This is a genomic window from Microseira wollei NIES-4236 (genome assembly GCF_020521235.1).
Lineage (GTDB): Bacteria > Cyanobacteriota > Cyanobacteriia > Cyanobacteriales > Aerosakkonemataceae > Microseira > Microseira wollei.
Map to the genome: position 1 here is coordinate 1 of NZ_BLAY01000080.1, position 44,842 is coordinate 44,842.

Below are 44,842 nucleotides of genomic sequence, written 5' to 3' on the forward strand. Positions count from 1 at the left end.
GTTGCCATTTCCACCATCTATGTGGACAGTCTGTGTGCCATCTGGTTTTAGCAGTGTGACATCCCCTTCGGACCCATTTCCACCCAGGGTGATGTTGCCATTTCCACCATCTATGTGGACAGTCTGTTTGCCATCTGGTTTTAGCAGTGTGACATCCCCTTCGGACCCATTGCCACCCAGAGTGATGTTGCCATTTCCACCATCTATGTGGACAGTCTGTTTGCCATCTGGTTTTAGCAGTGTGACATCCCCTTCGGACCCATTGCCACCCAGAGTGATGTTGCCATTTCCACCATCAATGTGGACAGTCTCTGTGCCATCTGGTTTTAGCAGTGCGATGTCTCCTTCGGTACCGCTACCGCCCGCCAATATATTGCCTTTTTCACCGTCCAAGTGTATAGTTACGCCGTTTGCTGTATTTTTTAAGAGAATTTGGCTGGTTTCTTGGGTCATTTGAAGCAGAGTCCTCAACTTGAGTTAAATCCATTTCTCAAATTCCCACTTGAACGAGTAAATGTCAAGTCTTTTTATCTGACTTATACAAAATCTGGCATGGTTCAAAAATAGCGGTTTTTGGGGGCGTTGCATAATCAGTTTATTAACTAAGACTAATTTCCATGCAATGCTCTGATTGCAACTCTCTATATCCGTAATAATCTAAACTTATAAGTCATAAAATACACTTTTGTATATTGCGGTCGCCAATTCATCGAGCGCTATGAGACCTTACACCTGACGACTGTAAGTCGCAGCTATACAGACAAAACCAGCCGCCGCCGGTTCAAAACCCTTGATTTTACGTTATTCCGCCCTGGCGGACTTTGTTTGTATAGCCGCGATTTCTGATCCAGGACTTACGCAAAAAAACAAAGGGCGATCCGAAAAATAGTGGGTGATTAGTCGCGAGATTGACGCATCACCTTTGTTTTTGGCTTGATATCATGTCCGTTGAATTGCCCATAATAGTAAAACCTCACCGCGTCGTTGCGTAGGGAACATAATAGATATCTCGGACAAACAGATAACGTTGATCGTGTTCCCTACTCCTAATTATGGGTAATCGACCGGACATGATATGAGTCAATCTGCCTAATATAGCGGATTGCAGCCGTTGATGGTACACCAAGCCAAAAGGCTGTACCTCACTCGCTGGCAATCCGCTGTATTTTAACCACAGATACACACAGATGTAGAGAGATGAATTCTGGGTTTATCTGTCTCTATCTGCGGTTCTAATTTCTGCAACTGCTTTTACCTGAATTGGTAAAGCGAGATGAGGATAAAGTTTATGAATTTTCACCATCGTTTCTATCGCCAATTGTCGCGTGATAATTTCTGCCACTACCCTTGCTGCTTCCTCACTTTTTTGTGCTTCTTTATCTAAAAAGGCAAAGATGCGCTGCTTGGCAACTCTGCCTCGATTTACTTGCGATAGCACGGTGATAAAATAGGGTAGCAATTCCGGCAAGCGTTCGGGATTATTAATAGCATAACTCTCCAGATAATTCGTGGCAAATAACTGCATATCTGTTGAGGGATGTTCGCTGAATTTGATCAGATATTCTTGTCCATACGCTTCTTTGAAATACCGGGTTACCATGTCGCGCCCAAATTTGCGGACATCTTGTCTGACGCTATCGCATAAATTAACCAGAATACTAGGAGTTAAATCGGTGTCGGTGAAGCATGTACCGCATACTCGGAAACCAAATTCCCGCGTATCATCCCACTGGCATTCTACTAACTTTACTGCCGCTAACATTTCCCGTTCGTTTCCGCGCTGGCGATTTAGATTGTGCAAGAATATTTCCCGCGCTGCTTCGCGCACAGCAAGAATTTCGTTATCGGCAAGTTTGACTATTTCTAATGTCTCGAATTCCTTTGCCCATCTGTCGCGGTTTGCACTCAGTACATATCCGACTAATTCTTGTGCTGCGGAAGATTTGGCTTTCAACAGGCGCAAGGCTGTATCTTTGGTAACATTGGTCATCCACTCTGGTAAATCTTCTTTGAGCAAAAGTACGATCGCGGCGTGGATACCTTCTTGCGTTTTGGGTTGCCACAAAATACCGATTAATTCTGTTGCTAATCTGGCGGCGAAATCTGGATGATTGGTGGCTAATCTTTGAATTGCTGGGCGAATTGCGTTGCGGATATCTGCTTGTTCGTGAACAATCGTTGTGACTAGCAGCGGGTATTGATTCAAAAGCGTTGCGTCGGGGAGGTTTCCGAAAATTTGCATCCCAATGTTGCGGATTGACTCGTGGGGTGATGTCATGAGAGAGTCGATTAATCCTGATGGTAAATTTGCCGCACTGGTTTCGTGATTGAGGAGGATTCTTGCGCCGAATTATTGGATTTCTAATAATGGGTTTTGCAGCAAGTCAAGTACAACGGATAAACCTAATGTGCCGAGTTGGTTAGGGAAGCAAGTAAGCAAGGTTTCGGAAATATCTTTTGCGATTGGTGCCCCTGTTGCGTTTAATCCTAATAGTGAGGCAAATAGCTGTACGATTAAGATTTTTGCTTGATTATCGCTCAGGGTAACTGAACTTAGGAATTGGCGGGCGAATTGGCGGGTTTCGGATTGGGGACTGGCGATTAAGGCGATGATAAAATTGTTATCGGACTTGATGCGATCGCTCCCTGCCTCAATCCACCGATATGCCTCGGCGCGCGCGGGTGCAAAGGCACAATTTGCTATAGCTAAAACTAGGGTAAAATTGGGGTTGGTGGGGGTGTAGCGATCGCGCGCTATTTCAAATCCCAATTGCGCCGTCACTTCGTAAGGTTTATTGAGCAATCTAATTATCGTACTTTCATCTAATTCTGCACCAAACTGCGGACAAGCACGCGCCGCTTTAACCGCAAAATGATGCACGGGACGACAGTTACTTTCTAAAAGCAATCGCAATAATTCAGCAGGTTGTTCCAAAGTTGGGGAAAAGCTTCTTCTCTTACATCCGGTTCTGCATCTCCAGGTTTGTAGGAATCTCGACAACGCCATGCTTTCGAGTTTTCCTTTAATTCATACCGCGGACTATTTTCATAAAGGATATGGTTGAAAGTTAGATCCCCACCGAAAGCATCCCAATTATGAGTAAATGAGATGCGATTCCAGTTAGAGCGATCCCATCGATAAACAGTAGTTTGCCTAATTGTTTCAGCATCAGCATCTGAATACTGAAGAAGAACTCCGACAGCCATTTTTACATATTCAGTGTCGCCCAATTCGCCCAAGGTTTTTAGAGTACGCCACACCCGCCTCAAAAAATAGTCGCGAGTATGACTACTGTAAGCAATTCTTGCATCAGGACGTTGCATGTAATCTCGAAATTGACTGCTTTCAATTGTTTCCCACCGACTGGTTGAATTGTTATATTTAGATTCATATTTTCTCAAAGATCCAAAATTTCGGACAGCGTAAGAGTCACTGCGGTAGGTTGCTCCTTGTTTCTCAAAGCGGTAAGCAAGGATAGCGAAAACTTCTGCATCGTGGCGATATTCCGCCATTTTAAAAATATGTCGAAACCGCAGGAAATAATTCGGACGTAACGGCGCAGTTTTCAATATATCTATAAGTGCTGGACGGACATTCTCGTTATCGATTTGATAAATAGTATCGAGAAGGGCAAACCGCTTGTAATCTCCATTATTAAGATAGGTGCGTAAGGTATGAGAAAATTCATCTGCCGATTTGGCGCTGGTAAGTTCTGGCGGCAGATTTTCTATCATTTCAGATTGCCACCCGGCTTTTGTTTGTGCATCGGCGAGTTTGAGTAATGCTTCAAAGGCAATTATGCTAACAAATTCTGGCGTTTTATTGTTACTGCGAAGGCGAACAAGTGCAGGAACAGCACCCTCGCCGCCACACCAACCTAATGCCCAAGCTATGCAATAATCTCTCAGGGCATCGCCGCTGCCAATTAGTGGGATAATTAGAGGGGTTGCTTCCGGTATTTTTAGTTCTCCGGCGCGCCAAATTGCTCTTTCTAAAGGCCATTTGCTGGGACTTTGATTAGCTAGACGATTTAATATTGCTTCCTGGCGCGTGGCTGGTTTTTCTGGTTTAGCTAAAGTTTCTTCTAGGGGGGGAGTGCTGACATCTTGATAGCCTTTTTTGGTCTTTTCTGCTACTAATTTAGCGAAAACTTTCTCCGCTTCTGCCAATGGTACGGCTTGAGTTGTCTTTACCCCTTCTTTTAGATTTGCACCTCGCCGTCCGTAGCAGAAGTTAACCACATATCGATTTTCACCAGTTTGGCATAAATCGACTTCGTATACTTTGTCGGAAGTTCCTTCCTGGTAGTGCAGGGTTGTCCGTTTGATTAGTTGCATAGGGGATGGAGAGCGAGGGGTTTTTTGTCTCGTTCTCTCGTTCTCTCGTTCTCTCGTCTCTCGTTCTCTCGTTTCTCTCGTTCCCAGGTTCTACCTGGGAATGCCGATGGGAGGCTCTTGCCTCCGGTTATGGAAGAATTTAACAGAGGCTCTGCCTCTAGGATAGCGTTCCCAGGCTGGAGCCTGGGAACGAGATACCAGATACCAGATATAACGAATATCAACCCGCCCCGGATGGATGGGGCGGGTTTTGGTGCGGCGCAAATCCCGAATCTTAACCTTCTGACAAACTGCCAATACTCAGCGGGACTAATTCTCCATGTCGCGTCAGTCCTAATAACATTGGTTCCTGAGGTCGGATAAACTCTCCTGTAAGCACGCAGCGTTCTTCTCGTTCGGCTGTGGCGGGAATGCTGGCGCGAATGTCAGAGCGCGAAAACTGCGGTTTAAACGCTCCAGATTTCTGTTGCACGTAATTCCAGAGGATTTCCCGGATTAGCGCTTGATAGCCTTGGTTTCCAGCCAAATCTTTCAGTCTATCTTTCAAATCTCGCTCCAGGCGTATGCTGGTAACGTCCATCTCGGTGGTGGGGATCCGGGTAGCAGTGTTATTCGCGAACATTTTACTTTTCTCCTTTAAGGGGTAGACAGATCTAATAATACAAGTGTAGTATTTTATTAGTAAGATTTCTAATCTAGAGCCTTCAAGAACTACCAACGTGATTCACCAGCAATCCCTTTCCACTTCAATGCCCGTCACCAGTCGCTTAGACGACGGTGCAGACGCCATTTGGGGCGTCACCAGGGGAATTGCAGTGGATTGTTTGTTGGAACTTTGGTATGGCTTGCAAGATCGAGGTAAAGAGGTCAAACCTAATTTTGCCCTAGTGTTTAACGGGCATAACGGATCGGCAGATTCATTAAGACGAAGCGGGAGGTACAGGCTTAAAGTGACTGTACCTATATAGAACGAGAAGAACCCAAAGCCTTCTAACCCCCGCTTCTAAGTAACCAGAGGCGGGGGTTCTTGTTTAAGGAGTTTAGATCGTGACATCAACATCGCAACCTCACAGGCAAAGACCAACAGAAGTGTTAGCCCAGTCGGTGGTAGTGTTCTCCAAGAACTATCTGCCGATGAGTCGAGTCAATATTAAGCGGGCAATTACCCTGCTGATAACGGGTAAAGCGGAACCGCTGAGCATTGATCAGACGGCGGCGTGGCAGGTGAAATCGGCGAGCCATTTATTTTACGTGCCGCAACAGATTCGCCTGACGTTTACCAGTAACGAACGACTGTGGAAAGTGCCGCCAGTGAATCGGCGTGAAGTTTTGCGACGAGATCGCCACAGTTGCCAATACTGCGGCTGTACAAAAAACTTAACGCTGGATCACGTAATTCCACGGTCAAAAGGCGGAAAACACTCCTGGGACAACGTAGTTATTGCCTGCGAAAGGTGCAATACCAAAAAAGGCGATCGCACTCCTGAGCAAGCTGGAATGCTTCTGGGCACCCAGCCAAAAGCCCCCCTCCACCCAGCAGTTGCTTTTGCCGAGCAATTCTGGCAGGAACAGCAACTTTAGGGAGTGGGAATTGGTAATTGGTAATTGGTAACTGGGCAAAACTTTCCCAACTACCAATCATCGATCGCCAATCGCCCATCCCCACTCAGCACTAGAAAAATGGGAGATACCCGACGATGCTGAAACTCACCTATACCGAAAATGGATTTTATCTAGAGCGTCTGGCACAATCCCTAGAAGATTGGTTGACGGCAAGAGTGATGCTGTCTGTGCGCGCTGGGTGGCAAATCTGCATCGGTGCTAGCACCGCTTCGTTCTTGTTACCTGCCGATCTGCCTGGGATCGAGCGCTTGCAAGCGGAAGTGCGGCGCGAAGATGCGGAAATTATCGATCTGTGCGTTGGCGATGCGGAATGCGTCGAAGTCAGCTTGCGAGGAACTTGGGTTTCTACGAGTGCCGAAAGTGATGAAGGCGTGTTTGTGGTGACGTTGAGCGATCGCGTCGAGTTCTTCTTGTTCAAACTCTGGCAACTCTCTCAAACCTACGCCTCTTGCATGAGTGAGTAATTGTGGGGTGGGCAGAATAGCCCGCCCCATTATTAGTAACGATGTGGACATTGACTGGATAATTGTTGGGGTAATAGAGTGTGAAATTATCAGAACAAACGATATCGGATCTTGGATCTATTATTACGGGTGATGGAGGGCGTTCACCTTATCGAACTGGTTCACAACTGGTTTCATTTTTTAATGAATTTGGTTCTCAGGATACATACGGTAATGGTTTTCCTTCACGTTGGTATTACGTCGAGGAAAAGTTACGTCAATTTAATGATACGCCAACCATGAAGTGCATACTGGTTGCGGCTGTTGCTCCTCGTCATTTTCTGGGAAAGGAACTCGATATTAACGTTGCAGTTGAACATCTCAACCAATTTCTCGAATTTGACAATTATGAATTCCGACCATTAGGAAAGCAATGGGAAGTTTATAAATTAGGTGTTTCTCAAATCAAAATGTCACATCCTTATGAAAATTCGGTTGAGATAACACACATCTTTATCGAGGAGCAAATCAATAAATGTGACAAGAAGCTTGCCGAAGGCGACTTTGATGGAGCAATCACTAATGCACGCTCTCTCGTCGAGGCAGTTTTGTCTGCAATTGAAAAAGAGTTTGATCCTAATCCACCAGAGTATGATGGGAACCTCCCAAAGCTATATAGAAGGGTTCAAAAACATTTGAATCTTTGCCCAGGGCAGGAAAGCCTTGCAGAATGTTTGCGACAAATCCTTTCTGGGTTAACAAGCATAGTTTCTGGCTTAGCCACTTTGCGAAATACAATGAGTGATTCTCATGTCATCTCGTATAAACCACTGGAGCATCACGCAAGGCTAGCAGTTAATTCGGCTAAAACACTGTGCGACTTTTTATTTGAAACGAAGGAATATCAAATGCAGAAGCAGAAAATCAACGCCACCTAACAACCCTGGTGCAGCGGACTGACCGAAGCTGCCTGTGGTGTTGTAAAGGTTGTTGGTGTTGGTAGCCGCTGACGAGGAAAGTTGTACTGTTTCCCGATGGATGGGAAAAATGCGATCGCCTTTGCATTATTAATCTCTATTCAGGTTGCATCTGAATGATTAAAATTGGTGGTACGGGCACGGCATCAATAGGCTTTGTCTTTAAGTAGAAGGTTTTCTGCTGCCGTGCCCCTACAATAACTGGGTTGCACCTAATTGAAAACTGCTGTAATTCCGATGCAACCAGAATCGATATCACTACCTACGAGTTGGTGAAGAGCGATCGCAAATCTCGTTTCCCATTCACCACTCGGACAATTTCAACCCGATCGGTCATGACTTGATACAGGATGATGTACCCCTCCAAGGGTAAACCCAGCAAGTTAGCCCTTAACTAAGGGTAACTACGACCGGAATTTGGAAAAGAGACGATCTGCTGACATCGCCGCTCGAATTCATCTAAAAACCGCTCACCTGCTGCAACATTCACAGAAGCAAAATAATCTGCGATCGCCTGCAAATCTCGCGATGCAGGCAGCGAAATTACATACCGCACAACTACTGCGCCTCTCTTGCTTGTTGTAATTTAGCCCGCAACTGATTTACAAACGTTTCGCCATCGACAACTTCGCCCCGTTCCAAAGCCGCGATTCCCTCTTCCACCTTGGCGCGAGTATCAACTAACCAGGCTTGGTAAGCCAGTCGCTCAGTTTCTAGCAGGGCTAACGCCGCGTTGATCACCTCATCGACTGTTTGGAACTCACCCTGAGCTAGCAAATTTTGTACAACAATTTCTTGTTCAGGCTTGAGAGTAATATTCATAGGAATCCCACAATAGCGAACTTTCTACAACGTACTTCCTCATTTTAGCCACCCCACTTAAACTTCCCAAGCCCCTGATAAAACGTGCTGAGCTTGAAACCCAAGAACAAATCAATCGCCATTGGCTATAGGTAGCCTGAGCGATCGCCCCTCTACAGGCAGCCAACACTTTTTCACCGATTCCGCCTATGGGTAACCCTTTCTGGCGCAGCGTAATTTCACCCGTCATAGGCGATCTGCTTTCTCCTGAAGCCTGTTTGCTTTCTCATTTGAGTCATTCGTATATTCATTTTGGTATTTTCCGCCAGCAAAATGGCAATTTACTTTCTAATTTTGCCTTTTTGCTTACTCATTTCAGTGTTTCGCGCATTCATTTTAGTATTTTCCGCAAGCGAAACGGCAGAAAACTTGCTAATTTTGCCTATTTGCTTTCTGATTTCAGTAATTCGCGCATTCATCCGAGCGATCGCAGCAAGATCAACGTCAACACCAATGGCAAGCAAGCAGCCGCAACCAGTTAAGATGAGCGTTAGTATGTTGGATCGTTTGATCGCGATCGTTATGGGCATCGCCAACTTGCTCAAATCAGCCCTCTTCCGGCAAGAGAAAAGGGCTATTTGCACCTGTCGATCGAGGAAACAGCTAAACCGTAGTTCAATTTCAGCCCTGATTTCTCAACTCCCGGACGATTTCCAAAAGCGAGATTTTTAGACCACACGGAATCAAAAGGACAGAGGATTTGTCGGTTTTCAGGAGACAACCACAAGAGCGCGTCTTCTACATCCGCTATTCGGTAGGTTTCCTTCAGCAGGATGCAAGTCAGCAAGCGATGAACGGTAATCGCTTGAGAGTCTGTTAGCACAATCATTTAGCGCCCTCCTCTGTCGCCTTTAGACAGGATGACCAAAGCTTTATCAATATCCCGGACTTTGATGCCTCGAAGGGCAGTCAGCAGCGAGCGGATCAGGGCGACCTCATCATCGGACAGTGTAACCATAAGTCAAAACCTCACTGTACCCACTTATAACGGAACCATAGCGTTACCGTGACAAGACAGTGAGGTGATAAAATCTTTAGCATTCCTGTTAATGCCTGTGTTTGCGTGGCGACAGATAAAGCCAGAATTACCGTGTATCTGCCTCAAGATCTAAAAGATCGCTTAGCCTTCATAGCGGAAAAGGACAAGCGATCGGTCAGCGTATTGATTGAGATACTGATTCTTGAGGCTCTGGAAGCTAGAGATAAGGGAAAGGCGTAGCGATCGCCCCATAGAAATTTAGTCACAAGTACCTCAAGCTGTGTGGGATTATGGGAAGGTATAACTTTATGCTTCTTATGCCTGCCGACAAGAAAAGTCTCAGAATATATCTGACCTCGGACATTGAGAGAATTCTGAGGGTTCTAAGTGCTATCAAGAATCAGAGCATTAGTGAAACTGTACAGATCGAGTTAGAGGAACACTTTGCCAAACCTGACAACCTAGATTTAATCGAGTACCACAAAATTGATGAAATCAAGGAGAATTAGGAGTTACTTTCCTGCTGGAACGATCAAAACTCTTCGAGGTTAGCATGGCGACAGATAAAGCCAGAATTACTGTATACCTGCCTCAAGATCTAAAAGATCGCTTAGCCTTCATAGCGGAAAAGGATAAGCGATCGGTCAGCGTGCTGATTGAGATACTGATTCTTGAGGCATTAGAAGCTAGAGAGAAGGGGAAGGCGTAGCGATCGCACTCAATATCATCGCTTATTGCGATCGCAAAAACTGCTCCACTTCCTCCACAGATAAACCGAATGCTTCTGCTATTTGTGGGACGCTTAATCCCATCGCTAACAACTTTGGTATAGCATCCCTCCGCGCTTGTGTTTCTGCTGCTAAAGCTTGCTCTGTTGATGCTAAAGCTTGCTCTGTTGATGCCAAAGCTTGCTCTGCAACAGCGGCACGTTCTGCACCTGTGAGCAACAAATTTCCCTCGTTATCCCACCACCGCAGCCACAGCATGGTTTGATTTTGATAGCTGCCTTGCCACAGTCCTAATTCTATATCTATTGGCAGAATGCGATAGCGCTCTTGCTGATTGGGCGTTAACAATTGGTAAAAACCATTGACCAGGTTATAAACTTCTAAACGACCAGTTTTCACCTCATAAATCCCATAATAGGGAATTCGCATAATTCGCTCGTACACCCAAAACTTACCTGGTTTTGTTGTCTTCCCATCGGTGTAAGATAGCGGCGTTTTGTCTCTTTCTTCCGAACCATCACCCGAAGCGAATTCCAAAGCAATTAACGGTGCCATAAATTCTCGCCACAGCACGTAAGAACGGCGATATTCACCTTCTAGCATTGCTGGTACGTTGGGGACATAAAACCAGTCAGGTGCTTCTGCACCTTTTTCTGGTGGTTCGGTTTCTCGCCAATAAATGCCGCAATCTTGACCGATGGCATATTGTCCGTCAGGATGAAGTTGCTGCAACAATGGGCCAAGGGAATCGGTTAGAATAATGCTTTGGGGATGTTCTTGAAAGTTTTTCACGAAAGTACCATCTTCCTCTGGGAGTTGGGTGTGGTCGGGAAACGGAGGAGGAAGAGCAATTTTGTCGGCTGCTTGAGTCATACTGTGCGATCGCCTGCTTTGAGCCTGCCGTTACTATTTTAGACGATCGAAAGGGCTGGAAACTTTTAGGCGATATGGCTAACGCCACACTTCGCGATCGCCTCCCTTGACAATCTTTCAAACTCTCAATTCTTCTAACACTAACACAGTCAACCCTGGCAAAGAAGGCAAACGTGCATCATTTGTCAGAAAAAAGGAAGCACCTGCACGAATAGCCGCAGCCATTTGAATAGCATCGGGCGTTCTTAAGTTGTGAACAGCCCGTAATTGTGCGGCAGTTTCAGCGATATCTGTAGAAACTTCCACGGTAGTTAAACCTTCTTGGTAAAACAGGATGTCAAGATATTCTTGAGCTGGTGTTGTGTTTCCCTGCCGCAATGGATAAACTAGCACCTCTGGTAGAGTTAATACAGATGTTACTACTCTAAACTCGCGGCGATCTAACGCTCTATAGCGTACAGGCAGTGAGGTATTGTTGCTGATGTAACTGGAGCGATCGCTCAACCCGCCTTGACAATAAATGTTATTTCACTTAGTCAATTCCCATTCGTAAAATCCTCAGCTTAAATGGGAGAGCATTATTTATGCAATCGATCGTTTTATTGTTGTTCAAATCCTTTAAATAGATTGGCTTGGGTGTAAAGTTTGCCTACATCACCGTTTTGTAATCGCCTATAGTCTTCTACATCTACTTTGTATTCTTTTTTACTTCCATCGGCGAATTCAAACGTGATGTAATAATCTGTTTCAGTATCGTATTGTCCGCTAATCCCTTGCTTGCGTTTTTCGACAACGCGCACATCCCAACTAAAGACTGGCTGGGACGCTACGTAACCGGCTCCCCAAATCCGAAAAATAATCGCAACTACGATTGAAGCCAACAGAAAAGCAACTAGAACAACACCCAGATTCATTATTTTAACTGCCTTTTATTGATCGGGACTTACACAAAGAAACCGGGTTTCTATGAAAAATCGTCGTTTTGGAACTGGAGATCTACGCAGAAACAAAGGTGATAGGATCTTTGTGCGTAAGTCCTGTTGATGTTAAAGATTATACTCAGGTTGAGTCGAAAGAGCGATCGCTTACCGACTTGACATTTCCAGCAGTTCGGGAAGGGTCACAAAACGGTAGCCTTTCTGTTTAAGTCCGCTGATAATTCCCGGTAAAGCTTTGACACTGCGAGAGCGATCGCCGCCTCCATCGTGCATCAATATAATAGAACCCGGTTTCGTACTCTTGAGTACGTTATTCACAAATGCTTCTGGTTTGGCGCGAGGATCGGTATCTGCTGTCGTCACCGACCACATTACTACAGCCTGTTTCTGGCTTTTGGCATAAGCTGCTAATCCATTGTTTAAAAAGCCTCCGGGTGGACGAAAGAACTCGGTTTTCACACCTGTAGTTTTGTGTATTATCTCCGCTGTGCGTTCAATTTCGCTTCTGGCAGTTGCTCGACTCATGCGACGATACCTGTGATGCCAGGTATGATTGCCAATGGCATGTCCTTCTGCAACTATCCGCTGGAAGATTTCGGGATGGGCTTCTACAGCTTTCCCAACTACAAAAAATGTGGCTTTGACGTTGTGGGATTTGAGAATATCCAAAAATTGGGGCGTTTCAGGGACTTGTGGGCCATCATCAATCGTTAACGTCACTACTTTCTCTTTATTGTCTAGTTTCACGTCATAAAACGTTTTTCCAGCAAATTTAGCCGGTACGGGAAACGCTATTGGTAGCGTTTTGGCTGGCTGTTGGATGGGCGCGATCGCATCCGCACTACTTAATGCCTGCTTTTCTGGCGCTGGCTGATTCGGCGGATCGGTTTCCAGTTTCAGGTGCAACAGCATACCCAGCCCAAAACCGATAGATGCGATCGCTACAACCTTTAATATCCTGTGTCGCTTTCCCAAGTACTTCTCCATCGCCTTCACCCTCAAACTGCTCTAATATTACGACTCCCATACACCCCCGTAAGCTTTAGCAGCTTGAAATCTAGCTCTAGCAAGGCTTTGAGACAATCTCAAAAAAATTTTCCCACACCCTTGACAAGCTTTGTAGTAAGTATGTAGTATGTAAGTGTAGGACGAGAGGGAAACAGCCGAAAGGCAAGCCTCAAGCCTGACGCAGAACCTTGAAAACTAAATATGTCACCCATTTTATTAAGCTTGGATGCCACCACTTTCAAACAAACAACCGGAAAGTGGAGGACAATCCAAGACCGAGCAAAAGTGGTTAGACCATCCGAACCAGCGACGATTCTAGTTACTAGAAAAGTCGAGAGTTCACCCAAGATCGTCTAACACCTCAGAGCGGCAAAAGTGAAACAAAAACTCAGCCAAATTTGAGCGATCGCCTCCGGTTTATCAGGTTGAATCAGCCCCAAATTGGTAGAGTTAGAGCGAAACTAAGCTGAGCCGAAAAAATCCATATTTTTGCGTAAAAGATATGAGATGAACTCGGAATCTGGAAGATCGAAAGCAACTAGCAATAGATCGAAACAGACACATAGGAGTTAGGCGATCGCCATTCTAACCACAAATTAAAATAGCAGAATTCATGAGGTTGTAGCTCAATCGGGAGAGCGTGGATCTGTCAAAGCCAAGGTAGCGGGATCGAAACCCGTCAGCCTCGTTGATCTAGTCCTGTAGACGAAAATAATATTTGTTTTCTGGTGTTCCGACCAGCATAGGTATGGGTTTGACTATGGCAGTTAGGACAAAGTAAACGCAAGTTTTCTAGCCGATTGTCATTGTTAACACCGTTAATATGATCTAGGTGTAGGGTAAGCGGTTTACCGTTCCAGGTTGGCTCAATACCACACTCATAACAACGGTTTTCTAAAAGCCCTGCCTCAAACAATCGACTTTTAATGTGTTTGCGCCAAATGTAGGTTGCGTTTTCCACCAGAATGTCGTTTAGGTGAGACTTTCGGGTTCGCAGTGGTGGTTTGGGAGGTACGTAATAGTCTTTGTAATTAATACCTTCCTGAGCAAGACGAGTTTTGAGAGCTTCACTGCAAGTACCAGTAACTGCTTTGAAACCGAGCGATCGCAACACTCCAGACAGACTACCAGTTTCCTCCAATAGTCTAATTAGCTCATGGGTCGGAATTGTCCAGACAACGCTTGTTTTTTTTCTAGGCATGGCAATCATATCATGTCCTTAAGATTACCCATAATCATCAGCCGGGACACGGCACGATTAACGTTATCTGTTTGTCCGAGATATCTATGATGCCGTGTCCCTACGCAACGACGAGGTGAGGTTTTTTTATTATGGGCAATTCAACGGACATGATATCAGATATTTTAGTTACGACCTTTAGTTTACTAAAAAAATGGTCTTAACTAAATAATCCATATAACCCCAATCTGGTTGGGAGTATTAACGACTGAGTACCCAAGTGGTTGAAGGGGGGAGTCTGCAAAACTCCTATGCGTGAGTTCAAATCTCACCTCAGTCTCCAAATATTGCAGCGTAACTTAATGGTAAAGTCCCAGAGCTTCATAACTTGGTTTATACGGGTTCAAATCCCGCCGCTGCGACCAAATGCAGGGATGGTGTAACGGCAGCATAGGGGTCTCCAAAGCCTTTGGTCTGGGTTCAAATCCTAGTCTCTGCGTTCTACTGCGTGTCCTAACATGAGAAGCTTACAAACTGGTAAAACTGATCTTCCAAACATCAGTAAGTAGGTTCGATTCCTACAGCCTCCGCCAACATGGGGGCTGAAAAATAGCTGCTCAAACTTGCACGCGGTAGATATATGCCCTCGTGGACGAATGGTTAAGTCGCTGCTCTTTCAAAGCGGAGGTTGCGGGTTCGACCCCCGTCGAGGGAATGAAGGCTATTTTGGCTAAAGAAAGCAAGGTTTTAAGTTATGAAATCACTCAATCGCGAGCATTTCATCAATCTAAAATCTAAAATCTAAAATCTAAAATCCAAAATAGTTAAGTTTGGGTCGGTGGCTGAGTCAGGTTAAAAGCGGTGGTCTGTAAAACCATCCTCTGCGGAGTTCGCTGGTTCAAATCCAGCTCGACCCATTAGCAATTGTTGGGTGCAATTGCAATACAAGAGAGCGTAGTTGAAACAGTTAACAATCCGCTCTCGTTTTGGAGAGGTGGCTGAGTGGTTAAAAGCATCCTCCTGCTAAGAGGAAACGGGCAGTTAATGCACGTCGCAGGTTCAAATCCTGTCCTCTCCGTTTTGAGAGCGTGGTGTAATCGGATAACATCTCAGTCTACGAAACTGAAGACTTGAGGGTTCAAATCCCTCCGCTCTCGTTTTCCCCCGGTAGCTCAGTTTGGTCAGAGCGCTTGACTGAAAATCAAGAGGTCGTCAGTTCGATACTGACCTGGGGGGCTGTTATTGCCTCATAGCTCAATGGCAGAGCGACGCGCTGTTAACGCGGGGGTTGTAGGTTCAAGTCCTACTGGGGCAGTTCTTGCCAGGTGGACGAATTGGCAAGTCACACTGTAGCCTTCCATTTATAATAATAATTGGTTGATTCCTGTACTTATTCCAATGAAATACACCAAAGAAGTTTTGGAAGAAGCTGTTAAACAGTCCTTCTCTGTAAGTGAGGTTTTGAGGAAACTTGGTATCGCAGGTGGAGGAAGTCATGGCTACATAACTAGGCGTATTAAAGAGTTATGTATTGATACATCTCACTTTAAAAAACACGGCGAAAACTTGAAAGAGTTCCGCCCCAAAAAGCCTTGGCAAGAAGTTTTGGTCTTAAATTTGAGTAACAAAAGAACGCGAGGCGTTCAACTGAGACAAGCATTGCTAGAGATGGGGAGGGAGTATAAATGCGAAAATCCCAAATGTTCCATTCAAAGTGAGTGGTTAGGACGCAAGATAGTTTTAGACGTTGACCACATAAATGGGAACTGGCAAGATAACCGCCCAGGGAATGTAAGATTTCTTTGTCCTAATTGTCACAGACAAACTGCAACCTATGGAAATAAGCGCCGACAAGTAGAAAGAAAGAAATATGTATCGCAACCAAATAAGAAAGTTCCCCACATGAAAGCCAGAAAAGTTGAGCGCCCCTCTAAGGAGGAACTGGCAAAAATGATATGGGAAAAACCAACCACTCACATAGCTAAAGATTTTGGTGTCAGTAGTAAGGCAATAGAAAAATGGTGCAAAGCTTATGAAATCCAAAAACCACCCAGGGGATATTGGAATAAACATAATCAATCCCCAAGCATAATGTTGAATCAATCTAAGTTATTAGATTGAGGAGTCGCCTAATAGGTATGGCACCGCTCTTTGAAAGCGGAAAAATGCAGGTTCGATCCCTGCCTCCTCAGTTAGTTCTCTCAAGGAAAGCGATCGCACAGAGAACAATAAATTTTTGCTCCTGTAGCCCAACTGGAAGAGGCGGCTAATTCAAAATTAGCAGGATGTGAGTTCAAATCTCACCAGGAGCATTCAATCTTGCTCCTGTAGCCCAATTGGTAGTAGGCGGCAGATTTAAAATCTGTTTTTTTGTGAGGGTTCGAGTCCCTCCAGGAGCATAAACGGGATGTGGCGCAACTTGGTAGCGCGGCTCCTTTGGGAGGAGAAGGTTGCGGGTTCAAATCCTGCCATCCCGATAAACCCCTGTGATGTAATTGGAAAACATCGCTTACTCAGGATAAGCGTCTTACAGGTTCGATGCCTGTCAGGGGTATTAGGTATTAAACCTAAATCCGTCAAGTGTGGAAACTTCAGTACTCAAATCGTAATAAGTCAACTTCCTTTAGATTTCAAGGTAAGCCAATTTGTTATCGATAACCTGAGTAACTATTTGCAGGTACTTGCGAGCTTTATCTACCTTAAAGTATGTAAACCATGAAGTATCAATAATACACAGTTCTATACCATTTTCTAAGCAAGCCTGAAATTTTCTTTCATCATTGTTTTGAATTTGCGATAGTTTTTCTTCTCCATAGATAGCCTCATAATGGAAAATACCGTTTAACTCTATGGCTAGGCCGATGGATGGAATATAGATGTCTAACTCAGCGTTAATAGCATTTTTACGATTGTAATGTATTTCTAAATGGGGATAGATTATGGATAGCTGAGATTCAAGCCAAATTTCAAGTTTTGATCGGCGATTACCTTTGGTTTTATTTCGGTTTGAATAACTAGCAGAGCAGGAGCGAGAACAAAAATTATTCTTTGTTTGCCTAATCTGGGCTTCTTCTTTGATAAATGTAGTGTTGCACCAGGCGCAAACGACCTGTTTTCTTTTATTCTGAGCTAACCAATGACATTCGTTAGAACAGAACTGCCTCCAACCTTTTTTTACATCCTGATTGTACTTACTAACACACCGAGTAAATCGTTTTTGGCAGTAATCGCACACAACTTCTACTTTTTTAATCATAGCCGTGAGGTATGGCAATAAAAGATTTATAACATAATTTTAAATTTTCAATTCCTGTCGGGAGTACTGTACTACTTTGGGTCGTTGGCAGAGCGGATATGCAGCTGCCTTTTAAGCAGACTTATCCAGGTTCAACCCCTGGGCGACCCACCAATTATGGGCGTTTGGCAGAACGGTTATGCTCCTGACTCTTAATCAGGCTGACACAGGTTCGACCCCTGTAGCGCCCATCAAATTCTGCCAGGAGCATGAATTATCCGGGTGTGGCGCAGTTTGGTTAAGCGCGTCTGTCTGGGGGGCTTTTATGTCGCTGGTTCAAATCCAGTCACTCGGATTAATCTGGGTGTGGCGCAGTTGGGAGCGCGGGAGTTTCGGGTACTCCAGGTCGCTGGTTCAATCCCAGCCACTCAGATTCTATTTGTGTTGATTTGTCATAATGGAGAAAGAAGCATTTATTAAACTAACTATGCAATGCGAACTGTGTGAAAGAGAGATGGAAAATTTAACAGTCCATCACCTAGTTACCAGACAAAATACCAAACGCAAAAAGTTAGAACCTGGCCCGACAATTGATATTTGTTCAGCTTGCCATCGACAAATTCATGTCTTATTTGACAACAAACGGCTGGCTCAAGAATTAAACAGGAAAGAAAAGCTCAGGCACGAGCCTCAAATGCAGAAATTTCTATCTTGGGTTAGGAAGCAAGATCCTGGTAAGCGCGTATCAGTTCATCGCCAAAAGTAGAGCAATTTTAAATCGATTTTTGCCCTTGTAGCCCAATTGGAAGCAGGCGCTTCCCTTAGAAGGAAGAGGTTGCTGGTTCGACTCCAGTCAAGGGCATTTGGTGACGTTGCGGGGATGGAGCAACGGTGGCTCATCAGGCTCATAACCTGAATATCAGACAGGTTCAATTCCTGCCCCCGCCACCAAAATTGCAGGTGTGGTGCAATGGCTAGCATAGGAGCGTCGTAACCTTCTGATGCGAGTTCAAATCTCGCCACCTGCTTGGGAGTATATGAGCGATCGCATCTTAATTAAAGCTGCGATTTCCTCCCTCCCAAATTTGCAGTTGTCTATCAGCAGCAACTATGCAATTCAGAAACTTGGGTGGATGCAGGAAGTTGTCATAAGCTAATGCCATCTGTCTGGCAGCTTCGTTATAGGGAACTCGCCCTATTCCCGTACCTAAACCAGGACAGGCAATGCTATTAATTTTGCGTTCGGCATATTGATTGTGTCGTCGAACTGCAAGCAGCATTGCCCACATGGCTATGTATGGAATGTCGGTGCCAGCAATAGACATTGGCACTCGCATGGTGGGTGTGTGAGCTAGAAAAGGATGTTTTGGACAATCTGTTTCGACGATAAATGATGTTCCTACAGGTTGTTCGCCCAGGAATTCTTCCAAGATGTATTGCTGAACTTTTGTCATCAGAGAGTCACCAAAGAATCTGACAATTGCTGCATCCATGCCACCATCCATCATGCCAAATGAATTGGCAGGGCTAACTAAACAGTCAAATTCTGGCAACCAATCGAAATAGTTATTGACTATTTCAACGTTGGGTAAATAGCTGAAATGCTGTTGGAAAGCTGCAAATAGTTGCGAACTAGGTGCTACCAGTATTAGTTTCAAATTTTGCGATTACCTCCGCTTAGAATGCTATTTTAGTTGCCTGGTAAAGCGCGTGTCAATATATAGGGTTGCTGGTGCGTTAGCGAAGCGTAACGCACCCTACATATAGTCCTGAATTAGTTGTAATGCAGATGTGGTGTAAGTGGTTAGCATCAGAATTTGGTATGTTCTGGATGTGGGTTCAACTCCCGCCGTCTGCTTTCAAAATGCAGGTGTGATGTAATTGGCAACATGAGGCTCTTGTAAAGCTTTCTTGCGAGTTCAAATCTCGCCATCTGCTCTTTTCAAAATGCGGATATGGTGTAGTGGCAGCATGTGAGTCTTCCAAACTCTGGGCACGAGTTCGAGCCTCGTTATCCGCTTTTTCAATTATGCGGGTGTGATGTAATTTTTAAAGCCTGATATTCCAATTCTGATAACAACATTTGGAGTCTTCTTGTTCTTGACATAATCTCTAATCATGTGTATGATTAGAGCATATCAGAATTAAGTTTCTGAATTTCCCTCACGGCTGAAAGTGCTGGAGCATATTCTAAAAATCCCTTCGGGGACATATTAGGCGTTGTTTGGTGATGTGGTAATACTAGGGACGGAGCCGTTCCGAGCGAACTAGCCAAATGATAACGACAAAACCGCAAGCAAGTAGGCGAGTCTGAAAGCAGATGTCCTAATACCTCTTAGAGCGGTTGTTCGCAAAGCTAGGAAAAATCAACCAGATAGTCATTCTGTGCAAACAGATTAGGACGAAAAGTTGATTCGGACTCCTAGCGTGAATCCCCGTTGATTTATCGCGGGGTGTGGCTCAATCAGCGCATGGGTCCCTTGTCCCATCATCCGCTTTTGTAGTCCTGTAGCTCAGTTGGGAGAGCGCCTCTCTTACAAAGAGGATGCCACGGGTTCAAATCCTGCCAGGACTATTTGACTTTAGATTTTAGATTTCAGATTTCAGATTTATGGGAGTGTAGCTCAATGGATAGAGCGCTGCGCTTCGGACGCAGATGTTGTGGGTTCGAGTCCTTCCACTCTCGCTGAAAAAGCCTCCATAGCTCAGGGGACAGAGCAGCTCTCTTCTAAAGAGATGGCCCCAGGTTCAAATCCTGGTGGAGGCGTTAGTTCAATTAGTAATTAATTAAAGGAGGTGGTTCCATTCACTGGCTAATTTTCTGTACAAAGAGCGATCGCACCTACCAAAGCGTACCCTAACATCCTCTGAGCCTGCATCTTACAAATCAAGGAGTTTTCCCATGCCTGTAATTGCTATGGAAGTAAAAACCGCGCAAAATCATCCGAATGCTGATGCGCTGCGTCTCTATAGTTTTGCAGCTCCGGGGTGGGAATCCGTGCAAATAGTTGCTAACTCAGAAAACATTTATGAGGTGGGCGATATCGTTGCGATCGCTTTAACTGATTCAGTGCTGAAAGATGGCACGAAAATCAAACCTGTAAAGCTGCGAGGCGTTTACTCTTTTGGCATGGCTCTCGGCAAGGTTGAGGAAACTATTGGCACCGAGCTGTCGGCTATTTACTGTCAAGAAACAGTGGCGCAATCGGCAGTCATACAAACATGGCCTAGCATCGAACTGCTGTACAATCTCCGCCGCAGTTTAGAAGCAGTCGGGGAAGCTCCTAAGATAACTTATCGAGCTAAAGTTAAACTCGACGGGACGAATGGTGGCATTCAAATCTTTACCGATGGTAGAGTTGCCGTCCAAAGTCGGTCGCAGATAATTTCACCAGAAAACGACAATCTCGGCTTCGCTAATTGGGTAAGTCAAAACATCGATGTTTTTGCTCGGTTGGCAAGTCCCGAACATGCGACTATTTTTGGGGAATGGTGCGGTAAAGGCATTCAAAAACGCACGGCTGTATCTCAGGTCGATCGCAAAATCTTTGCGGTGTTTGCGGTTCAATTCGGCGGCGTAGATGGAAAGTTAGCAAAACTGGAAATTTGCCCCGACAAAATCGCTGAGTTTTTGCCAAAGCATCCCGATATTTTTGTCTTGCCTTTTTATGGAGAACCGTTTATTTTGGATTTTGGCGCTCGCGAGCAACTGGCATCAGTTGTTGACACCCTCAATCAAGCGGTTGATACTGTAGAAAAAGTCGATCCTTGGGTGAAAGAAACTTTTGGCATCGAAGGGCTTGGCGAGGGATTGGTAATGTTCCCAGAAAGCGGCGAACTTTCAGAACGGCTGTCTTATGCGGAACTGCTGTTCAAAGCTAAAGGTGAAAAACACCAAGCAGTAAAAACGAAAGCACCAGTTCAAATTGACCCAGAAGTTGCTCAAAGTATTGAAGATTTTGTGAATCTTTTTGTCACACCTGCTCGCCTAGAACAAGCGGTAACAGCAGTTGGCTGCGATCGGTTTGATATGGCAAAAATCGGAGCATTTTTGCAGTGGTTTATGGCTGACGTGCAAAAAGAAAGTGCTGCTGAATTAGAGGTGGCTCAACTCTCTTGGAAAGATGTTAATAAAGCTGTGATGAAATCTGCTAAGGAATGGTATCAGGAAAAGGCTAAATCTTTGTAGGTTGCGGAACGGCAATAACTAAGAGCCTGTGCGATCGCACCCACAAAGCGTGCCCTAACATCCTTTGAGCCTACATACTTTAGTACGAGAGGAAAAGTACTACCGTCAAAACGGTAGGCGCGTGGGAACGGGGAGTGCGAAAAACCTGGGAGGTTGGCTTGAAGGTAGCCATCCTTTAAAGAGTGTGTAGTAACTCACCAGCGGAGTCCCCCTAGTATCTGAGAAAGCGCAATGCTCTGGTAACTTGCACGCTATTTTATCTGGTGCGATTGCGCTACCGCGCACGCTTCGCGATCGCTTGCGGAATTTCACTAAATGGGTCTGTAGCTTAATTAGGTAAAGCGTTTAGCTGGCTGCTAAAAAGATGTCGGTTCGATTCCGACCAGTATCCACCAAATTATCAATTGCTGAAAATTATGCCGATTTATTTTTACAGCACGAGGGGTGAATATGGTTGTTTTTCTAACTTTTCTCGCCACGGTTTTGAGCTAGATGGTGCTTGGTGGGCGACGAGCGAACATTATTTTCAAGCGCAAAAGTTTGTGACCACTGACCGCGATTGGTTTGAAAAAATTCGCGAAGTCAACAATCCGAAAGATGCGGCTCGAATGGGACGCGATCGCTCTCACCCTTTGCGTAGCGATTGGGAACAAGTCAAAGACACAATCATGCAACAAGCAGTATTGCGGAAATTTGAAACCCATGCCGACATCCGCGATATTCTTCTCGCTACAGGCGATGAATTAATTGTGGAAAATGCACCGGGAGATTACTACTGGGGTTGCGGCAAAGATGGCAGCGGTAAAAATAAATTAGGGCAGATTTTAATGGCAGTGCGCGAGGAATTGAGAATTGCTAATTGCTAATTGCTAATTGCTAATTGCTAATTCTCTGCTTCTATGACCTAGTACTGATAGTTTTCATGGGGACTTGATGTAACGGGAACATGCGATCCTTGCAAGATTGCTACAGGGGTTCAACTCCCCTAGTCTCCACTTTGTGGGAAAAACTATGTTTCGCACAAACCTAGTTTTTTCTACTAAATATGGTGTCTGAAGTCGAAGTGGTCGAGACACCAGGCTGTGACCCTGGTAATTAGCGGGTTCGAGGCCCGTCAGACACCTTTGAATGGAAGGTGCCGCCGAATGGACGGCAAGCGGCCTTGAAAGCCGTGGTACGGGTTAACTGTAGAAGTTCGATTCTTCCACCTTCCTTCTATCTTGCAAATTTGCCCGTGAACTAAAGTTCCGGCTCAAAGCTAAAACCCGTTAAAACGGGTTGGGATTTCTAGATAAATGAGATCTTTCAGTCAGTTTCAACTGACTTTAGCTATTAGCCGGAAATTTATTTCTGGGCGGGTTATGAGAATGATGCAAGAGCTGAATCTAAGTTTCGCACCAGAGGCGGAAATAGTGACGCGCACAGCCGATAACTGTGTTTTAGGAGGGGCAGTACCTCCCTGGTGCATGGGGAAGATGCCGCTGATTGGACGGCAACCAGTCTCGAAAACTGGGGTACAGGTAACACTTGTAAAGGTTCGATTCCTTCATCTTCCGTTTGACCACCGAAGGCGGAAATAGTTGTGCTGATATGGCACAATTCTGAGAACGAGCGGTGTGTTAAATTGGTGTGGTAAGCACAATAGAGTTTTGTAGAATATGACTTTCAGTGATGTGGTCGAAACAATCAAGAGTCTCTCTACTGACGAAAAGCAAGAGCTTCAACTGTTATTGAAGCAATATATTCGTGAAGAGCGTCGTGAAGAGATGTACGAAAACTTTAAGTCAGCCCAGCTTGAACAACAAAAAGGTGAATTGATATTTTCCGCCAATATTAATGAACTGAGACAACTAATAGAGGAATAATCGTGGAAGTCAGTTTCAGTTCTTCATTCAAGCGGGCTTTCAAAAAGCGCATCAAAGGTAATGCCGATTTGGAGGCGAAATTTTGGCAGAAGTTAGAACAGTTCATCTTAGAACCGTTTGAGCCGGGTTTGAAAACTCATAAATTGTCAGGCAGGCTCAAGGAATTTTGGAGTTTTAGCGTAGATTACGACGAAAGAGTATTGTTCTACTTTACAGAAGATGGAAAAGCTGTGTTTGTAGATATTGGGAGTCATGACGAAGTATATTAGACCTCTCCAACAAAGAATCTAGAACCCTTGTCCTGTCTAGACGAAAACCTAATTATTGGAGAAGTCTATTGAGCAGCAGCTGAAATAGTCATGCACACAGTCGATAACTGTGGTAGGATTAGTTAGAATACAGGCTCTGTATTTTTTGGTGACAATCTGTCAACCCCGCACTTACTAAGGGGTTAATAGATGCTTGTCACACTCTCAGGTTTGTATAACAATCTGGTAGCATATAGAACCTATGCGTCTTGACTCCGTTTTCATCAGGTTTTACAAATCATTTAACGTTGACTACATGAGGCAACATGATTCCAGGGTTCAGAAAAAGCCCTGGGAGATCATTAAATCTGGCGATGCTGAAATGTGGTATCCCTACATTCAAGTACCAATAGACTCTAAAATAACAGCTGTCGTTGGTGCAAATGAGTCTGGTAAATCACATCTTCTAAGTGCTATTGAAAAGGCAATTACTGGAAAGGATTACAAGGAACAACCAATTTCCTCAAGAGATTTCTGTCGCTACTCAGAACGTTTCCTCGTAACTTCTGATAGGAATCACCTACCTGATTTTGGTACAGAGTGGTCTTGCGTATCTGAAATAGAGTGTAAACGGATAAAATCACTATCTGATATTCCTCAAAGCCGTTCATTTGATAAATTTTTCCTGTTTAGAACTGGCAATAATCTGCTAACTATTTACCTTGCTGAAGAGGAAGCAAAATATTCTAGATACCAAGTTGACCCTGAAAACAATAATGATTTCAAAGATATCCTTCCAGGAACTCGCAGACTGAAAAGTAATATAGCTCTTCCTTCAAGCATACCAGTTCAGAAGATCGTTCAAAAAGTGACGGGAGAGTCTAACTGTACTAGATATGAAATTCTTTCAGCTAGGGAGCGTCAGAGAATTCGCAAATTAATAGATGAGTTTTACAAAAATCCTGAAAAATTCAACCAAAATAAGGCTGTATATGGTTCTAATGAAGATGCACGCTCAAATAAAGTAATACAAGAACTTATCAGCATTTTGTCTAATCCTGACAGCAACTTAAATGAGGAAGATATAGATAAGCAGGAAGAAGAAGTTAATCTGGCCTATAACCTACTGTGTAAAATTGCCGAGGTCAAAGAAGGATTTTTACTAGATTTAGCTAACTCTATGGAAGCTAATGATGTAGGTTATACACAAGCCTTGGTTGACAAAATAAATAGACAGTTATCGGCAAATCTAAATTTTCCAAATTACTGGGTTCAAGATAGTAAATTTCGCTTGCTAATGTCAGCTAAAGATCACAACCTTGAGTTCACAATACTTGATAGGACTGGTAGTAAGTACTCGTTTGAAGAACGTAGTAGTGGACTGAAATATTTCCTAAGTTACTTCATTCAGCATCGTTCTTATGAACCACCCGATCATGTTCCCGAAATTCTTCTGATGGATGAGCCAGATGCTTTCTTATCTAGTCAGGCACAACAAGATCTATTGAAGATTTTTGAAGAAGTAGCAGGCTTGAAAGATAGCAAGTTTGCATCGCAGGTTATTTACGTTACTCACTCACCTTTTCTAATAGATAAAAACCATGCTGAACGAATTCGTGTTCTAGATAAGGGCAGTGACTATGAAGGCACTCGTATGGTAAAAAGTGTATCTAAAAATCACTATGAACCATTACGTTCTGCATTCGGAGCTTTTGTAGCTGAGACTGTTTATATTAGTCATTGCAACTTGATGGTAGAAGGCCCTGTTGATCAAGTACTTCTCGCAGGCGCTTCAACATATCTGCGTACTTTTGAAATTGCATCCAAACGAGAGTCTCTTAACCTGAATGAAGTTACTATTGTCCCTGCTGGAGGAGCCTCAAACATTCCTTATCTAACTTATCTGGCGCGTGGACGAGACTCAGAACAGCCAGCCGTAATTGTTTTATTAGACAGCGATAAAGATGGGAATCAAGCCAAAAAAGAGTTAACAGAAAAAGGTTATGGACCCAGGAAAAAAGCACCTCTTAAAAAAGATTTCGTGCTTCAAGTTGGTGATTTGAAAAACTGTGGTATAAATTTTGCGGAAAAGCTTTCAAGCCCTGAAGTTGAAGATTTGATTCCAATTCTTATTAGTGTATTGGCTGCTCAAAAGTTTGCTTTAGAAGTGCGCGGTATTAGAGAACGTGATGTAAAAGATATTACAGAAGAATTTGTTCAAAAGAGGGTAGAATCCGGTGAAACGATGTTTGATGCAGTGAATGCTTGCGTCAAGGCATGTTCAAAAGAGCCACACGATCTTGATAAGGTTGGTTTCGCACGAAGTGTTATCGAAGTAGTCAACGCATTGAAAAAGGACATCAATCGAGAACACAGGTATACTGAGGCTTTAGATAAATTTGAATTTAACTTCAAGACATTATTTAGGGAACTTGATAAACGGAAATCTCTGGCAGAGCTTGAACGCACTAGAGAAAAAGCTTCTCAGAAAGTAAAAGATCTTGAGGAAAGCTTTTTCGCCAATCATCCAAATAGTGCTAATCGAGAAGACGTTGTAGAGTTTTTAGAAAAGCTAGAAGCATTATTACTATTAGACAGTAGTTTTGATGGTGATGAAATTAGAAAAGGGATAGCAGGCATTCGTAACGACTATAAGTTGCAAGTTAATTTGGGAGAGCGTGTAGAAAACTATGAACAATTTAAACTTGATGTAGAACGTCTTAAGTACTTAGGAAAGTTTGCTAGTCAAGAGAGGGCAGAACATGATGGAATTAGTAGTGATGCTAATAGTATGTCTAGTCCATTGTCAGACAATTCTGTTTTAGCTGATAATGCTTCAAACCAAGATGATTCAGCCAACACTTCACCATCTAACTCAAAATTTACAGATGGTAGAAAACCAAAAGCTGGCAAGAATGAAAATCAGGATGACCCTGCCACCTGAGAGAAATCTCTTCTTTCCCCAGCAGCCTAACAATGGGGTAAAGCTGATAGCAAGGAGAGATAGGTATTGAGTTAGAGGTTATCTGTTGCCGCTCACATTTACCGTTAGCGCATTAAATATGCGATCGCATCCCCAAAACTCATAGGAAATACCTTCTTATTTCGTGGAAAAGAGGAAGAACTATGATTAGTTGGAATTATCGTGTTTTCCAAGAACCCGACGGCGATTATGCGATCCGAGAAGTGATTTATGGTGAAAATGGCGAGATCGTTGGTTGTACTGAGAATCCGGTTGAACCATTCGGACGCACGCTAGAAGAGTTGGCACAAAGTATTGAGGATTTCAAAGCGGCTCTTCAACTACCCGTCTTGACACTTGAGGATATGCCAAAGCTACCGACATCTCCCAAAAAAAGATTGCGATCGCGCACAATATCAAGCGAACAACTCCGGATACAACTTGGGTTAATTAATCCAACTAATTCAGAAATAAGTGCTTCGTGAATATTGTTGTGAAAAGCCTACGGTATAGCGAAGCTATATCTGTCGTCATTGCGCTTGATTATTAGCGCAGCAAAGATGCGTAGGAAATAGCCTTGTCGTTAGCGATCGCATCCCCAAATCTCTTGTTTCACAAAGCGCGATCGCTTCTATATCTAGACTTTAATCAAGGTAAAAATGGAATTATTATTTATTTATGGCCCTGCCGCTGTTGGCAAATTAACCATAGGTCGCGAACTGGCAAAATTAACTGGCTTTCGTCTTTTTCACAATCATTTGACAGTAGATGCTGTCATGGCTGTCTTCGATTTCGGTAGCGAACCATTTATTAAGTTGCGCGAACAGATTTGGCTTTCCGTTTTCCAGGAGGCTGTTCAGCATGATGTGTCGCTGATTTTTACCTTTTCACCAGAGCGAACAGTTCGGACTTCTTTCATTCAGGATACCCTTGATACCGTCGAGAGAGGGGGAGGAAAAGTTCTATTTGTCGAATTAACTTGTCCGATTGAAGAATTAGAACGACGGATTGAAAATCCATCGCGAGCAGAGTTTAATAAATTGCGATCGCTTGAAGTTTTTCGTAATATCCGTCAAGCCGGAAAGCATCTATACCCCAAACTACCAAATTCTGGACTAACAATCGATACAAGTCAGATGACTCCTCAAGCAGCAGCGCATAAAATATGTGATTTTTTTGGATTAAAAGTGCTACAAGGTTGAAAATTTTGCTCATCGTTCATATATCCACTCCAGTGGATTGGAGAGTTTAATATGCGAGAACTAAAGTATTACGTAGCTTGCAGTGTTGATGGGTTTATTGCTCGCAAAGACGGCTCATTTGAAGGCTTTCTCCAGGAAGGCGAGCATATCGCAGGGTTGTTTGAATCTTTTCCCGAAACTTTTCCAGTTCACTTTCGCAACGCACTGGGTATCCATCCAGAAAATAAGTGCTTTGATGTCGTTCTAATGGGGCGCAAAACATACGAGGTGGGGCTAAAATTTGGTATTACTAACCCTTACCCGCACCTGAAACAGTATCTCTTTTCACGCAACATGAAAGCAAGTCCAGATCCGAATGTTGAACTCGTCTCGGAAGATGCGATCGCATTTGTCAAAAGTTTGAAAAATGAAACAGGCAAGGACATCTGGCTTTGTGGTGGTGCAGATTTAGCCGCAACGCTGTTTGCCGAAAAATTGATTGACAAGCTAATCCTCAAAGTCAATCCATTTATAATGGGTTCAGGAATTCCGCTTTTTGGAGGAGCGAACGCGCCAACCGATCTAGAACTCACCGACAGCAAGATTTATGGAAATGGTGTCTTAGTACTTCATTATCGGGTGAGAACTTGAATCGCTGTGGTATAATATATGCCTGATGTAACAGTTATACAACAATATTGTACAATAAAGGCATGAATATTGAATCTCTCAAATTAGAATTAATTCAGTGGATTTTATTGTTGAAAGATCTTCAACTTTTAAACGAAATCCAAAAATTTAAAGAAAATGCAGTGGAAAATAGTGTTGCGGTTCAACCTCGTCAATTTGGTTGTGGCAAAGGCATTTTTACTTATGTGGCAGATGATTTTGATGCAACACCTCCAGGTTTTGAAGAATACATGCTGCCATGAAATATCTCATCGATACTCACATTCTGATTTGGTTTATTGAAGGGGATGAAAAGCTTTCCGAAGCAGCACGCTCGTTAATTGCTAATCCTGCCAATGAAATTTACGTTAGCCAAGCTAGCTTGTGGGAAATGACCATCAAGATTAGTATTGGTAAATTGTCATTGTCGATTTCGCTTTCCGAGTTAGAACTATTTCTGGTCAGTAACCAGTTTCAAATTTTAGAAACTCAATTTCGTCATTACGAAATCTTGCAGGATTTGCCCTTTCATCATCAAGATCCTTTCGATCGCATGATTATTGCTCAGGCGAAAGCAGAAAATTATACAATCATCACCCATGACGATCGCTTCAAACTGTACGATGTAAAATTACTCTGATTTGAAATAGATTTTAGATTGAATTCCAATCTGCAATCTGAAATCTGCAATTTGCAATTTGCAATTATTTTTTCCCTTGCCTGCCGGATGCAGACCTATCTTTCCTAAAGATGGAGTGTCAAGTTCGACTCTTGAGCAAGGGGCTGATTTGATTTTAGATTTTAGATTTTAGATTTTAGATTTTAGATTGAATTATCTATTTCAATCTGCAATCTTCAATCTCAAATCTGAAATTCATTGGAAGGTGCGGCTGTGTGGACGGCAACTGGTTTGGAATACCAGCGTGCAGCTTCATGCTGTAGAGGTTCGACTCCTCCACTTTCCGTTTATTTGTTAACGGTTTGTTAACAGCTATTTCTAACCAAAAGGAGGATCTAAAGTGCATGGCACGCACCAAATTTGAACGGAAAAAACCCCATGTTAATATTGGCACGATCGGTCACGTTGACCACGGGAAAACTACTCTAACGGCAGCAATTACTATGACTTTGGCTGCGCGAGGACAAGCTATCGCAACATCCTACGATCAAATTGACTCGGCACCGGAAGAAAAGCAACGCGGCATTACCATCAATACTGCCCACGTAGAGTACGAAACCGATTCGCGCCACTACGCCCACGTAGATTGTCCCGGACATGCGGACTACGTAAAAAACATGATTACGGGTGCCGCGCAAATGGATGGTGCAATCCTCGTTGTATCAGCAGCAGATGGCCCAATGCCGCAAACGCGGGAACACATTCTGTTAGCGCGACAAGTCGGCGTGCCTTATCTGGTTGTGTTTTTGAACAAAAAAGATCTGGTGGACGATGAGGAAATTTTGGAACTGGTAGAACTCGAAGTCCGCGAACTTTTGAGTTCTTACAACTTCCCCGGCGACGAGATTCCAATTGTGGCAGGTTCGGCTTTTAAAGCGTTAGAAAAAATGACCGCCAATCCCAAAATGCAACGTGGTGAAAATGAGTGGGTGGATACAATTTACCAACTCATGGATGCGGTAGATTCTTATGTGCCAACACCTGTACGAGAAGTCGAGCAACCGTTCTTAATGGCTGTGGAAAATGTTGTTTCTATTACTGGTCAAGGAACCGTCGCCACGGGTTTGATCGAACGGGGTGAAATTAAAGTCGGCGATCCGGTTGAATTGGTTGGTTTGAAGGACACAAAAAGCGCCGTTGTCAAGGGAATAGAAACATTTCGTAAAAGCCTGGATAAAGCGATCGCTGGCGACAATGCTGGTTTATTGCTGCGGGGTATCCAAAAGCAGGAAATCGAACGGGGAATGGCACTTGTTAAACCTGGTTCGATTACGCCGCATACCGCATTCGAGTCTGAAGTGTACGTTTTGACAGCAAAAGAAGGTGGTCGCAAGACGCCATTTTTTGCCGGATATCAGCCTCAATTCTTCGTGCGGACAACCGATGTTACCGGGAAAATATCATCGTTTATGGCAGATGATGGCAGTGTAGCCGAAATGGTGATACCGGGCGATCGCATCAAAATGACCGTCGAATTGGGGAAAGCGATCGCCATCGAACAAGGAATGCGTTTCGCCATCCGCGAAGGCGGTCATACCATCGGCGCTGGCGTCGTTTCCAAAATCCTCAAATAGACTTCTCCAATAATTCTTGTGGGGTGGGCATTCTGCCCGCCAAAGAGAGTAGTTTTTGGAGAAGTTTAATAGCTTACCTCCAGACAAATTCCGAGCAGAAAAGTATGACAAATTTTCACATCTTGCATCTGCCCGACGACCCGCCCGGAAATCAATTTCCGGGCTAACAGCGAAAGTCCATTAAAATGGACTGAAATATTGTCTGAATTGCTAGTCCTCTTAAGAGGACTTTCGCTATTAGCCTGCGAATTGATTCGCAGGCGGGTGATGATACATATGCAAGATCTCTGCTTTTCTGCTTTTATCTCAAAATATTGTGGGAATGTAGCTCAATCAGGCAGAGCAGTAGGCTCTTAACCGAATGGTTGCAGGTTCAATTCCTGTCATTCCCATAAGAGGATTTTAGATTGCAGATTGAAGATTGCAGATTTAATTCCAATCTGAAATCTTCAATCTGCAATCTGCAATTATTTGGGTGGTTGGCATAGCGGCTGTGCAGCGGTCTTTTAACCCGCCCAAGATAGGTTCGATTCCTATACCACCCATAGGAATTTTAAATTTTAAATTTTAGATTTTGGCTTGAATGTTGACTGTTGGATTCAAGTGTTTGAAAAGTAGGGGCACGGCGTGAGTAAATAAAAGCGACAAACCGAAATATTGATAATGCCGTGCCCCTACCGCACATGGGTTGACTTTCATTCAGTTATGGCGTCTACACCCGGTTCATGGGTGGCTGTGGGTTGTAACCGAATCATCAACTGTCTTAGCAAGAAAGCGTTGGCATTCCAAGCGGTATAAAGCGTTGCCCCTTTTCCCTTCAGCCTCAAAATCTGTTGAGCTTTGTCGTGGCAGATAGTCGCCAGCAGACTGACGACAGAAACCAAGCCCAGTTCATCCACAAGGGCTTCGAGTTGATCTTGTGTCATAAGTAAACCTTCAGGGTTGACTATTACCCTAATTTAACATAAAGTACCTTTTAAGGGTACTATAAGTGTACTTGAAGTTACTTGCTTTCTGGTTCGTCTACGAGGTTGTATTCCTTGACAGCCGCCATCACCAGCAGAGTGGACATGGGGACTCCTGTCTGTTGGGAGATTTTTCTCAGTTTGTCATGCAAGCTCTTAGGTACCGTGACTTTAATCACAGCCGTCTCTTCTTTTTGGGCCATTTTCAGCAGTTATCCCCGATCGGTGGTGTTTTTGTCATCTATGAGCTTATATTCTTTGAGAGTTGCCAGGATCATCAGTTTAGACATGGATATTCCCGATTCGTCAGATAGTTTCTTCAGCTTTTGGTAGATTCGGCTAGGCATTGTGACTTTTATGGTTTTAGAACTTTCCTCTTGTTCAGCCATTTTCAGCAGTCATACTTAAGATGACACCAGCTTATCCGCTTTCTGAGTACTGATAAAGGGTAGCTATAACCCTTGGAAGTACCGATTTAGTGGTAGAGGCGGGGTAAAAGATAGCTTTTACGAGTTTGAACGTTCCCCGCTGAGGTTATACTTTTCTATGGCAGCGATGAGCAGTAAGGTAGCCATTGGAATACCTCGGTTCTCCGATAGCTCTTTCAGCTTTTCGTGAATCTTTTTGGGCATGGTGACTTTAAGAGAAACTGTGTCTTGCTTTTTCGCGGTCATCTCGGTAGACAGTAAACTAACCTGATTATCTGTCCTATCCTGCCTTGGGTTGGTAAATACCCCTTGGGGATGTCTTAGTCAGGGTATCCTTGTGGGATGGCAACTAAGGTTACACTCAGCATCAAGCTAGACCCTGAAGTCAAGACTAATCTACTTTGTCATGCCTGCACCTAGAGTAAGTCCAGAAGCGGCATCCGCAGCAATTGTCTTCTTGATTAATGATGGTCTGTCGTCCGAATGGTTACGGTGTTACTTTACTCTTGAGTTGGCACTTTCCACATCTGTGTATTGGGTACTTGGAGAGTGGGATAGCTCTGGGCATAAAAATCTGGGAGCATTTAAGCTTGAACCAACTTTAGAGAACTTCCTCACAACAGTTGTTGCAGAAGGAAAGAGAAGATGGTGCTGACTTTTAACAGATAAATGAGTTGATTGAATACCTAACAATTCGTTGCACCGGACGGTTAGTGCGATCGCATTACCGTAGCTTGGGTTGACGATTGTTACTCAACGCTCACTGAGATAAGTAGAATATTGTGGAAGAAAGCGATCGCAATTTTTCGGAGCGATCGCTTTTTTAGTACTGATGACCTAAAATAGTCACTAAACGACTCCATACAAAAGACTGAAGGCTATGACACAAGCAACTCTAAATCAAATATTGAGCCAGCTTGACACTCTTGAACTAGAAGAACTTCATCAACTCAACCAAACAATTCAAAAGTATCTAGCTGATAAAGAAGAAATTGCCAAGCGAGCCGCATTTCATCAAGCACTACTTGATTCAGGCTTGGTCAAACAAATTAAACATCCTTTGTACGAGCCAATTTCTCAGCGACGGTTAATTCAAGTTGAAGGAAAGCCTGTTTCCGAGACTATTATCGAGGAACGCAGGTAGATGGCAATATATTTCATTGATAGTAGTGCATTGGTCAAGCGTTATATCTCTGAAACTGGTTCGACTTGGGTTTTAGGATTATTTGATCCTGCGTTAAGTAACGAAGTATTTATCGCAGCAGTCACTAGCGTAGAAATTATTGCTGCAATTACACGAAGATCTCGTAGCGGAAGTATCAGCATCACGGATGCAGCAGCGACACGTAGCCAGTTCAGAAGCGATCTGCTAAAAGACTATCAAATTATTGAAGTCACAGAAACTATTATCAATTCTGGAATGGCATTAGCTGAATCTCACGGATTGCGAGGTTATGATGCTATTCAACTGGCAGTTGGTCGAGCAGTTAATACCCTTTGCATCAACAATGGATTACTTCCTATCACTTTTGTATCCGCAGATAATGAGTTAAATGCAGCAGTAATAGCAGAGGGATTGGCAATTGAAAATCCTAATAACCATCCGTAGGATATTTCCCAATTCTTTTAGCCCACGGCATAATCGCTAAATTCCCGCATAAAAGGCGGATGAAACCCCAACACAATATCAGATTTGGGTACGCCCAAATCTACTATATCGGACGCAATATCATGCTCCGTTGAATTACAAAAAATCCAAAATTTTTCATTCCGAATCGCAAGATGGATCGCGCATTGATGAATCCATCGCTGATGATGCCAGCCCAAATGAACAATTTGATAGTGATGCCGCTCCGTATCAAAAATAGTTTCAACTTCAATCTCACCATAGGCAGGCTTAACCTGGGCATAACCCACCAATAATTGCTGCACAATTTGCTGATAATGCATTAATTTATCTGTCAGGTTTTCCCTAGGACAATCTGCTCCAATTTAATATCATATACAACCAGTTTAACTGCATTCTCTTGCACGATTGAGGCGGGAAAATCAAGCTGAAAAAAGCTGTTGTATGTCAGATCGGGAACTGCCAAATATAGGACGCGATCGCGTTCCTCACGCCGCAGTGCCGCACGATAGTTAATAAACTGTCCCAGTGCCATATGAAACTCTGAAATTGCCGATGCGCTAGCCAGAAAACTTTTGATTTCAACCGCAATTTTCTCACCAGCCCGCTCTGCTGCGAGTAGCCGTTCTGCGCCCAGATCGATCTCCATGTCTACACCACCCACTTTAATCTGTAATCGATCGTGGGTAACGTCCCAACCATCTTTGATTAGAGCATTTTTAACGACCTGATGAAAGCGATCTTTTTGATGTTTCACGATCCCAACCTATCACAATGCTCTCCAGACACCCAAAGAATCAATGGGTTTCCCGTCTCGCATTCTCTCGTCTTGGTGAGTACATCTACTCAAAACATCTTCGCCTAGTCCAGCGACCCAGGATTGTGAGTGCGATCGCATCGCCTTTGGTTGGGTTGACAATTGTTACCCAACCCTCACTCAGATAAGTAGAATATTGCGGAAGAAAGCGATCGCTTCGCGCCAGGGAGGCATATCGCTTTCAGCATTTCATTTAACAGAGTGTATTGACAAATAATTAATCTTATGCTAATAAACATAAAAACAGCCAAATCCCCATTCTAAAGTGCAAGATCTTGGTGTTAGTCTCAGCGGGCAGGCTCGTTAGTATCCGGATCGGTGTCTGGTCACCCGACTGGCTGAATATTCAGCTCGATATCTCTTCAAGTGCTTGACTCAGTTATCAAAGGATGGCAAAATATTCGGCTTAATGTTCGGCGAGTGGGTTGACCCGACGCTGGGCAGGATACCAAGGAGCCTACCGCTAAGACTTTCATCCAACTCATGTGGCTGGTGGTAGTTTTTTGAACAAAGCTTGGTTGCAGCTAGATGCGCGATTTATCTATGCTGTCGCATCAACCAATTACCGTTGTGGATATACTAAAATGACCAACATCAATCTCGCTTCAAACCAACCAAAAGCACCGCAAAAAACCTTAGTTTCGATTTATTGGAACTATCAAACTGCGCCCTATGTCAAGATAGCTGAGAATTTGTTGACTTTTGCTGAGTCGCGAGGAACTGTGGTAAACCGTCAGGTTTATAACAATTGGAGTCGTGAAAACAAAGCTAAACAAACTCTAGAAAATCTCGATTTTGATTGCATCGATGTTGTATCGAGAATCGATAGCGCTGTAGATTTCCAATTGTCGATAGACTGCGGTATCGACCCTGTAGATATAGTTATTATTGTGCTGGGCGATCGCTACGGTGACAATTTAATTGATGTCTTGCAGAAAACCGATAAAGACGTGATAGTTTTTGCTCGCAAAGGGCTGGAGGGTAGACCGCTCAAAAAGCTGGTTGATGAATTCTACATCATCGATGATTTACCTGGGTTAGTTGCAGATAAGACTCAGCCAGAAACTCAGCCAGAAACTCAGCCAGAAACTCAGTCAGAAACTCAGTTAGAAACTCAGTCAGAAACTCAGTCAGAAACTCAGCCAGAAACAAATGGCGCCCCGCCTGAGATGCCTTACGATCGGGCGATAGAGCATCTGCTGGATGCGATTGAGATAGTTCAAAGCCAAGGTAAGGCTACAGTATATACCCGCGTTTGCAACCAGATGCTGAAGCGCTTTCCACCAAATGTGGTATTTTCATCTATCACTAAGCCTGATGGCAAGAAATTTTCCTCATTTGGTAAGTTTGTTGATGCTGCTGTAAAAGATGGGAGAGTCCGAGTTAAAAATCAAGAATTGTTTTTGGCTCGAAGGAAAAAATAACACAACATTGTAGGGGCACGGCATTCAAAAAACTTTGATTTGGCGCAATCATTACTCATGCCGTGCCCCTACCCCCGTTGATTCTTACCCACAACGATCATAGAAACCGGATTTGGCGCGTAGGGGCACGGCAATCATAAAATTTCCCCTTGTACAGAAGATTTCGGATGTTCCCTACAACATTGACGACGATTTTTGATAGAAACCGGGTTTCTTTGTATAATACCTTCGCCAATTTTCTCAAACGCCCACACCCTGAAGGGTGTGGCTACACAAACTCTCGCCCGCCTGCGCGGGCTGAAATCCTTGTAGGCTGCCTTCGGCAGCCTTTGAATGCAATAGCCGCACCCTTCAGGGTGCCGGATACAAGGTGAAGGTGTTGATAACAGAACTGGTTTGCTATGCGATCGCTACCCAGGAAACTAGAGATCTACAGGAGTTACCGAGTTTCTGACCTCGTTGTGGGTAAGCACAACATTGTAGGGGCACGGCAGCAGTAATTTTTGCCGCCAAATCAAAGTTTTTCTTTAGCCTTAGCCCCTACCTCCGTTGATTCTGACGCACAACGATCCTAGAAACCGGATTTGGCGCCTCGGGGCACGGCAATCATAAAATTTCCCCTTGTACAGAAGATTTCGGATGCCGGATTTGGCGCCTCGGGGCACGGCAATCATAAAATTTCCCCTTGTACAGAAGATTTCGGATGCCGGATTTGGCGCGTAGGGGCACGGCAATCATAAACTTTCCCCTTGTACAGAAGATTTCGGATGCCGTGCCCCTACAACTCTTGACACCAAATTGAAATTGTGCTATCAAACATACAGACAGCAAACAGATTCACACTCAAAAGCGTCAAATCTTGATGGCTGTCTCAGCGGTAGGACTTGCATTATCCTGCCCATCGAGTCAACCCGTTATCTGATTTTTCAACCTGATCTATGGTCAATTCATTGACTAAACAGTCAGGGGGTTGACCATAGATTAGGTTGAATGCTCAGGCAACGGGTTGACTCGATGCTGGGCAGGATATTACAAGTCCTACCGCTGAGACTGGAACCAAAAGACTAAAGCTAGATGTGTGGTTTGCCGATGCTGTCGAGCAACCAAACTAGAAATTAGGATTTACCAAGATGAAAAATACTCATCTAGCTGTTGGCGTACAAACAAGCCAGCATGAACTTTTAGTCACCCTATATTGCGATCTTCAAAACGTCTACTCAATTCTAGAACACGCCGAGCTATTACTGGCTTTTGCCAAGTCCAAAGGACGTGTAATTAGCAAAAAGGTCTACTATAATTCACAGTGTAAAAACCAGGCTTCTGCAAAAGATAAGCTAAAGAGTCTTGGTTGTGACTGTGTTGATGTTCCTTGTCCTATCAAGAACAGTGCAGACAATCAAATGATAGCTGACTGTCTTGAGGCTATTGACAGCAATTCTTGTCCCGACATAGTTATCCTTGTCTCAGGGGATGGAGACTTTGTAAAATTGGTTCGTATTCTGCATAAGTTGGGCAAAAAAGTCATAATCCTTGCTCAACGAGGTAATGTCAAGCAAAAACTGAAGGAACTTGCTGATGAATTCTATTTTTTAGACGATTTGCCTCAATTAGTTGAGGGAATGACTCAGAAAGAGACAGATTCCGTTCAGTGTCAGATTGCTTACAATAAGGCTATCGAGTACCTGCACGAAGCTATCAAGACTGCGTTAAGCAAAGGTGAGTCTACAAACTTTTCTCGGATTGACAACCTGATGCGTCAGCTTTTCCCCTGCTATAAAGGAGTTTCCTCTATTTGTAAGCCCGATGGGAAGAAGTTTTCAAAGTTTAGTAAGTTTGTTGAGGCGGCTGTAAAACATGGAAAAGTACGAATGCAGAATCAACAATTGTTGTTAATTGAGGCCGATAAACTGGCTGCTTGAAATCTTTTTACCTCAGCTTGACAGATTTTCAGAAACCCGGTTTCTTGAAGAAACCGGGTTTCTAAGTCGAGAGCGATCGCATCTAAAAGCGATAAAAGCGATAAAATTTTTATGGACTCCATGATGACAGTACAACCGATAAAAATGTCGATTCCCACGTTTAAAAATGAAAAACTCCTGCGCCTTGCGCTGACTCACCGTTCTTATGTCAACGAAAACCCTGGGGAAGGGGAAAATAACGAACGCCTAGAGTTCTTAGGTGATGCTATCCTGACTTTTTTAAGCGGCGAGTATCTGTATAAACGTCACCCGGAAATGGGAGAAGATGAACTGACTCGTCGCCGCGCAGCATTGGTAGATGAGAAACAGTTAGCAAAGTTCGCTATCGAGGTAGGTTTAGATTTCAGGATGCGGTTGGGTAAAGGCGCAATTCGAGATGGAGGTTTCACGAATCCAAATTTGCTCAGCAGTACTTTTGAATCCTTTATTGCTGCTTACTATTTGGATAACAATTCCAATATCGATCCAGTGCGCGCATTTGTGGAAAAACTGTTTGAGTCCGTGCCTGAAAATGTTGTTGAAATTCGCTCTAATGTAGACTCGAAAAATCGATTTCAGGAATGGGTGCAAACAAATATTAGTCCTACTCCCCCTAAATATGTCACAGTTCAGGCAGGCGGAGAAGCTCACGCGCCGGAATTTCTTGCTAAAGTGTTTGTGAATGAAAAAGAGTATGGAGAAGGTAGAGGGCGTAGTAAAAAAGATGCTGAGAAGCGCGCTGCTGAAAATGCCCTAGCCAATTTGAAAAGACGAGGGCTAATGTAGAAACGCCCTATTCGGTAGAAATTGCATCAATCACCCTGTTTTGTCTTCAAAATAGTTGTGCCAACAGAATTATCTAGCTCAATATCTTCAAGGAACATTTCGTTGACGGTTTGTTGACGGTAAATCATCCTCTCCCTCACCCATTCTCTATTGCTTCCCTCCATGTACTTGCCGATGCAGTAGGCAGAATACTCGATGTGCTTCGTCTCGTCGTAGATAAACATGTCGGACATGCGAGTCACCTTGGGCAAATCCGCAGGTGTAGCGTAAGCTTGCAGCACGGGACGTAGCAGCAGTTGCAGAATCAATGCCCGAATCTCCAACAAATTAATCTGGATAATTTCATCCATGACAAGCTGTTCATCCATTATCTCATCGTCAGAAACTGGAGCAATGGGTGGATGTTTGTGGTGATAGTATTCGGGGGATAACGCTTGCAATTGTGCCCGGTAGTCTGCTTCCATTTGTGTGGGGAAGAGTCTATTAACCAGCGCAACGAACATTTTTGAGTGGCGAGATTCGTCGATGGAATGACTGCGAACTAACTGGGAGAACTCCTGGTTTTCCACCTGCCGCGCGAAATCCCAAACATGCCTGGCGCCGTTTCCTTCTTCGGCGGCGTTGAGAATCAGGGAGTTAGCGAACCACTCAGGATTACGGGCGCATTTACGATACAAATTACCGTACCATGCCTTGCCGTGGGGCGGTGGGTTAATCTCGCACGCTTCCCTTAAAACCGTTTTATAATCCTCAGAAATTGGGCAGTTATAACGCCCAAGATAGTCAATTGCTAACTCGCTGACGTTGTTCATAAAACCTCCTGGAAGTGTGGAAATACGACACAAGCAATTTTAGTTGCTATAGGGTGTTGATGCTCCCACCCCTTGAAGGGGTGGGATTATTGGTTTATCAAACTGACTCTGCCGGTATTGGGTCTATCGGATATGCTTTGATTTCAATTACACACCACTTGTATTTCCAACAGGGTGGAGGGGGTGGACAAATACGAATCACACCAATGCGTATTGGGAAATCTATTGTATCATCTGGGCAAATGCGAATTGGGCTAATGCGAACTGGGAATTTACCTGCTGCATCAATCGAGAGATCCGCCGAAATTCCCCCTTTAATTGCCTCGAGTTCTTCCTCACTCAAATCAAATTTAATCGGGCCGTCCTCTAGGTTTTCCAGCTTCATATTTACTTTCCTCGCTACATTTACTAAGTTGGGCGATCGCTATAGAATAAGATAACTAACCCCAGGAAAGCCAAGTTGCCGTTTTGGCAGGTTTTAATTAAAAAATGTTTCGGATTTCACGCAGTCAGTTGTGTTATGGAACCGCTGTTTAATGCTAAAACCAAGAGGATTCAGGACTTACGCCCATATTCCCGGTTTCAACGAAAAATCGTTGGTTTGGCAACCAGAGATTGACGGTCTCACCTTTGTTTCTGGCCTCGGGTATTGTTGAGTTTCGACTTCGGCAATGTAAAATTAAAGAATAGTTTCAGAAATGGGCGCAGCGAAACATTGGCTCGACTCTTCAGGACTGATATAATGTCAGTCCGAAGTGGTGTACGGGAGGGGCGGGTTTATTTATTCCTTGGGTTGTTGTAAGGGCGGGTTTAACGAGAAAAGAAACCGGGTTTCGACCATGATCTCTTTCCTTGCTCAACAATTTTTCACAGAAACCTGGTTTCTTTTGTAAAACCCGCCCCTACTATACACAACCAAAGCGAAGCGACATGATATTACGCTCCAAACTGGTTTTCTCCAAACAGCTAATCTGTCGAATCCAAAATCTAAAATTTCTATGTCTGACCAACCCCAACCCCGCACTCATCAAGAACTATAGGACTTATATCATTTCCGGTTGCATCCCTAGCGTTAGGCTAGCAGGAAAGTAGGTGAGCAGGTGAGCAGGTGGGAGGAAAAAAAAACAGCTCCCACAGACTATATACAACTTATGCAACCGGACATGATATAACTAATATTTTATGCCGTCGTTTGGAGCGGCGTTTATCTCAAATGGCGCAAAATCTCGGATTTGTTTATACCCGCTACGCCGACGATTTAACTTTTTCTGCTTCTGGGGAAAACCTGCGCCATATTTGTAATATTCTGAGGCGTACCGAATCAATTGTTGCCCATGAAGGATTGGCAATCAATGAAGAGAAAACTCGAATTCTTCGCAGTTCGGGACAACAGGAAGTGACGGGGGTAGTTGTTAACGAAAAACCGAATGTTGATAGAAAAATGTTAAAACGCTTTCGCGCTACATTGTATCAAATTGAAAAAGATGGCTTAGAAGGCAAACACTGGGGGCATTCTTCAGATTTAATCGCATCAATTCAGGGTTTTGCTAACTTTGTCGCTATGCTCGCTCCGCAACAAGGTGCTGAATTTCAGCAACGGGTGCGACGAATTCGAGAACAATATAGATCTACTTGAGATTTAAAGTTGCAGCGTGAGGGGAGAACAGATTAAAATCTGTTTGAGTAGCAGTTGGGGAACTGACTCCGAATAAAAGGTTGACCAAGAAAGTTAGGGTGGTGGCTAACAGTAGTTTTTCTAACATTTGTCAACTCCTATAAGGCAGCTAAAGCAGCAAGTAACGACCGATAGCTTTACTATCAATTATCTTTCTGTAATGCTTTGCGATCGCAAGCTTTATAGAAAAGTGACAATAATCTGCCAGTTAGGTGATTATAGTCACAAACAAGCGGCGCTGTTTCTCCATTGTTTGAAAGCGGGGGGTAGCAGAGATTTGCTACCCTCCTATAGGAAACGTTAAAAAGGAGAGCTGAGAAGAAATTGAAGCGCTATACCTGCCACCCCTTGTAGAAAACTGAGAAAATCTCCCTTACCGGGTCGCAGTCTGGCTGTACGAGGAGTTTGAATCCCTTTGATAACTTGTTGGGCTAATTGTTGACCTTCCTGATTTCCTTGGGCGATGTAGAGAGTTTCGGCTTTCTTAGTATCTTCAATTGCGGCGGTGGGATCGCCCAAATGGTAGCGAGCCAAACCGCGACTCAGATAAGCATTCGCCATTTCGGGTTTCATTGTCAAGGCTTGGTTAAAAAGATCGATTGCCCGGTTAAAATTATCTCGCTCGGCTTCTGCCATACCCATGCGGTAGAAGTCTTCAGCCGTACCTGCGTAAGTTGGTACTCCCATCGCACCCAGCATGTTAGCATTCCCTAAGCTGGCACCCGTTAAATTCGCTTCCACCAAGTGGGTGTCTCTCAAATCGGCAGCATTTAAGTTAGCACCACTTAAGTTAGCGCCAGTCAAGTCAGCACCAAACAAACTCGCACCTGTAAGATTAGCACCGCCCAGATCCGCACCCGCCAGGTTGGCACGACTGAGATTGGCACGACTCAAGTTCGCCCCCCTGAGATTAGCACCCGCCAGGTTAGCCATCACTAACCCAGCATTGCTTAAATCGCATCCTTGACATTGCCGGGTGGAAAGCAGCTGTCTGGTATGTTCGGGATTGGCAGCTAAAGCAGGAGTTGCCAAGCTAATGGCAGTTAGCAGGGTGGAACTCGCCAAAATTCTCAGTTTCATATACACCTCACACCCATCGGGATTGGGTACGCTATCAACAAATTCATACAACCAATTTAACGCAAGTTGCTAGTTATAAACTTGGGGGTTGCTAATTGCTAATTGCTAATTGCTAATTGCTAATGGGAGCATTTTTCCTGATTGAGCCATTAGCCTCATGTTTGAGATAACTAGCAACTTGGGTTAATTTATTTTTTTTACCACGGGGGATTAGTTAATTTTCAGATTGAGGATTGTCCTGATTACGAACATTTGTCAGCCTCTGAATTAAAGCGGGTGGCGTGGCTTGACGGAAAGCGCCGCAATAATACATCGTCATTACAGCTTTGAACGCCCAATGGTCTGGCGATACATCGGTGAAGGTTTCGGCTTTATTTTCCACGCCAGCGGCGAGGACTTGTTGTGCCGTTGGCTGCGCTTGTGCCGTGCCCCCCCTTGGTAAGGGGGGGTTGGGGGGGATCGTGCGGGAATTGCAACGCACAAAGGAATTAACATTGCGATCGCAGGAATTATTCGTTTCATAGTCAAGCAGCAAAACCACTGCTATCAGGATATACTTCACACGGACACTTTCTTAACAGTTAGGTTGCGCGCCAGAAGACTGGCAGAACTATCAAGATCGCCATTAGCAATTAGCCATTAGCAATTAGCCACAATCGGCGATAATTGAGCAATTATCGGATCTTGCTGTCTTGCTGCCCAATTGGCAAATCGCTGGGCTAGGGGTGGTACGAATACTAACGGATTGGTAAATCCAGAAAATAAATATAAGCCTTCAACGCCGGGAATTTTACTAACCACGGGGAGGCGATTGTAGCTGAAAGCGACCAAGCAATGATGCCAAGTTCCAGGTTTATTTGCCACCGTTGGCAGCAATTTGCCTATTTGGGCGCGCATGTCGGCTTCGCTTTGGGTTGGGTCAACTTTAGCATGGGGGTCGGCGATCGCGCGACTGATTTGCCCCATGCGGATGCTGCCATCTTGGAATTGAAACACACCGGGGTCTAAAATTGGCGGTACTACCTCGTAACCGGGCAAATTCCACAAAGCATCGTTATCGCTAGCAGCTGCTTCGAGTTGGAAACGTTTTAATTGGGCAGGCATGACGCAGGTGCTAAGTTGCAAGTCAACTGGCGGCGTTTCGATCATTTCTGCGTGGGAGAAATACACCCGGACATTTATGCCAGCGTTTCTCAGCAGCATCCGACTTAAACCACCCGCTATAGACGACGTTTTCGCTGTAATACGTGGCGGTGGGAGTGGTAACGCCAACGATGCGTTGATTTTCGCCCACGAATCCCACTACCCGATCGATTTGCATTTCGCCGCCTGCGCGCATCGCAGCTTGACAGTATGCCAGGGCAGTCATTTCGGGTTGAATGTGACCGTGACGGAGAGTTAGCGCCCCTGCGATCGCGTGCGGATTCAGCAACGGTTCCATTTTACAAGCTTCTGTAACGCTCAGTAACTCAGGCGCGATCGCCAACTGACGATAAGCTGCCGCTACTTGTTCTGGGTCATCATCGGCGTCAATCGTTAAAATTAGGTCTAATTCGCGGAACTGGGTATCCCCGTCTAACTCTTGAGATAAAATGCGGTGTCTTTCGATACCTTCGCTACAAAGTTGCCGCGTCAGTTCGCTTGTACCAGACCAGTAGGCCAAACCGCCATAACTATAGCGCGTAGCGTTTTGGGGTGTGGCGTTTTGTTCTAACAGGAGGACGGAAAAGCCTTTTTTGGTCAGTTCGTAGCCAAGTGCGGCTCCTGTAATGCCGCCACCGATCACAATCCAATCAAAGGTTTGCATGAATTCTTCCCGCGAATAACTAACAGGTCATCCGGCAGAAACTCTTAATATTTCTCTAGCTATTGTAAATTTTAATTTACGTTTTTAATACCCGATAAATTCAAATAATATAGCATAAAATCATAGGGATTTTTAGGGTTATATGCTAAAGTTTAAAACAATATCAATTTGATAAATCAAAAAAATATCTCCAGCAGTCTTGGCAACACAACCTGTCAACCTTGTGGGTGATTCCATCGGGTGCTTAATCAAACTATAATCACGATTATTTATTAAATTTTATCTCGATATATATTAACTTATATCTCGCAAAAGGTGACAGTTAAAGACTGTGCTTGCTATAGTTTAATAGTTAGGAAATGGCGTTTAAAGAGTCAAAGCCATGAATCTGATTGCATGGATTGTTTTAGGTCTATTGGCTGGAGCGTTCGCGCAGCGTGCCGGAGGCATATCGCTAAAGCGATTTATCCCGGATACCAAGGCGGTGGAATTCTTTCCACAATCCTGCTAGGCATTGTAGGAGCTTTTCTCGGTGGAACATTAATGACGCTCTGGCAAAAGGGAACTTTATCAAACATGACGAGACGCACAAAACCCCCGTCATTTATGCGGGGGATGTAGTGTTCGCTTTGACTTTTAAGTCCCGTCAAGTAAATGATAGTATGTCTTAAAAGGGGGTGATAAATATTGCTGACATGCTACGTCTACAAGTTGAGGCAAAACGCGACTCAATCTAGAGTTATGGCAACTTGGGTTGACATGTTGAGGAGCCAATACAATTGGTGCTGTGCGATTCGTTTAACCTAAAGTAGCTGAAAAGCTTACGGGACGGTTAACCCAGTTAATGAGACTGGTGATAACTGGTTACATTTGGAGGTGAGACTCCGTGAGTCAAGTCCTCCCCCTCAAGTGC

At 44.1% G+C, this 44,842-nt stretch carries 56 protein-coding genes, 34 tRNA genes and 4 pseudogenes; 62 read left to right on the plus strand and 32 right to left on the minus strand.

Annotated features, from left to right (window positions below; translation table 11 throughout):
• The 5 genes and pseudogenes from MiSe_RS24445 to MiSe_RS24465 all read right to left on the minus strand — a co-directional run.
• Positions 1 to 453, minus strand: a pseudogene (locus MiSe_RS24445) (hypothetical protein); the annotation flags it as partial.
• A gap of 757 nt (positions 454 to 1,210) precedes the next feature.
• Positions 1,211 to 2,278, minus strand: a complete 1,068-nt coding sequence (locus tag MiSe_RS24450) for a hypothetical protein (RefSeq protein ID WP_226585727.1) — start codon at positions 2,276 to 2,278, stop codon at positions 1,211 to 1,213.
• Between the two features lie 72 nt (positions 2,279 to 2,350).
• Positions 2,351 to 2,935: a hypothetical protein gene (locus MiSe_RS24455; protein WP_226585729.1), complete on the minus strand. Its 585-nt coding sequence runs from the start codon at positions 2,933 to 2,935 to the stop codon at positions 2,351 to 2,353.
• Complete coding sequence (locus tag MiSe_RS24460; RefSeq protein ID WP_226585730.1) at positions 2,899 to 4,338, minus strand: WGR domain-containing protein; 1,440 nt, start codon at positions 4,336 to 4,338, stop codon at positions 2,899 to 2,901. Before MiSe_RS24460 ends, MiSe_RS24455 begins: the two co-directional genes overlap by 37 nt.
• A 274-nt stretch (positions 4,339 to 4,612) precedes the next feature.
• A complete protein-coding gene (locus MiSe_RS24465) occupies positions 4,613 to 4,960 on the minus strand; it encodes a hypothetical protein (protein ID WP_226585731.1) in 348 nt (115 codons plus the stop codon).
• Between the two features lie 97 nt (positions 4,961 to 5,057).
• On the opposite strand from MiSe_RS24465, the gene MiSe_RS24470 reads away from it, so the two are divergent.
• From MiSe_RS24470 to MiSe_RS24485, 4 genes are all read left to right on the plus strand, one after another.
• Positions 5,058 to 5,306, plus strand: coding sequence for a hypothetical protein (locus MiSe_RS24470; RefSeq protein ID WP_226585732.1), 249 nt, complete (start codon positions 5,058 to 5,060; stop codon positions 5,304 to 5,306).
• Positions 5,307 to 5,385: 79 nt separating this feature from the next.
• The gene (locus MiSe_RS24475) at positions 5,386 to 5,919 is read left to right on the plus strand and encodes an HNH endonuclease (RefSeq protein WP_444980542.1); all 534 of its coding nucleotides are present in this window, start codon (positions 5,386 to 5,388) and stop codon (positions 5,917 to 5,919) included.
• Between the two features lie 116 nt (positions 5,920 to 6,035).
• A complete protein-coding gene (locus tag MiSe_RS24480) occupies positions 6,036 to 6,425 on the plus strand; it encodes an alr0857 family protein (protein ID WP_226585733.1) in 390 nt (129 codons plus the stop codon).
• Between the two features lie 80 nt (positions 6,426 to 6,505).
• Positions 6,506 to 7,342, plus strand: coding sequence for an abortive infection family protein (locus MiSe_RS24485; RefSeq protein ID WP_226585734.1), 837 nt, complete (start codon positions 6,506 to 6,508; stop codon positions 7,340 to 7,342).
• 136 nt (positions 7,343 to 7,478) lie between these two features.
• Here MiSe_RS24485 and MiSe_RS24490 read toward each other — a convergent pair whose 3' ends face one another.
• Genes MiSe_RS24490 through MiSe_RS52900 form a run of 5 tightly spaced genes read right to left on the minus strand, consistent with a single transcriptional unit; the run spans position 7,479 to position 8,432 of the window.
• Complete coding sequence (locus MiSe_RS24490; protein ID WP_226585735.1) at positions 7,479 to 7,640, minus strand: hypothetical protein; 162 nt, start codon at positions 7,638 to 7,640, stop codon at positions 7,479 to 7,481.
• Positions 7,641 to 7,643: 3 nt separating this feature from the next.
• On the minus strand, positions 7,644 to 7,763 hold the full coding sequence (locus MiSe_RS52895) for a type II toxin-antitoxin system RelE/ParE family toxin (RefSeq protein ID WP_373872861.1): 120 nt from the start codon (positions 7,761 to 7,763) through the stop codon (positions 7,644 to 7,646).
• Positions 7,764 to 7,775: 12 nt separating this feature from the next.
• On the minus strand, positions 7,776 to 7,937 hold the full coding sequence (locus MiSe_RS24495; protein ID WP_226585736.1) for a type II toxin-antitoxin system RelE/ParE family toxin: 162 nt from the start codon (positions 7,935 to 7,937) through the stop codon (positions 7,776 to 7,778).
• A gap of 2 nt (positions 7,938 to 7,939) precedes the next feature.
• Positions 7,940 to 8,203, minus strand: coding sequence for a ribbon-helix-helix domain-containing protein (locus MiSe_RS24500; protein ID WP_226585738.1), 264 nt, complete (start codon positions 8,201 to 8,203; stop codon positions 7,940 to 7,942).
• Positions 8,181 to 8,432 carry a S16 family serine protease gene (locus MiSe_RS52900; RefSeq protein WP_226585739.1) on the minus strand — a complete coding sequence of 84 codons (252 nt, stop codon included), beginning with the start codon at positions 8,430 to 8,432 and terminating at the stop codon, positions 8,181 to 8,183. The genes MiSe_RS24500 and MiSe_RS52900 overlap by 23 nt, the downstream gene beginning before the upstream one ends.
• Here MiSe_RS52900 and MiSe_RS24510 point away from each other — a divergent pair.
• Positions 8,392 to 8,724, plus strand: a complete 333-nt coding sequence (locus MiSe_RS24510) for a hypothetical protein (RefSeq protein WP_226585807.1) — start codon at positions 8,392 to 8,394, stop codon at positions 8,722 to 8,724. The two genes, MiSe_RS52900 and MiSe_RS24510, sit on opposite strands and share 41 nt — an antisense overlap.
• Before the next feature lie 92 nt (positions 8,725 to 8,816).
• Here the strand turns inward: MiSe_RS24510 and MiSe_RS24515 are convergent, their stop codons facing one another.
• Together MiSe_RS24515 and MiSe_RS51155 are read right to left on the minus strand one after the other, a co-directional pair.
• On the minus strand, positions 8,817 to 9,071 hold the full coding sequence (locus MiSe_RS24515) for a hypothetical protein (protein ID WP_226585740.1): 255 nt from the start codon (positions 9,069 to 9,071) through the stop codon (positions 8,817 to 8,819).
• A complete protein-coding gene (locus MiSe_RS51155; RefSeq protein WP_264196686.1) occupies positions 9,072 to 9,200 on the minus strand; it encodes a hypothetical protein in 129 nt (42 codons plus the stop codon). It lies immediately after the preceding gene.
• A gap of 105 nt (positions 9,201 to 9,305) precedes the next feature.
• On the opposite strand from MiSe_RS51155, the gene MiSe_RS24520 reads away from it, so the two are divergent.
• Both MiSe_RS24520 and MiSe_RS24525 read left to right on the plus strand, forming a co-directional pair.
• On the plus strand, positions 9,306 to 9,461 hold the full coding sequence (locus tag MiSe_RS24520; protein ID WP_226585741.1) for a ribbon-helix-helix domain-containing protein: 156 nt from the start codon (positions 9,306 to 9,308) through the stop codon (positions 9,459 to 9,461).
• Positions 9,462 to 9,774: 313 nt separating this feature from the next.
• Positions 9,775 to 9,930, plus strand: a complete 156-nt coding sequence (locus MiSe_RS24525; protein ID WP_226585742.1) for a ribbon-helix-helix domain-containing protein — start codon at positions 9,775 to 9,777, stop codon at positions 9,928 to 9,930.
• A gap of 22 nt (positions 9,931 to 9,952) precedes the next feature.
• Here the strand turns inward: MiSe_RS24525 and MiSe_RS24530 are convergent, their stop codons facing one another.
• The 4 genes from MiSe_RS24530 to MiSe_RS24545 form a co-directional block, all read right to left on the minus strand.
• Positions 9,953 to 10,822, minus strand: coding sequence for a Uma2 family endonuclease (locus MiSe_RS24530; RefSeq protein WP_226585743.1), 870 nt, complete (start codon positions 10,820 to 10,822; stop codon positions 9,953 to 9,955).
• Positions 10,823 to 10,939: 117 nt separating this feature from the next.
• Positions 10,940 to 11,305 carry a type II toxin-antitoxin system VapC family toxin gene (locus MiSe_RS24535; RefSeq protein WP_444980543.1) on the minus strand — a complete coding sequence of 122 codons (366 nt, stop codon included), beginning with the start codon at positions 11,303 to 11,305 and terminating at the stop codon, positions 10,940 to 10,942.
• A gap of 116 nt (positions 11,306 to 11,421) precedes the next feature.
• Positions 11,422 to 11,736 (minus strand): DUF2500 family protein, encoded by a 315-nt coding sequence (locus MiSe_RS24540; RefSeq protein WP_226585747.1) that lies wholly within the window; start codon positions 11,734 to 11,736, stop codon positions 11,422 to 11,424.
• 171 nt (positions 11,737 to 11,907) lie between these two features.
• Positions 11,908 to 12,747: a polysaccharide deacetylase family protein gene (locus MiSe_RS24545; protein WP_226585749.1), complete on the minus strand. Its 840-nt coding sequence runs from the start codon at positions 12,745 to 12,747 to the stop codon at positions 11,908 to 11,910.
• A gap of 636 nt (positions 12,748 to 13,383) precedes the next feature.
• Here MiSe_RS24545 and MiSe_RS24550 point away from each other — a divergent pair.
• Positions 13,384 to 13,456, plus strand: a tRNA-Asp gene (locus MiSe_RS24550).
• Here MiSe_RS24550 and MiSe_RS24555 read toward each other — a convergent pair.
• Complete coding sequence (locus MiSe_RS24555) at positions 13,448 to 13,969, minus strand: HNH endonuclease signature motif containing protein (protein WP_226585751.1); 522 nt, start codon at positions 13,967 to 13,969, stop codon at positions 13,448 to 13,450. The genes MiSe_RS24550 and MiSe_RS24555 overlap by 9 nt on opposite strands.
• Before the next feature lie 245 nt (positions 13,970 to 14,214).
• On the opposite strand from MiSe_RS24555, the gene MiSe_RS24560 reads away from it, so the two are divergent.
• From MiSe_RS24560 to MiSe_RS24625, 14 genes are all read left to right on the plus strand, one after another.
• Positions 14,215 to 14,291 (plus strand) — tRNA-Cys (locus tag MiSe_RS24560).
• 5 nt (positions 14,292 to 14,296) lie between these two features.
• Positions 14,297 to 14,373: transfer RNA gene (locus MiSe_RS24565), tRNA-OTHER, on the plus strand.
• Positions 14,374 to 14,376: 3 nt separating this feature from the next.
• Positions 14,377 to 14,447, plus strand: a tRNA-Trp gene (locus MiSe_RS24570).
• A gap of 144 nt (positions 14,448 to 14,591) precedes the next feature.
• Positions 14,592 to 14,663: transfer RNA gene (locus tag MiSe_RS24575), tRNA-Glu, on the plus strand.
• Positions 14,664 to 14,780: 117 nt separating this feature from the next.
• Positions 14,781 to 14,865, plus strand: a tRNA-Tyr gene (locus MiSe_RS24580).
• 71 nt (positions 14,866 to 14,936) lie between these two features.
• Positions 14,937 to 15,026, plus strand: a tRNA-Ser gene (locus MiSe_RS24585).
• A 4-nt stretch (positions 15,027 to 15,030) separates the two neighbouring features.
• Positions 15,031 to 15,105, plus strand: a tRNA-Arg gene (locus tag MiSe_RS24590).
• A gap of 4 nt (positions 15,106 to 15,109) precedes the next feature.
• Positions 15,110 to 15,184 (plus strand) — tRNA-Phe (locus tag MiSe_RS24595).
• Positions 15,185 to 15,191: 7 nt separating this feature from the next.
• Positions 15,192 to 15,263 (plus strand) — tRNA-Asn (locus MiSe_RS24600).
• An 83-nt stretch (positions 15,264 to 15,346) separates the two neighbouring features.
• Positions 15,347 to 16,069 carry an HNH endonuclease signature motif containing protein gene (locus tag MiSe_RS24605; protein WP_226585753.1) on the plus strand — a complete coding sequence of 241 codons (723 nt, stop codon included), beginning with the start codon at positions 15,347 to 15,349 and terminating at the stop codon, positions 16,067 to 16,069.
• A tRNA-Gln gene (locus MiSe_RS24610) sits at positions 16,067 to 16,140 on the plus strand. The genes MiSe_RS24605 and MiSe_RS24610 overlap by 3 nt, the downstream gene beginning before the upstream one ends.
• Positions 16,141 to 16,186: 46 nt before the next feature.
• Positions 16,187 to 16,260 (plus strand) — tRNA-Leu (locus MiSe_RS24615).
• A gap of 9 nt (positions 16,261 to 16,269) precedes the next feature.
• A tRNA-Leu gene (locus tag MiSe_RS24620) sits at positions 16,270 to 16,347 on the plus strand.
• 4 nt (positions 16,348 to 16,351) lie between these two features.
• Positions 16,352 to 16,425: transfer RNA gene (locus tag MiSe_RS24625), tRNA-Pro, on the plus strand.
• Between the two features lie 146 nt (positions 16,426 to 16,571).
• On the opposite strand, the gene MiSe_RS24630 is transcribed toward MiSe_RS24625, so the two are convergent.
• On the minus strand, positions 16,572 to 17,204 hold the full coding sequence (locus tag MiSe_RS24630; protein ID WP_226585754.1) for a PDDEXK family nuclease: 633 nt from the start codon (positions 17,202 to 17,204) through the stop codon (positions 16,572 to 16,574).
• A 78-nt stretch (positions 17,205 to 17,282) separates the two neighbouring features.
• On the opposite strand from MiSe_RS24630, the gene MiSe_RS24635 reads away from it, so the two are divergent.
• The 8 genes from MiSe_RS24635 (at position 17,283) to MiSe_RS24670 (ending at position 18,211) form a co-directional block, all read left to right on the plus strand.
• Positions 17,283 to 17,357 (plus strand) — tRNA-Lys (locus MiSe_RS24635).
• 5 nt (positions 17,358 to 17,362) lie between these two features.
• A tRNA-Lys gene (locus MiSe_RS24640) sits at positions 17,363 to 17,434 on the plus strand.
• A 27-nt stretch (positions 17,435 to 17,461) separates the two neighbouring features.
• Positions 17,462 to 17,538 (plus strand) — tRNA-Pro (locus MiSe_RS24645).
• A 5-nt stretch (positions 17,539 to 17,543) separates the two neighbouring features.
• Positions 17,544 to 17,616, plus strand: a tRNA-Pro gene (locus MiSe_RS24650).
• 54 nt (positions 17,617 to 17,670) lie between these two features.
• On the plus strand, positions 17,671 to 17,949 hold the full coding sequence (locus MiSe_RS24655) for a hypothetical protein (protein WP_226585755.1): 279 nt from the start codon (positions 17,671 to 17,673) through the stop codon (positions 17,947 to 17,949).
• Between the two features lie 21 nt (positions 17,950 to 17,970).
• Positions 17,971 to 18,045: transfer RNA gene (locus tag MiSe_RS24660), tRNA-Leu, on the plus strand.
• Between the two features lie 11 nt (positions 18,046 to 18,056).
• A tRNA-Met gene (locus tag MiSe_RS24665) sits at positions 18,057 to 18,134 on the plus strand.
• A 5-nt stretch (positions 18,135 to 18,139) separates the two neighbouring features.
• Positions 18,140 to 18,211 (plus strand) — tRNA-Thr (locus MiSe_RS24670).
• Positions 18,212 to 18,235: 24 nt separating this feature from the next.
• Here MiSe_RS24670 and MiSe_RS24675 read toward each other — a convergent pair.
• Positions 18,236 to 18,841, minus strand: coding sequence for a macro domain-containing protein (locus MiSe_RS24675; protein WP_226585756.1), 606 nt, complete (start codon positions 18,839 to 18,841; stop codon positions 18,236 to 18,238).
• 127 nt (positions 18,842 to 18,968) lie between these two features.
• On the opposite strand from MiSe_RS24675, the gene MiSe_RS24680 reads away from it, so the two are divergent.
• The 24 genes from MiSe_RS24680 (at position 18,969) to MiSe_RS24795 (ending at position 31,095) form a co-directional block, all read left to right on the plus strand.
• Positions 18,969 to 19,041, plus strand: a tRNA-Thr gene (locus tag MiSe_RS24680).
• 8 nt (positions 19,042 to 19,049) lie between these two features.
• A tRNA-Thr gene (locus MiSe_RS24685) sits at positions 19,050 to 19,121 on the plus strand.
• Positions 19,122 to 19,132: 11 nt separating this feature from the next.
• A tRNA-Gly gene (locus tag MiSe_RS24690) sits at positions 19,133 to 19,203 on the plus strand.
• Between the two features lie 482 nt (positions 19,204 to 19,685).
• A tRNA-Val gene (locus tag MiSe_RS24695) sits at positions 19,686 to 19,758 on the plus strand.
• Positions 19,759 to 19,796: 38 nt separating this feature from the next.
• Positions 19,797 to 19,869: transfer RNA gene (locus tag MiSe_RS24700), tRNA-Arg, on the plus strand.
• An 8-nt stretch (positions 19,870 to 19,877) separates the two neighbouring features.
• A tRNA-Arg gene (locus MiSe_RS24705) sits at positions 19,878 to 19,950 on the plus strand.
• Positions 19,951 to 20,085: 135 nt separating this feature from the next.
• Positions 20,086 to 21,372 (plus strand): RNA ligase family protein, encoded by a 1,287-nt coding sequence (locus MiSe_RS24710; RefSeq protein ID WP_226585757.1) that lies wholly within the window; start codon positions 20,086 to 20,088, stop codon positions 21,370 to 21,372.
• A 317-nt stretch (positions 21,373 to 21,689) separates the two neighbouring features.
• Positions 21,690 to 21,767: transfer RNA gene (locus MiSe_RS24715), tRNA-Ala, on the plus strand.
• A gap of 21 nt (positions 21,768 to 21,788) precedes the next feature.
• Positions 21,789 to 22,238, plus strand: a complete 450-nt coding sequence (gene ybiA / locus MiSe_RS24720; protein WP_226585758.1) for a riboflavin biosynthesis intermediates N-glycosidase — start codon at positions 21,789 to 21,791, stop codon at positions 22,236 to 22,238.
• A 58-nt stretch (positions 22,239 to 22,296) separates the two neighbouring features.
• Positions 22,297 to 22,367 (plus strand) — tRNA-Ala (locus MiSe_RS24725).
• Between the two features lie 53 nt (positions 22,368 to 22,420).
• Positions 22,421 to 22,495 (plus strand) — tRNA-His (locus MiSe_RS24730).
• Between the two features lie 7 nt (positions 22,496 to 22,502).
• Positions 22,503 to 22,586 (plus strand) — tRNA-Ser (locus MiSe_RS24735).
• Positions 22,587 to 22,842: 256 nt separating this feature from the next.
• Positions 22,843 to 22,928 (plus strand) — tRNA-Ser (locus tag MiSe_RS24740).
• A gap of 102 nt (positions 22,929 to 23,030) precedes the next feature.
• Positions 23,031 to 23,237 (plus strand): hypothetical protein, encoded by a 207-nt coding sequence (locus MiSe_RS24745; RefSeq protein ID WP_226585759.1) that lies wholly within the window; start codon positions 23,031 to 23,033, stop codon positions 23,235 to 23,237.
• A 2-nt stretch (positions 23,238 to 23,239) separates the two neighbouring features.
• Positions 23,240 to 23,506, plus strand: a complete 267-nt coding sequence (locus MiSe_RS24750; RefSeq protein ID WP_226585761.1) for a type II toxin-antitoxin system RelE/ParE family toxin — start codon at positions 23,240 to 23,242, stop codon at positions 23,504 to 23,506.
• A 361-nt stretch (positions 23,507 to 23,867) separates the two neighbouring features.
• Positions 23,868 to 26,429, plus strand: a complete 2,562-nt coding sequence (locus tag MiSe_RS24755) for an AAA family ATPase (protein ID WP_226585763.1) — start codon at positions 23,868 to 23,870, stop codon at positions 26,427 to 26,429.
• 182 nt (positions 26,430 to 26,611) lie between these two features.
• Complete coding sequence (locus tag MiSe_RS24760) at positions 26,612 to 26,932, plus strand: hypothetical protein (protein WP_226585765.1); 321 nt, start codon at positions 26,612 to 26,614, stop codon at positions 26,930 to 26,932.
• Between the two features lie 174 nt (positions 26,933 to 27,106).
• Entirely contained in the window at positions 27,107 to 27,649 is a 543-nt protein-coding gene (locus tag MiSe_RS24765; RefSeq protein ID WP_226585767.1) for a P-loop nucleotide/nucleoside kinase family protein, read from the plus strand.
• 51 nt (positions 27,650 to 27,700) lie between these two features.
• Complete coding sequence (locus MiSe_RS24770; protein WP_226585769.1) at positions 27,701 to 28,279, plus strand: dihydrofolate reductase family protein; 579 nt, start codon at positions 27,701 to 27,703, stop codon at positions 28,277 to 28,279.
• 62 nt (positions 28,280 to 28,341) lie between these two features.
• Entirely contained in the window at positions 28,342 to 28,560 is a 219-nt protein-coding gene (locus MiSe_RS24775; protein ID WP_226585771.1) for a hypothetical protein, read from the plus strand.
• Positions 28,557 to 28,937, plus strand: coding sequence for a type II toxin-antitoxin system VapC family toxin (locus MiSe_RS24780; RefSeq protein ID WP_226585772.1), 381 nt, complete (start codon positions 28,557 to 28,559; stop codon positions 28,935 to 28,937). The genes MiSe_RS24775 and MiSe_RS24780 overlap by 4 nt, the downstream gene beginning before the upstream one ends.
• Before the next feature lie 383 nt (positions 28,938 to 29,320).
• Positions 29,321 to 30,550, plus strand: a complete 1,230-nt coding sequence (gene tuf, locus MiSe_RS24785; protein WP_226585773.1) for an elongation factor Tu — start codon at positions 29,321 to 29,323, stop codon at positions 30,548 to 30,550.
• Positions 30,551 to 30,868: 318 nt separating this feature from the next.
• Positions 30,869 to 30,942, plus strand: a tRNA-Lys gene (locus MiSe_RS24790).
• Positions 30,943 to 31,023: 81 nt separating this feature from the next.
• Positions 31,024 to 31,095 (plus strand) — tRNA-Lys (locus MiSe_RS24795).
• A gap of 22 nt (positions 31,096 to 31,117) precedes the next feature.
• On the opposite strand, the gene MiSe_RS51160 is transcribed toward MiSe_RS24795, so the two are convergent.
• The 5 genes from MiSe_RS51160 to MiSe_RS24815 all read right to left on the minus strand — a co-directional run bounded on the left by MiSe_RS51160 (position 31,118) and on the right by MiSe_RS24815 (position 32,189).
• Positions 31,118 to 31,249, minus strand: a complete 132-nt coding sequence (locus MiSe_RS51160) for a hypothetical protein (RefSeq protein WP_264196687.1) — start codon at positions 31,247 to 31,249, stop codon at positions 31,118 to 31,120.
• Positions 31,246 to 31,476: a hypothetical protein gene (locus tag MiSe_RS24800; protein WP_226585774.1), complete on the minus strand. Its 231-nt coding sequence runs from the start codon at positions 31,474 to 31,476 to the stop codon at positions 31,246 to 31,248. Before MiSe_RS24800 ends, MiSe_RS51160 begins: the two co-directional genes overlap by 4 nt.
• 77 nt (positions 31,477 to 31,553) lie before the next feature.
• Positions 31,554 to 31,718: a ribbon-helix-helix domain-containing protein gene (locus tag MiSe_RS24805; RefSeq protein WP_226585775.1), complete on the minus strand. Its 165-nt coding sequence runs from the start codon at positions 31,716 to 31,718 to the stop codon at positions 31,554 to 31,556.
• Positions 31,719 to 31,727: 9 nt separating this feature from the next.
• Positions 31,728 to 31,904, minus strand: a complete 177-nt coding sequence (locus MiSe_RS24810) for a hypothetical protein (RefSeq protein ID WP_226585776.1) — start codon at positions 31,902 to 31,904, stop codon at positions 31,728 to 31,730.
• A gap of 117 nt (positions 31,905 to 32,021) precedes the next feature.
• Complete coding sequence (locus MiSe_RS24815) at positions 32,022 to 32,189, minus strand: hypothetical protein (RefSeq protein ID WP_226585777.1); 168 nt, start codon at positions 32,187 to 32,189, stop codon at positions 32,022 to 32,024.
• Positions 32,190 to 32,349: 160 nt separating this feature from the next.
• Between MiSe_RS24815 and MiSe_RS24820 the strand changes: the two genes are divergently transcribed.
• From MiSe_RS24820 to MiSe_RS24830, 3 genes are all read left to right on the plus strand, one after another.
• Positions 32,350 to 32,598 (plus strand): hypothetical protein, encoded by a 249-nt coding sequence (locus tag MiSe_RS24820; protein ID WP_226585779.1) that lies wholly within the window; start codon positions 32,350 to 32,352, stop codon positions 32,596 to 32,598.
• A gap of 225 nt (positions 32,599 to 32,823) precedes the next feature.
• Complete coding sequence (locus MiSe_RS24825) at positions 32,824 to 33,087, plus strand: hypothetical protein (protein ID WP_226585782.1); 264 nt, start codon at positions 32,824 to 32,826, stop codon at positions 33,085 to 33,087.
• Positions 33,088 to 33,552, plus strand: a complete 465-nt coding sequence (locus tag MiSe_RS24830) for a type II toxin-antitoxin system VapC family toxin (protein WP_226585784.1) — start codon at positions 33,088 to 33,090, stop codon at positions 33,550 to 33,552.
• 17 nt (positions 33,553 to 33,569) lie between these two features.
• On the opposite strand, the gene MiSe_RS24835 is transcribed toward MiSe_RS24830, so the two are convergent.
• Together MiSe_RS24835 and MiSe_RS24840 are read right to left on the minus strand one after the other, a co-directional pair.
• Positions 33,570 to 33,893: a XisI protein gene (locus tag MiSe_RS24835; protein ID WP_226585785.1), complete on the minus strand. Its 324-nt coding sequence runs from the start codon at positions 33,891 to 33,893 to the stop codon at positions 33,570 to 33,572.
• Between the two features lie 11 nt (positions 33,894 to 33,904).
• Complete coding sequence (locus MiSe_RS24840) at positions 33,905 to 34,327, minus strand: XisH family protein (protein WP_226585787.1); 423 nt, start codon at positions 34,325 to 34,327, stop codon at positions 33,905 to 33,907.
• 563 nt (positions 34,328 to 34,890) lie between these two features.
• On the opposite strand from MiSe_RS24840, the gene MiSe_RS24845 reads away from it, so the two are divergent.
• The 3 genes from MiSe_RS24845 (at position 34,891) to rnc (ending at position 38,555) form a co-directional block, all read left to right on the plus strand.
• Positions 34,891 to 35,811 carry an NYN domain-containing protein gene (locus MiSe_RS24845; RefSeq protein ID WP_226585789.1) on the plus strand — a complete coding sequence of 307 codons (921 nt, stop codon included), beginning with the start codon at positions 34,891 to 34,893 and terminating at the stop codon, positions 35,809 to 35,811.
• 1,130 nt (positions 35,812 to 36,941) lie between these two features.
• Positions 36,942 to 37,730, plus strand: coding sequence for an NYN domain-containing protein (locus MiSe_RS24850; RefSeq protein ID WP_226585791.1), 789 nt, complete (start codon positions 36,942 to 36,944; stop codon positions 37,728 to 37,730).
• A 120-nt stretch (positions 37,731 to 37,850) separates the two neighbouring features.
• On the plus strand, positions 37,851 to 38,555 hold the full coding sequence (rnc, locus tag MiSe_RS24855; RefSeq protein ID WP_226585793.1) for a ribonuclease III: 705 nt from the start codon (positions 37,851 to 37,853) through the stop codon (positions 38,553 to 38,555).
• A 26-nt stretch (positions 38,556 to 38,581) separates the two neighbouring features.
• On the opposite strand, the gene MiSe_RS24860 is transcribed toward rnc, so the two are convergent.
• Positions 38,582 to 39,367: a ferritin family protein gene (locus MiSe_RS24860; RefSeq protein ID WP_226585795.1), complete on the minus strand. Its 786-nt coding sequence runs from the start codon at positions 39,365 to 39,367 to the stop codon at positions 38,582 to 38,584.
• A 97-nt stretch (positions 39,368 to 39,464) separates the two neighbouring features.
• Positions 39,465 to 39,752, minus strand: a complete 288-nt coding sequence (locus tag MiSe_RS24865; RefSeq protein WP_226585797.1) for a hypothetical protein — start codon at positions 39,750 to 39,752, stop codon at positions 39,465 to 39,467.
• Between the two features lie 783 nt (positions 39,753 to 40,535).
• On the opposite strand from MiSe_RS24865, the pseudogene MiSe_RS24870 reads away from it, so the two are divergent.
• Positions 40,536 to 41,003 (plus strand): annotated as a pseudogene (locus tag MiSe_RS24870) (RNA-dependent RNA polymerase family protein); the annotation flags it as partial.
• Here MiSe_RS24870 and MiSe_RS51165 read toward each other — a convergent pair.
• The 4 genes and pseudogenes from MiSe_RS51165 to MiSe_RS53970 form a co-directional block, all read right to left on the minus strand.
• Entirely contained in the window at positions 40,996 to 41,130 is a 135-nt protein-coding gene (locus MiSe_RS51165; RefSeq protein WP_264196691.1) for a QAALIT motif small membrane protein, read from the minus strand. The pseudogene MiSe_RS24870 and the gene MiSe_RS51165 sit on opposite strands and share 8 nt — an antisense overlap.
• A 212-nt stretch (positions 41,131 to 41,342) precedes the next feature.
• Entirely contained in the window at positions 41,343 to 42,122 is a 780-nt protein-coding gene (locus tag MiSe_RS24875) for a pentapeptide repeat-containing protein (protein WP_374878274.1), read from the minus strand.
• Positions 42,123 to 42,336: 214 nt separating this feature from the next.
• On the minus strand, positions 42,337 to 42,684 hold the full coding sequence (locus MiSe_RS24880; RefSeq protein ID WP_226585803.1) for a hypothetical protein: 348 nt from the start codon (positions 42,682 to 42,684) through the stop codon (positions 42,337 to 42,339).
• A gap of 77 nt (positions 42,685 to 42,761) precedes the next feature.
• Positions 42,762 to 43,929, minus strand: a pseudogene (locus MiSe_RS53970) (NAD(P)/FAD-dependent oxidoreductase).
• A gap of 382 nt (positions 43,930 to 44,311) precedes the next feature.
• Here MiSe_RS53970 and MiSe_RS52905 point away from each other — a divergent pair.
• Positions 44,312 to 44,499 (plus strand): annotated as a pseudogene (locus MiSe_RS52905) (GlsB/YeaQ/YmgE family stress response membrane protein); the annotation flags it as partial.
• Positions 44,500 to 44,842: the final 343 nt, after the last annotated feature.

Coding starts and splice junctions, on each gene's coding strand:
- MiSe_RS24800 (WP_226585774.1), bottom strand. CDS start 31,476: ATGACACAAGATCAACTCGAAGCCCTTGTGGATGAACTGGGCTTGGTT.
- MiSe_RS24530 (WP_226585743.1), bottom strand. CDS start 10,822: ATGACTCAAGCAGCCGACAAAATTGCTCTTCCTCCTCCGTTTCCCGAC.
- MiSe_RS24540 (WP_226585747.1), bottom strand. CDS start 11,736: ATGAATCTGGGTGTTGTTCTAGTTGCTTTTCTGTTGGCTTCAATCGTA.
- MiSe_RS24500 (WP_226585738.1), bottom strand. CDS start 8,203: ATGAATATTACTCTCAAGCCTGAACAAGAAATTGTTGTACAAAATTTG.
- MiSe_RS24465 (WP_226585731.1), bottom strand. CDS start 4,960: ATGTTCGCGAATAACACTGCTACCCGGATCCCCACCACCGAGATGGAC.
- MiSe_RS24775 (WP_226585771.1), top strand. CDS start 28,342: ATGAATATTGAATCTCTCAAATTAGAATTAATTCAGTGGATTTTATTG.
- MiSe_RS24825 (WP_226585782.1), top strand. CDS start 32,824: ATGACACAAGCAACTCTAAATCAAATATTGAGCCAGCTTGACACTCTT.
- MiSe_RS24770 (WP_226585769.1), top strand. CDS start 27,701: ATGCGAGAACTAAAGTATTACGTAGCTTGCAGTGTTGATGGGTTTATT.
- MiSe_RS24805 (WP_226585775.1), bottom strand. CDS start 31,718: ATGGCCCAAAAAGAAGAGACGGCTGTGATTAAAGTCACGGTACCTAAG.
- MiSe_RS24760 (WP_226585765.1), top strand. CDS start 26,612: ATGATTAGTTGGAATTATCGTGTTTTCCAAGAACCCGACGGCGATTAT.
- MiSe_RS24655 (WP_226585755.1), top strand. CDS start 17,671: ATGCAATGCGAACTGTGTGAAAGAGAGATGGAAAATTTAACAGTCCAT.
- MiSe_RS51165 (WP_264196691.1), bottom strand. CDS start 41,130: ATGTTAGAAAAACTACTGTTAGCCACCACCCTAACTTTCTTGGTCAAC.
- MiSe_RS24860 (WP_226585795.1), bottom strand. CDS start 39,367: ATGAACAACGTCAGCGAGTTAGCAATTGACTATCTTGGGCGTTATAAC.
- MiSe_RS24710 (WP_226585757.1), top strand. CDS start 20,086: ATGCCTGTAATTGCTATGGAAGTAAAAACCGCGCAAAATCATCCGAAT.
- MiSe_RS24515 (WP_226585740.1), bottom strand. CDS start 9,071: ATGATTGTGCTAACAGACTCTCAAGCGATTACCGTTCATCGCTTGCTG.
- MiSe_RS24630 (WP_226585754.1), bottom strand. CDS start 17,204: ATGATTAAAAAAGTAGAAGTTGTGTGCGATTACTGCCAAAAACGATTT.
- MiSe_RS24460 (WP_226585730.1), bottom strand. CDS start 4,338: ATGCAACTAATCAAACGGACAACCCTGCACTACCAGGAAGGAACTTCC.
- MiSe_RS52900 (WP_226585739.1), bottom strand. CDS start 8,432: ATGACGGGTGAAATTACGCTGCGCCAGAAAGGGTTACCCATAGGCGGA.
- MiSe_RS24510 (WP_226585807.1), top strand. CDS start 8,392: ATGGGTAACCCTTTCTGGCGCAGCGTAATTTCACCCGTCATAGGCGAT.
- MiSe_RS24865 (WP_226585797.1), bottom strand. CDS start 39,752: ATGAAGCTGGAAAACCTAGAGGACGGCCCGATTAAATTTGATTTGAGT.
- MiSe_RS24780 (WP_226585772.1), top strand. CDS start 28,557: ATGAAATATCTCATCGATACTCACATTCTGATTTGGTTTATTGAAGGG.
- MiSe_RS24480 (WP_226585733.1), top strand. CDS start 6,036: ATGCTGAAACTCACCTATACCGAAAATGGATTTTATCTAGAGCGTCTG.
- MiSe_RS24525 (WP_226585742.1), top strand. CDS start 9,775: ATGGCGACAGATAAAGCCAGAATTACTGTATACCTGCCTCAAGATCTA.
- MiSe_RS24850 (WP_226585791.1), top strand. CDS start 36,942: ATGAAAAATACTCATCTAGCTGTTGGCGTACAAACAAGCCAGCATGAA.
- MiSe_RS24820 (WP_226585779.1), top strand. CDS start 32,350: ATGCCTGCACCTAGAGTAAGTCCAGAAGCGGCATCCGCAGCAATTGTC.
- MiSe_RS24810 (WP_226585776.1), bottom strand. CDS start 31,904: ATGGCTGAACAAGAGGAAAGTTCTAAAACCATAAAAGTCACAATGCCT.
- tuf (WP_226585773.1), top strand. CDS start 29,321: ATGGCACGCACCAAATTTGAACGGAAAAAACCCCATGTTAATATTGGC.
- MiSe_RS24745 (WP_226585759.1), top strand. CDS start 23,031: ATGACTTTCAGTGATGTGGTCGAAACAATCAAGAGTCTCTCTACTGAC.
- MiSe_RS24830 (WP_226585784.1), top strand. CDS start 33,088: ATGGCAATATATTTCATTGATAGTAGTGCATTGGTCAAGCGTTATATC.
- MiSe_RS24755 (WP_226585763.1), top strand. CDS start 23,868: ATGTGGTATCCCTACATTCAAGTACCAATAGACTCTAAAATAACAGCT.
- MiSe_RS24765 (WP_226585767.1), top strand. CDS start 27,107: ATGGAATTATTATTTATTTATGGCCCTGCCGCTGTTGGCAAATTAACC.
- MiSe_RS51155 (WP_264196686.1), bottom strand. CDS start 9,200: ATGGTTACACTGTCCGATGATGAGGTCGCCCTGATCCGCTCGCTGCTG.
- MiSe_RS24605 (WP_226585753.1), top strand. CDS start 15,347: ATGAAATACACCAAAGAAGTTTTGGAAGAAGCTGTTAAACAGTCCTTC.
- MiSe_RS51160 (WP_264196687.1), bottom strand. CDS start 31,249: ATGAAAGTCAACCCATGTGCGGTAGGGGCACGGCATTATCAATATTTC.
- MiSe_RS24450 (WP_226585727.1), bottom strand. CDS start 2,278: ATGACATCACCCCACGAGTCAATCCGCAACATTGGGATGCAAATTTTC.
- ybiA (WP_226585758.1), top strand. CDS start 21,789: ATGCCGATTTATTTTTACAGCACGAGGGGTGAATATGGTTGTTTTTCT.
- MiSe_RS24815 (WP_226585777.1), bottom strand. CDS start 32,189: ATGACCGCGAAAAAGCAAGACACAGTTTCTCTTAAAGTCACCATGCCC.
- MiSe_RS24835 (WP_226585785.1), bottom strand. CDS start 33,893: ATGCATTATCAGCAAATTGTGCAGCAATTATTGGTGGGTTATGCCCAG.
- MiSe_RS24545 (WP_226585749.1), bottom strand. CDS start 12,747: ATGGAGAAGTACTTGGGAAAGCGACACAGGATATTAAAGGTTGTAGCG.
- MiSe_RS24875 (WP_374878274.1), bottom strand. CDS start 42,122: ATGAAACTGAGAATTTTGGCGAGTTCCACCCTGCTAACTGCCATTAGC.
- rnc (WP_226585793.1), top strand. CDS start 37,851: ATGATGACAGTACAACCGATAAAAATGTCGATTCCCACGTTTAAAAAT.
- MiSe_RS24555 (WP_226585751.1), bottom strand. CDS start 13,969: ATGCCTAGAAAAAAAACAAGCGTTGTCTGGACAATTCCGACCCATGAG.